Genomic DNA, 55,657 nt, shown 5'->3' on the forward strand with positions numbered 1-55,657 from the left:
GCTGCGTTATCCCCCATTACTCGGTGCGTTCCGACGCATTACTCACCCGTTCGCCACTCGTCAGCAGGCCGAAGCCCCTGTTACCGTTCGACTTGCATGTGTAAAGCATGCCGCCAGCGTTCAATCTGAGCCAGGATCAAACTCTTTAGTTCAAATCCAAGCAATTTGTGGCACGCAAGTTCAAAGAAACCGAACTCGAGAAACCTCGAATCCGTGTCACTTTCTCTTGCAGTGCAAGTGTCTGGCTTGCCAGGCACTTACACCTATCGGTTATTTGGTTTGTTAAAGAGCGGGCTGACTTCGTTTCGTTGCGTCGTCAGCAGAGGAGGCGAACTATACCCATCGCCCCTGAGCCCGTCAACAGCCAATTGCACGAAAACCCCAACGAATTCGACAAGTGCTTGATCCGTAAGGACAGCAAAAAGCAAAAAGGTTGGCCGCAGCCAACCTTTTTTCGTAAACCGCCGTCAGCGCATGCTTTCCAGCAGCGACGGCGTGAGCATCGCCTTGAGCCTAACCTGCTCGATACCATGCTTTTCACGATGATTGAGCCACCAGATGGCGCCCTTCTTCACGCTCCACAGCAGCGGCTGCTCGGACATCAGCGTAGCGGCCAGGCGGCCGATGTAAGGCTGATGGCCAACCAGTACGATGGTTTTGCCCGGCGCCGGCCAGTTGATGGCCTTGAGCACTTGTTCGACGCTGGCATCGGGGTTGAGCGCCGGCAGGATTTCATAGCTCTTGGCCAGCAGCGCCGCCGTCTGCTGCGAGCGGCGCGCTTCGGACGCCAGCAGGCGGTAGCCTTCCGGCAGCTGCGTGCGCAGCCAGTGCGCCATATTGCTGGCCTGCTGCCGGCCTTGATGAGTCAGGGCGCGCGCCAGGTCGTCGCTGCCTTCTTCCGCTTCGGCATGACGCCACAGGATCAGGTCCATCAGTGTTTCCTCGTTATCTTTATGTTGTTGTCAGTATGACGCTGCTGCATTACGGCAATAGGTAATGCACCAACAATGGTGCCAGCAGTGCGGTGAACAGGCCGGTGACGCCCATGGCCAGCCCGGCGAAGGCGCCGGCAGTTTCCGACAGCTGGAATACCCGTGCGGTGCCGATGCCATGCGCCGCCACGCCGGTGGCCACGCCCAGCACCACGTCGTCCTTGATGCCGAACAGCCTGGCCAGCGGGCGGGCACACACCGCGCCGATGATGCCGGTAACGATGACGAAGGTGGCTGCCAGCGCCGGAATGCCGCCCAGCACCTCGGCCACGCCCATGGCGATGGGGGTGGTAACCGAGCGTGGCGCCAGCGACAGCAGTACCTGATGCGGCAGGCCGAACAGTTGGCCGCACAGTACCGCCGTCACCACGCCGGCAATGCTGCCGATCAGGATGCTGCACAGAATGGCGCCGGCATTGCGCCGCAGCCGCCCCAGGTTGTTGTATAGCGGTATCGCCAGCGCCACGGTAACCGGCCCCAGCAGGAACTGGATGAAGCTGCCGCCGCGCTGGTATTGCTCGAAGTTCATGCCCAGCGCCAGCAAGGCCAGCACGACGAAGGTGGCGCCCAGCAGCACGGTATTGGCCAGTGGGTGGCCGTGATAGCGGCGGCTGAACACCAGCGCCACGCGGTAGCACAGCAGCGTGAGCAGCACGCCGGTAAGCGGCGATTGCCGCAGCCATTCCATCGCCCCGACCGTCATGGCTGCACCTCCCGCCGGCGGCTGAGCCACTGCATGGCCAGCAGGGTGATCAGGAAGGTGGACAGCGTTGCCAGCACCAGCACCGCCGCCATGGCCAGCGGATGCGCCGACAGCAGCGGCCAGAATGCCAGGATGCCGACGCCCGCCGGGATGAACAGCAGCGACATATGGGTCATCAGGGTGGGAACGTTGTGGCGCAGTGCTGCTGGCACCTCCTGGCGCAGCAGCAGGGTAATGAACAGCAGCAGCATGCCGATGACGGCGCCGGGTACCGGCAGCCCCAGGCCATGCGCCAGCACTTCGCCGACGAACTGGTAGCCCAGCAACCAGATAAAAGTTTCAATCATTGATGTAATCGCTTAATGAATCGCCCGCAGCAGTCTGGCCGCGATGACGGGGGACAGCCGGCGGCACGTTTTGGCATAATGCGCGCCATGACTACCCAACCCCATTGGTCCGACATTCTGCCGCTACCCGCAGGCAGGCTGGCGGATTGTATCGGCACACAAGGCTCGCTCACCGAATACCTGATGGCCAGTGGCCAGCCGTTTGCCGTGCAAGTACTGGCGCAAGGCGAAACAGCCGTGCTGCCGGACGAGCAAGAGATATTGCAGGTTAGCGCAAACACGATGGTATATGCCAGGCACGTCTGCCTGACGCTGGCCGGTGAGCCGGTTGTCGTCGCCCGCAGCGTAACGCGGCCGGACTGCCAGGTATGGCGGCCCATCCTGGAACGTGGCGCCCGTTCGCTGGGCTTTACCCTGTTCGGCGGCCTGCCCGAGTTGCAACGCGACGCGCTGCAGTTTGCCGAGGTGCAGGCCCCGCACGGCCTGTACCAACTGGCGGCAGGCCATGCGGCCAACCCTGCGCTGCTGGCACGGCGCTGCCGCTTCGCACTGGACGCTGCGCCGCTGCTGGTCTGCGAGGTATTCCTGCCGGCCCTGGAGAACTACCTGAAATGAGCAATGCCGTTCTGAAAGACCGCCTGCAGGTGTATGGCCAGCTGATGCGCATCGACAAGCCCATCGGCACCCTGCTGCTGCTGTGGCCCACGCTGTGGGGCCAGTGGCTGGCCACCCATGGCCACCCCAACCCGCTGATCCTGCTGATCTTCGTGGCCGGCACCTTCCTGATGCGCTCCGCCGGCTGCGTAATCAACGACTACGCCGACCGCCACATCGACCTGCACGTGGAACGTACCAGCCAGCGCCCGTTCGCCCGTGGCGCGGTAAGCGGCAAGGAAGCCCTGCTGCTGGCCGCTGCGCTGGCGCTGCTGAGCCTGCTGCTGATCCTGCCGCTGAACAGCCTGACCCTGCTGATGAGCGTGCCGGCGGTAGTGCTGGCGGCCAGCTACCCGTTTACCAAGCGTTTCTTCCCGATTCCGCAGGCTTACCTCGGCATTGCCTTCTCCTTCGGCATCCCCATGGTGTACGCGGCGGAAACCGCCAGCGTGCCGGCCACCGCCTGGTGGCTGCTTGCGGCCAACCTGCTGTGGACGGTGGCCTATGACACCGCCTATGCCATGGCCGACAAGCCGGATGACCTGAAGATCGGCATCCGCACCTCGGCCATCACCTTCGGCGATTACGACGTGGCCGCCATCATGCTGTGCCACGGCATGTTCATCGCCATGATGACGCTTCTGGGCATGCAGCAGGGCCTGGGCCTGCCCTACTACGCCGCGCTGGCCGTGTCCTGCCTGCTGATCGCCAAGCAGTATGGCGAGATCCGCACCCGCGACCGCAAGCTGTGCTTCAAGGCCTTTCTGGACAATAACCGCGTGGGCGCGGTGATTTTTGCCGGTGTCGTGCTGGATTTCCTGCTGCGCGCCTGAGATTCACCCGCCCCCGGCCAGCCGTGGCCGCCCCACACCCACTGCCGCCCGCCTTGCCACGGGCGGCATTTTCATATCCGGAAACAATATCGATAGATACCGTTGGCCGCACGCGTGGTCTAAGTTGAAACTGACAGCCGCGGGAATGCCAGCCGCGGCGCAACGACAAGGAGACGCACATGCTCAGCGGGATCTATCAAGTACGCCTCGCCACCAGTGACGGTCAGGTCAGCGAGGGTCAGTGGGTAATCGACGAGCAGCACCTGAACGGCAACGATCACAATGCCCGCTACCAGGGCCGGCTGCTGCTCTCCGGCGAACACGTGGCGCTGCGCCTGGATGTACAGCGCAACCCGGAATCCCAGCAAACCCTGTTCGGCCCCGCCAGTCACTACCTGCTGGCGCTCAACGGCCACCTGCGGCGCGACAGCAATAATTTCGACCTCTCCGGCCCCATCGAACAGGTGCCCGGCGTATTCGCCACCCTCAGCGGGCACTGGGTGGGCACACTGGATTAAGGCAGCACGCCACCCTGCAGCTTGCCGTCCAGCAGGCGGAACTGCCGCGCGCAGGTCTTGGCCAGCCGCGGATCGTGGGTGACGATCAGGAAGGTCGTGCCCTCCTCGCGGTTCAGTTCGTGCAGCAGGCCGAACACCTCGGCGGCGGTCTGGGTATCCAGATTGCCGGTGGGCTCATCCGCCAGCACCAGCCGCGGCCGGTTCATCAACGCCCGCACAATCGCCACCCGCTGCTGCTGCCCGCCGGACAACTGCACCGGGCGCTTGTGTGCGTGCTCCGCCAACCCCACCCGTTCCAGCAGCATGCGCGCCCGTTCGCGGTCGGCGCGGTGGATGCGGCCAACCCCGGCCAGCATCGGCATCAGCACGTTTTCCTCGGCATTGAAGGCCGGCAGCAGGTGATGGAACTGGAAGATGAAGCCCAGATAGCGGTTGCGCAGCGCGGTGCGGGCCACGTCGTCCAGCGCGCTGGTCGGCTTGCCCGCCAGTTGCAGCTCGCCCTCGGTGGGCGGCTCCAGCAGGCCGATGATGTTGAGCAGCGTGGATTTGCCGGAGCCGGACGGCCCCAGCAGCGCGGCAAAACTGCCCTCCGCCAGCGTGAGGTCGATGCCATGCAGCACCTCCACCCGTGGCGAGGCGCCGCCGCCGTAGGATTTGCGAATGCCCGCCAGCTGCAGCACGTCAGCCACGAATTGCCTCCACCGGGTCCAGCCGCGCCGCGCGCAGCGCCGGCAGCAGCGCCGCCAGCACCCCCACCAGGAAGGCGATGATGGCGGTGCTGATGAACAGCTCGCTATCCAGCTGCACCGGGAACAGCGGGCTGCCATCCGCGGTGCGCGCAATATGGGTGAAGCCGATGGCCAGGCCGGCGCCCAGCAGCGAGCCGAACACCGAGCCCACCATGCCGACAATGCCGCCCTGCAGCAGGAACACCCCCAGGATGCGCCAGCCGGGCGTGCCCATGGCGCGCAGAATGCCGATCTCGCGCTGACGCTGCACCACCGATACCACCAGCACGCTGGCAATGCCCAGCGCCACGGCAAAGGTGACAAAGACGCGGATCATCAGGCTGGAGGCGGTCTGGCTCTTCAGTGCCGTCACCAGCTGGCCGTTGCTGGACTGCCAGCTGTCGGCGGTCAGCCCGGTGGCCTGCGACAGGTTGGCCGCAAGGGTTTCCGCCTCGAACAGCTGGTCGGTCTTCACATAGATCTCGGTGATGTCCAGCCGGTAGCCCAGCAGCATCTGCGCGCTGCGCAGCGGCAGCAGCACCCAGCGCCGGTTCAGGTCCTTGATGCCGAAATCCAGCACCGCGGTAACCTGCACCGAATCCTGCACGCCCTCGGCCGACTGCAGGCGCAGCCGGCTGCCCGGTGTCAGCCCCAGGTCGGCGGCCAGCTCGCTGCCCACCATTACCTGGCCGGTGCCCAGCTGCAGCTGGCCGGCCAACAGCTTGTTGTCCAGCCGAACCACCTGCTGGTAGTCGGCCACGTTCACCCCCATCAGCGTCACCGCCTTGTGCACCCCGCCCTGCTGCGCCACGCCGGGGCCGGAGGCCATGGCCGCGGCGGCGCTGACATGCGGCGTGGCGCGTACGGTATCCAGCAGCCGCGCCCAGTTGGCGATGGTGTTCACCCGCTGGGTGCGCTTGCGCACGTCGGCCAGCGCCGTTACCCCGGCCGGCGGGCGCAGCACCGGCTGGTTGTTGCGGTCGGCCGGGCGCAGCACCACGTGCGCCTGGCTGGACAGCGTGCGTTCGATGATGGTGGCTTGCAGGCCGTTGACGATGGCGGTGATGTACACCACCACCGCCACGCCGATGCAGACCCCGCCCAGGATCAGCCCGGTCTGAAAACGCCCCTCGCGCAGCAGCCGCCAGGCCACTATCCAGACAAAGCTCATGGTTGCACCCGTACGCGCTGGCCGTCTTTCAACTGCGGCGCCGGCAGCACCACCTGCTCACCGGCCCGCAGGCCGGACTGCACCGGCAAATAGCCGGCAACGGCAATGCCGGTACGTACCACGCGCCAGTGCAAATGCTCGGCGCTGACCACCGCCACCTGCCCGTCACGCAAGGCGGCCAGCGGCAGCAGCAGGGTCTGGCGCGCGGCGCTGGTGCGAATCTCCGCCGATACCGTCATGCCGCTTTTCAGGAACGCCGCCGGCTGCAACAGCTGCAGCTCCACCTCCACCGTACCGCTGTCCTGATCCACCCGCGGCGACACCCGGCTCACCCGCGCGGCCACCGGCCGCTGGGCAAAGGCATCCGCCAGCACTGCCGCCTGCTGCCCCACCGCCAGCTGGCCGACATCACGCTCGTCCAGGTCCAGCAGCACCCGCTGCCGGCCGGCGGAGCCGAACAGCAAGGCCTCCTTGCCGGCGGTAATCACATCGCCCACCTCCACATCGCGCCGCAGCACGGTGCCATCCACCGGCGCGCGCAGATCGCTCTGCCCCAAGCGCACCTGGTTCTGCCGCACCAGCGCCTGCAATTGCACCACGCTATGGTTGGCCGCATCGCGCGCCAGCCGGGCGGCATCCAGCGCTGCCTGGCTGATGAAGCCCTGGTCGAACAGCTGGCGCTGGCGCTGCCATTGCCGCTGGGCATCCTGCAGCGTGGACTGTGCCGACGCCAGCTGGGCCATGGCCTGTTGCTGCAGCGCGCGCAGCTCCTCCGGCTCCAGCCGCAGCAGCAGTTGGCCGGCATGCACCGCATCGCCGGCCTCTACCGGCGTGGCCACCACGCGGCCGGTAACGGTGCTGGACAGCGCGCTTTCCTGCTGCGCCGCCACCCGCCCGGTGCTGACCACGCTGAACTGCACCGCCTTGCTGTGCAGGGTGACCACACTCACCGCCGGCGGCAGCAGCCACCACACCAGCACCGCCAGCGGCACAGCCAGCAGCGGCACTCGCAACAACCATTTCGCCCGTATGTGCATCACGCCTTCCCCTTGGCAGCGGCAACCCTCTCATCACATTGTATGCACCTCGCCATCGCCACTGTTTGCGACATGTGAAACAATCGGCGATCAATCGACACCCCACTGGATATTCACATGGCTTTTGCTGACATTCTCGCCACCCTGCCCGCCATCGACGGCATCGCCTCCGTAGAACTGCTGGATGCCGCTGGCAACAGCGTGGCGCGCCTGGAAAACCGCCCCGGCACCGCCGGCTCGGTGCGTGTCTATCATGCGCTCAACGCCCGCTTCGGCAGCATCGACCAGGCCGCCGCCGTGGAAGGCCTGGCGCTGTACGCCGAGCACACCACCGATGCGCGCGCCTTTCCCGGCAAACACCCGAATATCGACCGCCTGCTGGCTATTGCCGAACAGGGCGCTCCGGCGCTGAGCCTGCGCGTGATCGCAGCCTGATTCCGCCGCTCGCGCAAACAAAAAGCCCGCCTGATGGCGGGCTTTTTGCTGACGGCTTGCGGCCAACGTTGGCCGCAAGGTTTTCAAGCAATCGACGATCTCGCGAGCTATGGCGAGGCAAGGCGAAAGCGGCTGAGGAAGCGGAGTTGACATGAAGTCAATGCGCATCCCTTGATCGATTTCAACGCTGTATCGCCCAAACGCAGTAATTTGAAAAACTGCAGCAGATCGTCTGCAAATTCTTATACGTCCTGGCCTTCCACAATCCCATCGTGACTGGCCGCCTTGCTCGGCAGAATCAGGTTCAGCACGATGGCCAGCAGCGAGCACAGGCCGACGCCGGCCAGGCCGAAGCTGCCGAATTTCAGCTCCAGGCCGCCGATACCGGCGGTGAGCACCACCGAGATGATCACCAGGTTGCGCGGCTCCATCAGGTCCACCTTGGCTTCGATCAGCGTCTTCAGGCCGATGGAGGCAATGGTGCCGAACAGCAGCACCATGATGCCGCCCATCACCGGCATCGGGATGGACTGCAGCAGCGCGTTGAACTTGCCGAAGAAGGCCATGGCGATGGCGAACAGCGCCGCCCAGGTCATCACCACCGGGTTGAAGTTGCGGGTGATCATCACCGCGCCGGTTACCTCGGCGTAGGTGGTTACCGGCGGGCCGCCGATCAGGCCGGCCAGGCACACGCCCAGGCCGTCGCCGGCCAGGGTGCGATGCAGGCCCGGGCTCTTGGTGTAGTCGTTGCCGGTAACACCGCCGATGGCCATCACGCCACCGATGTGCTCGATGGACGGGGCGATGGCTACCGGCAGCATGAACAGCGCCGCGGCCCAGTTCACTTCCGGGCTATGGAAAGCCGGCACCGCGAACCACGGCGCATTGGCTACCTTGGCAAAATCCACCACGCCGAGGAAGGCGGCGGCAATGTAGCCCACCACCACACCGGCCAGGATCGGCACCAGCTTGAACATGCCGCGCGCGTAGATGGACACCGTAATGGTGGTGGCCAGCGAGATGGCGGCCAGCAGCAGCGAGGTTTCGTACGGCATTACCTGGTTGCCACCGGCACGGCCCATGGCCATGCCGGATGCAGCGCCGGCTACCGACAGACCGATGATCATGATCACCGGGCCGATCACCACCGGCGGCAGCAGGCGGTTCACCAGCGCCATGCCGCGCCAGCGCACGATGGCGGCGAACACGAAGTACATGAAGCCGGCGCAGAACAGGCCGAACATGGTGGCGGCCGAACCCCAGGTATGCATCGAGTAGATGATGGGGCCGATGAAGGCGAAGGAGGAGCCGAGGAAGATCGGCACCTTGCGGCCGGTGCACAGCTGGAACAGCAGCGTGCCGACACCGGCGCCCAGCAGCGCCATGGCCGGGTTCAGCCCGGTAAGCAGCGGCACCAGCACCAGGGCGCCGAAAGCGACGAACAGAATCTGCGCGCCGGATATCGCCGTCTTGAATTGTTGGAACATGTGAAATCCCTGTTGTTATCGATTGATGTGGAAGTCCTGATTACACCGTGCAATACATCACCGCCTGGGCAATGATGTTGTTCTGCTCTGCTGCCAGCCGGCTGTGCCGGCGGAAGTCCAGCACCATCGCCTGCACGCGGCAATAGGTGTCGAAATTGGGCAGCGGCCGGTAGGCGATGTCCACCTCCAGCCGCGCGGCCAGCTTCTTGATGGTGGTGGGCTTGATGCACACGTGGCGCTGCGGGTCGCTGTAGGCCAGGAAGCAGCTCACCAGCGGCCACTTGGCCGGGTTGGCGTTGCCGTCGTTGCGGCACAGCTGCAGCACTTCGACGAAGTCGGCAAAGCTGGTTTCGTCAAAGCGGTACAGCAGCGCGTACAGCGCCGCCACGAACGGCCGGTGCACATCGCTGAACGCCAGGTAGTTGCGGAACGCCATCTTCTCGAAGGTGCTCACCGTGCTGCAGCGGCCCACGATGTGGCGGCAGGTGTCGATCACCGCCGCGCTGTTGCCGCTCTCCACCGCCGCGCGCAGCAGCGGCTCGGCCAGGCCGTCGCGGCACAGCGCAATCACGCCGTCTATGCTGCGATGCTTTTTGCCCAGCGCCAGCCAGGCTTCGTCCTGCAGCCCCTGCGGAAAGCGGGCGAGAAAATCGGCTTCTATCTGCTGATATGCGTCCATGATTCCCCCTTGCGGCCAACGTTGGCCGCAGCAGCACAAGCCATCAAGCGTGCTTGGTACCGAAGATCTTGTCGCCGGCGTCGCCCAGGCCCGGGATGATGTAGCCGTGCTCGTTCAGATGGCTGTCCAGCGAAGCGGCCACGATCTGCACGTCCGGGTGCGCTGCGTTGACCGCTTTCACACCTTCCGGCGCCGCCACCATCACCACCGCCTTGATCTGCTTGCAGCCGTTGCGCTTGAGCAGGTCGATGGTGGCGATCAGCGAGCCGCCGGTTGCCAGCATCGGGTCGATGATCATGGCGATACGCTCGTCCAGATTGCCGACGAACTTCTCGAAGTAGGACACCGGCTCCAGGGTTTCCTCGTTGCGCGCCAGGCCCACCACGCTGATCTTGGCGGATGGCACCAGATCGAGCACGCCGTCCAGCATGCCGATGCCGGCGCGCAGGATGGGCACCACGGTCACTTTCTTGCCCTTGATCTGCTGCACGTCGATCGGGCCGCACCAGCCTTCGATGGTCACCGGCTCCAGCTCGAAATCGCGGGTAGCCTCGTAAGCCAGCAGGCGCGCCAGCTCCTGGGTGAGCAGGCGGAATTTCATGGTGCTGATATCGCCCTCTCGCAGCAGGCCAAGCTTGTGCTGTACCAGGGGGTGATTGACGACGGTAATGTTCATGGCGGTCCAAACCTTGCAACGGGCGCCCCCGCCGGCTTGTGGCCGGCAAGGCCGCTTCTGGATACGGAAAACCGGCAGGCGAATGCCTGCCGGTACGGATTTGGGGCGACATTTTACAGGCAAACGCTTGTTGGCGCGCTGCGGGATGGCCCTTGCCTTACGTGATAGCCGATTTTGTGGCGCCCGTTTGCGCCGGCACAAACAAAACGGCCCGCACGAGGCGGGCCGTTCCGACATGGACACCGGGTAATCAGGCTGCCAGGTCTTTCAGCATTTCCTGCAGTTCGCCGGCCTGGAACATTTCGTACATGATGTCCGAACCGCCAACGAATTCGCCCTTGATGTACAGCTGCGGAATGGTCGGCCAGTTGGAGAATTCCTTGATGCCCTGACGCACGTCGGCATCAGCCAGCACGTCAACGGTAACGAAGTCGTTCACGCCACAGGCTTTCAGGATCTGCACGGCGCGCGAGGAGAAGCCGCACTGCGGGAAGGTGGCGGAACCTTTCATGAACAACACTACCGGGTTGCTGCTAACGGTCTGCTGGATGGTGTCTTGAACGGACATGATTTTCCTTTGCTTCGGTCTGGCGCCGGGCCATTACCCGACTAATTCAATAAGTTATTTTAGGCCCGCTTGCGCTCCGGGCTCAAGCGTTGCGTTGCAGCACCGCGGCAAAAAAGCCATCGCTGTTATGCAGGTGCGGGCGCAGGCTCAGGTAGTCGCCGGTATCCAGTGCGATCTTCTGCTCCGCCAGCAGCGCATTGGCCGGCAGCAGACTGAAGCCGGGGTTGGCCGCAAGGAAAGCCTCGACGATGGCCTGGTTTTCCGCCGGCAGCAGGCTGCAGGTGGCGTACACCAGGCGGCCGCCGGTGCGCACCAGGCGTGCGGCGGAAGCCAGGATGGCAGTCTGCTTCTGGTTCAGCTCGGCCACGCTTTCCGGGCTCTGGCGGTATTTCAGGTCCGGGTTGCGGCGCAGGGTGCCCAGGCCGGAACACGGCGCATCCACCAGCACGCGGTCGGCCTTGCCGGCCAGTCGCTTCACCTTGGTGTCGTTCTCGTGCGCGATCAGCGTGCTGTGCACATTGGACAGCCCGGAGCGCGCCAGACGCGGCTTGAGGTTGGCCAGGCGCTTTTCCGAGATGTCGAAAGCGTACAGGCGGCCGGTGGAGGCCATCTGTGCGCCCAGCAGCAAGGTCTTGCCACCGGCGCCAGCGCAGAAATCCACCACCATCTCGCCACGGCGCGCGCCGGTGAGCAGGCCCAACAGCTGGCTGCCTTCGTCCTGTACCTCGATGGCGCCCTGCACGAACAGCGGGTGCTTGGACAGCGCCGGCTTGCCCTTGAGGCGGATACCCAGCGGCGAGTACGGCGTCGGCTCGCACTCGATGCCGGAATCGCGCAGGTAGACCACCGCCTCGTCGCGGCGCATCTTCAGGCTGTTCACACGCAGGTCCAGCGGCGCGGCACTGGCCAGGCCCTTGCCCAGCGCCACCACATCGCCCTCTTCCTGCTCGGCCAGCAGGCCGATCACCCAGCCCGGCAGACCGGAGCGCACATTGAGTTCGGCCGGCAGCTCGGCACCCTTGATGCTGGCGAGCCATTCACGCTCGTTTTCCTTGAACACGCCTTCCAGCTCGCGCAGATTGCTGCCGCCGATGCGCACCAGGGTAGCCAGCGCCAGGCGGCGGGTGTTGATACGCTCGCCGCACAGGTGACGCAGCAGCTCCAGGTGGCGCAGGCAGGCAAAGGCGGTTTCGGCGATCAGGTGGCGATCGCTCGCCCCCAGCTTGTTGTTCTCGCGGAAGAAGGCGGACAGCACGGCATCGGCCGGGCGGTCGAAGCGCAACATGGCGTGCAATACCTTGTCCAGTTGCTCGAATTGTTTAGTGCCTATTTTCATTGTTCAGCTTTCTTGGCGGCTGCTTCCACACGGTCTTGCCCGCCAGTTCAATCAGGTTGGCCCGCATTTCGTAGCGGGCATCCTTGCCCACTCGCAGTACGCGGATCGGAATATTGGCGAAATCCGGCGCCAGCCAGAATTCGTACAGCTCATCAGGTTGTTTTACCCGCACCACCACGGCGCGGATACTGCCGTCACCGGTATCGAAATCGGTTTCACCCTCCGGCTTCAGCAGCATGCGATACACCTTCTTGCCGGTAGTGATCTGGATCGGCGCATCGCCCATATTGTCGCCGCGCAGTGCCAGTTGCACGCCCAAGCCCAGCCAGTCCTGCGCACCTGGATCCAGCGGCTCGCTCTTGTCGGCGTTACGGTCGCCGTAACGAAGCACACCGGCCGACCAGTCGAAGTAAGCGCGGTCGCGCAGCTCACCATCGCGCGTGCCTTCGAAGCGATCCGGTTTCAAACCCTGCTTGCCCACCGTGCCGGTGGTTTCATAGTGAATTTTCGGGCCGATAATCGGCACAACATCCGTCACCAGGCTGTAATTGTTGCCGTCGCGCTGCCAGACCATGCTGCCCTGCCCTGCCGACAGGCCGGAATAAAACAGCGAGTACTGCACCCGCGCGCCGAGCGGGAAATGGCGAATCGGCTTGTCCGGCTTCACCGTATCCGCCGGTGCGGCGGCCAGTGCGGCGCTGGCCGGCTGTTCCGCCTTGCTGCTGCTGGCGGCCAGCTTGGGCGCGGGCTTGGGCTCCGGCAGCGGCGCGGAGGCTGCAGCGCTGGCTACCGCCAGCGGCGCAGACGACGCTTGCTCTGCTGACGGACGCGGCTTCTTGCGCGCCGGTTTGGGTTTGGGCCGTGCTGCCGCCGGCTGCGACGCATCGCCACCGGCCGCGCCCAGTGTGCCAGGCAGGTCCGGCATCTGCAGGGCCGGCGACGAGGCCTCGTCCATCTGCATGTTTTCCAGCCTGGCAGTGAGCTTGTGCAGCTTGGGGTCGGCCGGCATTTCCACGGTGTCGAACGACACCAGCCCGCTGCCGAGCATGGTGAGGTGCGCAAGCAGCGAGATGGCAAAGGCCAGCAGCATCAGCCGTCTGGCAGTCAGGCGGGGCGGCTTCAATTTCAACGCGGCGCCGGTACCAGCAGGCTATGGTTGGCCGCATCGCCCGCCACACCTGCCACACGGCCGGCGTGGATGGCCAGCTCGCCCGCCACGAAGCGGCGCACCGCCTCCGGGTACAGTTGATGCTCCTGGCGCAGCACGCGGGCGGCCAGGCTGTCTTCGCTGTCGTCGTCCAGCACCGGCACCACCGCCTGCGCCACGATGGGGCCGTGGTCCAGCTCGGCGGTGACGAAGTGCACGGTGCAGCCGGCCACCTTGCAGCCCATGTCGATGGCGCGCTGGTGGGTGTGCAGGCCGGGGAAGGACGGCAGCAGCGAAGGATGGATGTTCAGCATGCGGCCTTCGTAACGCGCGGTGAAGGCCGGGGTGAGGATGCGCATGAAGCCGGCCAGCACCACCAGGTCGGGGTTGAAGGCATCGATTTCGGCAGCCAGTTGCACGTCGAACGCCTCGCGGCTGGCGAACTGCTTGTGATCCAGGCCCACGGCGGCGATACCGCGTTCGGCGGCCCAGGCCAGGCCGGCGGCGTCCGGGCGGTTGGCAATTACCGCGGCGATGTTGGCGCCGGGAATATTGGCTTCGACGATGGCCTGCATATTGGAGCCGCGGCCGGAAATCAGGATGACGATGTTTTTCATGATGCTGTGAAGGCCGGCGCACGCGCCGCAAAAAACGTTGGCCGCAAACCCGGTTCGCGGCATGCCGGCGGCATCGCAGGCCGCCAAATGACAAGCGCCGCCAGCAGGGCCAGCGGCGCTGTGAACCCGAGCGGCTTACGCCACCTGGGTCTGGTGCTCGTCGCCGTTACGCGCGCGGATCACACCGATGCGCGATACGGTTTCGCCCTGCTCGGTCAGGAAGGCAGCCGCGGCGTCGGCATCGGCCGCGTCCACGATTACCACCATGCCGATACCGCAGTTGAAGGTGCGGTACATTTCCTGCGCATCGACATTGCCTTCGGCCTGCAGCCACTGGAACAGCTTGGGCAGCGCCCAGCTGCCGGCGTCGATCTGTGCCACGGTGTTTTCCGGCAGCACGCGCGGGGTGTTCTCGGTGATGCCACCGCCGGTGATGTGCGCCATGCCCTTCACGTTCAGCTTCTGCATCAGTGCCAGCAGCGGCTTAACGTAGATGCGGGTGGGGGCGATGATGGCGTCACGCAGGGTCTTGCCACCGTCGAACTCGGCATCCAGCTGCGGCTGGGCGCGCTCGATGATCTTGCGCACCAGGCTGTAGCCGTTGGAGTGCACGCCGTTGGACTTGAGGCCCAGTACCACGTCGCCCGGCTTGATGTCGCGGCCGGTGATCACCTTGCTCTTTTCCACCACGCCCACGGCAAAGCCTGCCAGGTCGTATTCGCCCACCGGGTACATGCCCGGCATTTCGGCGGTTTCGCCGCCGATCAGCGCGCAACCGGCCTGCTCACAGCCTTCGGCGATGCCCTTGATCACGTCGGTAGCCTGGGCCACGTCCAGCTTGCCGCAGGCGAAATAGTCGAGGAAGAACAGCGGCTCGGCACCCTGCACCAGGATGTCGTTCACGCTCATGGCCACCAGGTCGATGCCCACGGTGTCATGCTTGTTCCAGTCGAAGGCCAGCTTGAGCTTGGTGCCCACGCCGTCGGTGCCGGAAACCAGTACCGGTTCCTGGTATTTCTTGGAAATTTCCACCAGTGCGCCGAAACCGCCGAGGCCACCGAGAACTTCCGGGCGCATGGTGCGCTTGGCAAACGGCTTGATGTTTTCGACGAGCGCGTCACCGGCATCGATGTCGACGCCGGCGTCACGGTAACTGAGGGACGTGGTGTTCAAGATAAACTCGCTTTCTGCTAACGTATTCGCTTTGCTGCCTGAGAGTGCGCGGGCTCGTGGCCCGAAGCGCCTGTATTTTAACTGAAAACCTCCCGCTAGTCAGAACTGCTTCTGCAGCGCGTCATCGATGGCAATGACATGCCGGCAGCGGCGGTTTAATCTGGCGTTCCGCCCCCTGCCGGCAGGCAAGCGGCGCATGCCATTGCCCACGGCCTTGCGGCCAACCTCTTGCGACCTCACCACCATGCAAACGCAACGCACCTCCAACCTGCTGCCCTGGCTGCTGGGCGCCGCCGCCCTGCTGGCCGTGCTGTGGCTGCTGGACCGGCTGTCCGCCGTGCTGGCGCCGTTCATCACCGCCGCGGTGCTGGCCTATATTCTTGACCCGCTGGTAGACCGGCTGCAGGAAAAGGGCCTGTCGCGCACCGCCGCGCTGCTGCTGGTGATGCTGTCCGGCTTCTTTACCGTGCTGGGCCTGCTGCTGATCGTGGTGCCGATGCTGATCTCGCAGGCACAGGCGCTGGCGACGCGGCTGCCGGTGCTGGTGGATTTCATCCAGCACAGCGCCCTGCCCTGGCTCAACCAGACGCTGGGCACCAGCATCAGCATCGATAGCCAGGGCTGGCGCGCGGCACTGGCCGACAATGCCGCCGGCGTGCGCCAGGCGCTGACCCGGCTGGCGCCGCAACTGGGCCACGGCGGCGCGCTGCTGCTGCATACCGTGACCAACCTCGCGCTGCTGCCGGTGCTGCTGTATTACTTTCTGCACGGCTGGGACGACATGGTGGCGCGCGTCGCCACCCTGGTGCCGCGCCGCTGGCATGCACAGGTAGGCAAGCTGGCCGGCGAGGTGGACGACATGCTGGGGCAGTTCCTGCGCGGCCAGCTGTCGGTGATGCTGATCATGGCGCTGATCTACGGCGGCGGCCTGGCCAGCACCGGGCTGGATTCCGGCCTCGCCATCGGCATCGTGGCCGGCCTGCTGGTTTTCATCCCCTATCTTGGCGCCTTCACCGGCCTCTTGCTGGCCACGCTGTCGGCGCTGCTGCAGTTCGGCAGCCTGGGCGGCCTGCTGCTGGTATGGGGCGTATTCGCCTGCGGCCAACTGCTGGAAAGCTTCGTGGTGACGCCGCGGCTGGTGGGCGAGCGCATCGGCCTGTCGCCGATGACAGTGATCTTCGCGCTGATGGCATTTGGCGAACTGCTGGGCTTTGCCGGCGTGCTGCTGGCGCTGCCGCTATCGGCCATCACGGTGATTCTGGGCCGCCACCTGATCCGCCATTATTTCAACAGCAGCTTTTATCAGCGTAGAATCGACCCCTGATTCCAGATAACCCACGCCGATGTTGGACCAGCTCGTTCTCGACCTCCTGCCGGAACCCCACCCGGCGTTCGACAACTTCCTAGCCGAACGTAACCGCGAAATCATTGCCGCGCTTACCGCCGAGGAAGGCGAACGCTTCGTCTACCTGTGGGGCGAACCAGGCTGCGGCAAGACCCACCTGCTGCAGGCATGGATCGCCCATGCCGAGCGCCTGGGCCGCGCCTCCATCTACCTGGACGCCCAGCACGAACACCTGCCCGACTTCGCCCGCGAGGCCAGCTTCATCGCCGTCGACCATGTAGACAACCTGGCGCCGGACGACCAGATCATGCTGTTTTCCATCTACAACTCGCTGAAGGAAAGCGGCGAAGGCCGCCTGCTGATGGCCGGCCGCCAGCCGCCGATGCAGGCGCCGGTGCGCGACGACCTGCGCACCCGCCTGGGCTGGGGCCTGGTGTTCGAGGTGAAGGCGTTGTCCGACGACGACAAGCTGGACGCGCTGCGCCAGCACGCCGCCAGCCGCCAGCTGGCGGTGGGCGACGACGTGTTCCGCTACCTGCTTACCCACTGGCGCCGCGACCTGTCCAGCCTGATCGCCATGCTGGACATGCTGGACCGCTACTCGCTGGCGCTGCGGCGCCCCATCACCGTGCCGCTGGTGAAAAACGTACTGCAAACCACAGAAACCGAGCCATGAACCTTGCCCTGTTTGACCTCGACAACACCCTGATTGCCGGCGACTCCGATACCGAGTGGCCGAAATTCCTGATCAAGCGCGGCATTCTCGATCCGGAACACCACGCGCGCCAGAACGACTACTTCTACGAGCAGTACAAGGCCGGCACGCTGGATATCTACGAATTCCTCGACTTCCAGCTGGCGCCGCTGACGCGCTTCTCGCGCGGCGAGCTGGACACCCTGCACGCGCAGTACATGGAAGAACACATCAAGCCCATCATTCCGCAGAAGGCGCGCGAGCTGGTGGCCGCACACCAGGCGCAGGGCGACGTGGTGATGATCATCACCGCCACCAACCGCTTCATCACCGCCCCCATCGCCCGCGAACTGGGCGTGGAGCATCTGATCGCGGTGGAGCTGGAGCAGGACGCCGCCGGCAACTACACCGGCAAGCCCACCGGCACCCCCAGCTTCCAGGCCGGCAAGATCACCCGCCTGAACGAATGGTTGGCCGCACGCGGCGAAACGCTGCACAGCTACGCCGACACCTTCTTCTACAGCGACTCGCGCAACGACCTGCCGCTGATGTCCATCGTCAGCAAGCCGGTGGCAGTGGACGCCGACGACACCCTGCGCGCCCACGCCGAAGCACACGGCTGGCCGGTGATCAGCCTGCGCGACTAGGTCATGCAACCACTCCGCCTCCCCGCGCCGACTGCCGGCTGTGGGGTGGCAATACGCCCAGGCAACCGCCGCAAGGGCCTCAGTCATGGGTAAAACGCTGATGGTCAGTAAGCCAAGCTGCATCGCCCCCCAGGATGGCTACATACTTGAACAGTTGCGGGAACAATTTGCAGCCGCCTATGTGTTGCTGCATCCTTTCTTGCGTCCTCACGCCTTGCCGCTTTCCCGTTTTACTCCCGACAGCTACCCTGACCGCAGCGAAATTGTGGCCGATTGCCAACCCGTGAATTGGCAATCTGTTGCCTCCGCTACTGGCCTGCCGGATATCGCGGCCATCGATATCGCTTTGTGCACACAGTCACACTCCTTACGACAGCAGTTATGCCGCGATGACTACGCGCAGCAACTGGCACAATATTGCGAAGGGCACGGTCTGGTGCCGCCAGACAAGGGAGAGTTGCCGGAGATATGGCAGGACCAGTTACTGCTCCTGCTGGCTGGCAACAGCGATAGCGTGTGGTATGGCGATGAATTTGGCGACCATTGCCAGTTGCTCTCGCTTGCCCGGCTTGGCAGCGACCATCAAGCCCCCCACTCCCACCCGCGCTTTTTCTCGCCGGATGGCGAACTGATGCTGAGTACGCACTGGGACAGTTATTACTCGCTGGTTGCCGGCAGTCCTGAGCGCCTGCGACCTTTCACTTGCTTCGAGGGCTTTTACTGCCAGCCAGATACCCGTGTCCGCTGGAGCCTGCCCCCGAAGTCAGCCGGAGCCTGAACCACCATGGAAAAACTCGACGCCTTTCTCACCCGCGCCGAAGCGCTGATGGCACGCCTGGAGCCGCTGCTGCCGCCGGCCATTCCCGAGCCGGACTGGAGTGCACCGGCCTTCCGCTGGTGCCGCGCCGGCATTACCGGCTGGCTGGAGGCCATCCACGCTCCGCATACCGTTGCGCTGAGCGACCTCACCGACATCGAGCGCCAGAAGGCGCTGATCGTGCGCAATACCGAGCAGTTCCTGGCCGGGCGCCCGGCCAACAACGTGCTGCTCACCGGCGCGCGCGGCACCGGTAAATCCTCGCTGATCAAGGCACTGCTGGCGGCCTATGCCACGCGCGGCCTGCGCGTGATCGAGGTGGACAAGACCCACCTGCCGGACCTGGGGCAGATCGTGGCGCTGGTGGCCGGCCGCCCGGAGCACTTCATCCTGTTCTGCGACGACCTGTCATTCGAAGAAGGCGAAGACAGCTACAAGGCGCTGAAATCGGCGCTGGACGGCGGCCTGGCACAGCGTGCGGCCAACCTGCTGGTATACGCCACCTCCAACCGCCGCCACCTGATGCCGGAACGCATCAGCGAAAACCGCGAAGGCTGGGTGAAGGACGGCGAGATCCATCCCGGCGAAACCACCGAGGAAAAGGTGTCGCTGTCCGACCGCTTCGGCCTGTGGCTGTCGTTCTACCCGTTTGACCAGAACGCCTACCTGTCGGCAGTGCGCGGCTGGCTGGCGCACTTCGACCTGCCGCTGGATGGCGAGGCCGAACGCGCCGCGCTGCAGTGGAGCCAGCTGCGCGGCAGCCGCTCCGGCCGCGTGGCCTGGCAGTTCGCCTGCGACTGGGCCGGCCGCGAGCCGGACGCGCGCGTAGCCGAGCTGGGGCGCTGATCATGGACACCAGGAAGATCATTCCGGTGGTGGCCGGCGCGCTGATGCAGGCCGACGGCCATTTCATGCTGGGCAGCCGCCCGGCCGGCAAGCCCTACCCCGGCTACTGGGAGTTCCCCGGTGGCAAGGTGGAGGCCGGCGAAACGCCATACCAGGCGCTGGTGCGCGAACTGCAGGAAGAAATGGGCATCACCGTCACCCACGCCACGCCGTGGCTGCGCCGCGTGCACCACTACGAGCACGCCTCGGTGGAGCTGCTGTTCTACCGCGTATGGGCGTGGGATGGCGAACCGCAGCCGCACGAGGGGCAAAGCTTTGCCTGGCAGGAGCCGGGCCACCTGTCGGTGCAGCCGATGCTGCCAGCCAACGCGCCCATTCTGCGCGCGCTGCAGCTGCCGGATGTGCTGCACATCAGCTGCGTGCACGAACTGGGCCGCGATGCGGTGCTGGAAGCGCTGGCGCAACGCGACGATGAGCCGTGGGTGATCGTGCGCGAGCCGCAGCTGGACCGCGAACAGCTGGCGGCGCTGGTGGGCGAAATCAGCCAGATCGTGCATGCGCGCGGCGGCAAGCTGATCGTCAACGCCGACCCGGCGTGGCTGAAAGGCTGGCCGGTGGACGGCGTGCAGCTGAACGGCACCCGGCTGGCCGAACTGCAGGAGCGCCCGGCGCACTTCACCTGGGTGGGCGCCTCCTGCCACAGCCGGGCCGAGCTGGAACGCGCCGGCGAACTGGGGCTGGATTACGCGCTGCTGGGCCACGTACTGCCCACCGCCAGCCACCCGGCACAAGCGCCGCTGGGCTGGGACGGCCTGGCCGCCCTTACCGCCCCGGCCGCACCGCTGCCGGTGTTCGCCATCGGCGGGCTGTCTGCGGCCAACCTTGACGAGGCGCGCCGCTGCGGTGCGCACGGTGTGGCGCAGATGCGCGCCGCCTGGAAACAAGAACCTGCTTCGACATGAAAACCAAACTCACGCGCCAGCAACTGGCGCTGATCGCCGTATTGCTGATCGCCTTCGCCCTGCTCAAGGCCGGGCTGATCTGGTGGTATCTCAACCACAAAACCCCGCACAGCGCACCGCCGGTAACGGTGAGCTGCAGCAATCTGCAAGCCGGCTGCAGCTTGCCGGACGGCAGCCTGCTGCGGCTGGACAGCGCGCCACAGGCGGCCAGGCCGTTCGGTCTGACGCTGAGCCATGTGCCCGCCGCAGCGCCGGGCATAGCGTTCGCCATGCGCGATATGGATATGGGCTTCAACAGCTACAAGCTGCTGCCGCAGGGTGCCGACTTTGTGGCGCGCATCACGCTGCCGGTATGCGTGAGCGGCAGCCGCCAATGGCAGATGACATTGAAGTACCCGGATAAGAGCTATCTGATCGACTTCAGTACCCGCTAAGGTCAAGACTTGCCGCCCACGGTCATCGACGTGGGTGGCCGTGGAAAGATAAACGCCATCCGCAAGCATGGCGTTTGTCGTTTCTGGCATGCAGCTTGCTTACCTGTTACCTGCTCCATGGAGCGACAGGTGTTGTTCTCTGCCCTCCCGGCCGTCTGACCGACCGCCGGGCGGGGTGAACGGAGAGCTTTGCACGGTTTTGGTGCATCCAAACCGCCCGAATTGGTGCAACGCGCCAATTCGGGGCCTCTTTTTCGGATTTCATTGCCACGCCACGGCAGGCGGGGCACACAGGCTTGATAGAGGGAGAACCAGAACGGCTCAGCCGTCATCTCGACAGGCAACAAGGTTGGCCGCAGCAATGCGGCCAACCTTTTGTCTTTCTGGTACCAGTACAACCGTACGCAGAGCTTGTTTACGATCTCGCGAGCTAGAGCGAGACAAGGCGAAAACAGCTGAGGGAGCGGAATTTACAAATGGTAAATGAGCATCCCGAAGCTGTTTTCAACGCCGTATCGCCCAAGCGCAGCAAGTCATAAAAGAACAGCAGATTGTATGCAAGCTCTCAGGGCTGCTCGCCCACCAGATAGCGCTTGCTCATGGCCCGGAACTCATCGCTGCCGGATACCCGCAGCGCCTCGAACAGCACCATCTCCCGCGTCACCAGCACCGCGCCGGCATCGTGCATGCGCTGCAGGCCGTAGTCGCGGTTCATTTCGCCACGGCTGGATACCGCGTCGGCCACCACGAATACCTGCTTGCCCAGCGCCAGCAGCCCCAGCACCGTCTGCAGCACACAGACATGGGTTTCCATGCCGCACACCACCACCTGCTCACGCGCCAGCAGGCCTTCCGGCAGGCAATCGGCCGCCACACAGGAAAAGTGCAGCTTTTCCACCACCAGGGCCGCCGGCGCCACGGCCAGCAGTTCCGGCGCGGTGTGGCCGAGGCCATGCGGGTATTGCTCGGAAAACACCACCGGCAAACCCATATCATGTGCCATCGACACCAGCCAGCGGCAGCGCGCCAGTATGCCCTCCGCGTCCAGTACCGCCGGCAGCAGCTTCTGCTGCACATCCACCACCAGCAGGGTGGCATTGTCTTTGTCGATAAGCATCGTCGTCTCCTCGCCGGCTTTCCATAGTCAACACCGGCAGCTCCTACTATGACAGCAGAGCCTACCCGCTGGCTCCGCACACTGGCAATGCGAATGGCTGACCACCGTCAAGCCAGCGGGCGCTACCCGAGGGCAAACCCCAGATGGGCACGGCGGCGTGATGTGGCACCATGCCGGCAATACAGAGCACAGGCCCGCACGGCCGCCGGAGAGACTCATGCTGCAAGGCGCTTACCGCGAATTCCATCAACGCATCCTGGAGGTGATTCCGGCGCGACGGGTATTCACCGACCCGCTGTCCACCCTGGCCTACGGCACCGATGCCTCCTGTTACCGGCTGACGCCCAAGGTGGTGATCAAGAGCGCAAACGAGGACGAGGTACGCGCCATCCTGCGCGAGGCGGCCAGCCTGCAGCTGCCGGTGACCTTCCGTGCCGCCGGCACTTCGCTGTCCGGCCAGGCGGTGAGCGACTCCATCCTGGTGGTAGCCAGCCACGGCTGGAAGCGGCTGCAGGTGCTGGACGACGGCCGCGCCATCCGCCTGCAACCGGGGGTGATCGGCGCCGAGGCCAATGCCGCGCTGCTGCCCTATGGCCGCAAGATCGGCCCGGACCCGGCCACCATCAACTCGGCCATGATAGGCGGCATCGTCAACAACAACTCCAGCGGCATGTGCTGCGGCACCGCGCAGAACAGCTACCGCACGCTGCAGAGCCTGCGCCTGCTGCTGGCCGACGGCACGCTGCTGGACACCGGCGACGCGGCCAGCGTGGCGGCGTTCCGCGCCAGCCACGCCGGCCTGCTGGCACAGTTGGCCGCATTGCGCGCGCGGGTGCTGGCCGACGACGAACTGGCCGCCAGAATCGCCCGCAAGTACAAGATGAAGAACACCACCGGCTACAGCCTGAACGCGCTGCTGGATTTTGCCGACCCGGTGGACATGCTCGCCCACCTGATGGTGGGCAGCGAGGGCACGCTGGGCTTTGTTGCCGAGGTCACCTACCACACGGTGGAAGAGCAGCTGCACAAGGCGTCGGCACTGGTGTTCTACCCAGATATCAAGGCCGCCTGCGACGCCGTGCAGCTGCTGGCGCAGCACAAGGACGTGGTGTCCTCGGCCGAGCTGCTAGACCGCGCCAGCCTGCGCTCGGTGGAAAACAAGGCCGGCGTGCCGGCCTTCATCCGCGAACTGGGGCCGGACGCCGCCGCCATCCTGATGGAAACCCGCGCCGCCAGCGCCGACAGCCTTGCGGCCAACGTGGCCTTCATCGAACAGCATATCGGCGGCATCGCCACCCAGGGCGGCATCCGCTTCACCAGCGACGCCGCCGAGTACACGCAGTACTGGAACATCCGCAAGGGCATGTTCCCCAGCGTGGGCGCCATGCGCGCGGCGGAAACCACGGTGATCATCGAGGACGTGGCCTTCCCCATCGAGCACCTGGCCGAGGGCACGCTCAAGCTGCAGGCGCTGTGCCACCAGTTCGGCTACGTTGAAGCCATCATTTTCGGCCACGCGCTGGAAGGCAACCTGCACTTCGTGTTCACCCCCAACTTCAGCGGGCCGCAGGAGATCGCCCGCTACGAAGCCTTTATCGATGCGGTATGCCGGCTGGTGGCGGTGGAGTACGAAGGCGCGCTGAAGGCCGAGCACGGCACCGGCCGCAATATGGCGCCGTTCGTGGAGCTGGAATGGGGCGCCACCGCCTTCCGCCTGATGCAGGAGATCAAGGCACTATTCGACCCGGCCGGCCTGCTCAACCCGGACGTGATCATCACCCGTGACAAACAACTGCACATCCGCGACCTGAAGCCGATTCCCGCCGCCAATGCGCTGATCGACAAATGCATCGAATGCGGCTTCTGCGAGGTGATGTGCCCCAGCCGCGCCATCACCCTTACCCCGCGCCAGCGCATCGTCGCCAACCGCGCCATGGCGCAGCTGGAAAAACAGGGCGAGCACGAGCAACTGGCCGAGATGCGCAGCGCCTACCAGTACGCCGGCGATGAAACCTGCACCACCTGCGGCCTGTGCGAAACCGCCTGCCCGGTAGGCATCAACACCGGCAGCCTCACCAGCCTGCTGCGCGAGGCCAGCCTCGGCGATATCGGCTGGGCCAGCGCCAACACCCTGGCCAGCAACTTTGCCACCGCCAGCAGCGGCGCCCGGCTGGGGCTGAAGGCGCTGGACACCCTGCACGCGATAGCCGGCGACACCGCCACCGGCGCCATCATGCGCGGCCTGCGCAAGGTGGTTGGCCGCAAGATTCCCTACTGGACGCCTTACTTCCCGCGTGCCGCCGGCAAGCTGCAACTGGCCGCCGGCCAGGCGCACAGCCAGCGCCAGGTGGTGTACCTGCCATCCTGCCTCACCCGCACCTTCGCCCCGGCGGCCAATATGCCGGACACCCGGCCGCTGAACGAGGTGGTGGCCTCGGTGCTGGGCAAGGCCGGCTACCGGCTGATCTACCCGGACAATCTGGCCAATCTGTGCTGCGGCACGCCGTTCAAATCCAAAGGTGCCGCCGATGCCGCGCGGCAGAAGGTGAACGAGGTGGAAACCGCGCTGCTGGCCGCCACGGAAAACGGCCGCTGGCCGGTGATCATCGACAACGGCGTGTGCACCGCCGCGCTGCTGGACGGCATCAGCGACCCGCGGCTGCGCATCCTCGACGTGACCAGCTTCGTGCAGGAAGAAGCCGCGCAGTACCTGCAGTTCAGCCCGCAGGACGCAACCGTGGCGCTGCACGTGGTGTGCTCGATGAAGAAAAAGGGCCAGAGCGCCAGCCTCAACGCACTGGCGCGGCGCTGCGCCAGCAAGGTAATCGAGCCCGCCGGCATTACCTGCTGCGGCTTTGCCGGCGACAAGGGCTTCACCCACCCGGAGCTGAACGAGAGCGCGCTCAGCGGCCTGGCCGGGCAGGTAGCCGGCTGCTGTGGCGGCTTCTCCACCAGCGCCACCTGCGAGATCGGCCTGTCCAGCCACAGCGGCATCCCCTACCAGCACCTGATGGTGCTGGTGGACAAGGCCTGCCAGCCGCGGCGCTGAAGCACAACTGCCCGGGCATGTTGGCCGCACGGGCAGTTGCCGGCGCAGCGATGCGCATGGCATGGTTGGTGTTTCGGGTGCGGCCAACCGTTGCCGCCCCGGCCATGCCGAAAGCCCCCCATGAACTACCACATCCGCAGACTCGCCCCCGGCGATGCCGCCGCCCTGCACCGCCTGCGCACCAGCCCCGGCGTGGTGCGCAACACCCTGCAACAGCCGTTCCAGTCGCTGGCCAGCGTGCAGCAGCTGCTGGACAACTTTCCGCCGCACATCCACGCGCTGGTGGCCTGCACGCCGGATGGCGAACTGGTGGGCTGCGGCGGCCTGCACCTGGTGGAGCGCCTGCGGCGCCGGCATGTCGCCACCTTCTTCCTGATGGTGCGCGACGACTGGCAGGGCAAGGGGGTAGGCAGCGCGCTGCTGCGCGCGGTGCTGGACTACGCCGACAACTGGCTGGATCTCAAGCGCATCGAGCTGGATGCGGTGCACGACAACCACGGCGCCATCGCGCTGTACCAGCGTTACGGCTTCGAGCACGAAGGCGTGGCGCGCGGCTTCAATCTGCGCGAAGGCATATACGAGGATGCGGTGCTGATGGCGCGGCTGCGCTTTCGCCCCGGCGAGCATGCGGCCAACGTCGATGCGCCAGCCGGCAGCACACTGCGCCAGGTCGCGCCGCGCCAGCCGTTCAGCCTGCGCCATAGCGAGCCGGGCGACGCCGCCGGCGTGGCGGCGCTGATGGCGCACGACAGTACCCAGGCCAATACCCTGCAACTGCCCTATCCCGACCAGCGCTTCTGGCAGCAGCGGCTGAGCGCAGGCCGGCTCGGCCTGGTGGCGGTGGACAGCACCGGCAACATCATCGGCAATGCCGGCATCTGGCAGCCCGGCGACAACCCGCGGCTGGCGCACATCGCCGAGCTGGGCATCACCGTGCATCCGGCACAGCACGGCCAGGGCGTGGGCAGCGCGCTATTGCAGGCGCTGCTGCAACAGGTAGGCGACTACCTGCCCTACCGCCGGCTGCAGCTGACGGTGTACAGCGACAACGCGCCGGCGATTGCGCTGTATGAAAAATACGGCTTCGTGCGCGAGGCCACGTTGCGCGGCGATGGCTTGCGCCATGGCGGCTACCACGACTGCCTGCTGATGGCGCGGGCAGTAAAGCTGTAACAGTCGACGCTACAGCACCGGCCACGGCAGCGCCGCCGGCGGGTTGGCCGCAAGGTAGTCGGCCAGCTGCGCTTGCGGCCAACATTCGCCGTGCGCGGGCGGGCTGCTGAAGCAGAACGACTCGCCATCCAGCGCAAAACTCAGCGCGTAGGCGTGCAGATAGGTGCGGTCGGCAGCGCTGCCGCCGTACAGCGCATCGCCAAGAATCGGCGCGCCCAGCGACTTCATCGCCACCCGCAGCTGGTGGGTCTTGCCGCTGCGCGGGCGCAGCACGAACAGCCGCCGCCCCGGCGCCAGCGAGTGGCTGAAGAACTGGGTAACCGCCGGGTTGGCCTGGCTCTGGCACAGGCGCCAGGCGCCGCCACGGCCCTTTTCCATATCGCCCTTGATCAACCCCTGCTTGCGGTTCGGCCTGGCATCGGACAGCGCCAGGTAGTACTTCTGCACCTCGCGCCCGGCAAAAGCCGCGCCCAGCGCGGCGGCCACGGCCTGGCTGCGCGCCACCACCAGCAAACCGGAGGTGACCTTGTCCAGCCGGTGCACCGGCCACAGCGCCGCGTCCTGCAGGCCATCGCGCAGGATGTCCAGCACGCCGGGCGCATCGTCTTCACGGTGAAAGCCCACGCCCGGCGCCTTGGCGATCACGTAGAAGCGGGGGTCGGTGGCGACGAGTTGGAACATGGGGTAATAGTATTTACTTTTAAGAAATCACAACCGGTGTTCTGGCGCTAGAACAGTAACGACTTGCCCTGAACCCGTTGGCGCGAGCCGGGCAAAATGGTGCGCCCCAGGTTTTAAGACGCCGATCTGTCTGAGTCCCGAGCCGTTAGCGAGGGACGAGTTCGGCGGCGCCTGGGGGGTGCCTTTTTGCACGGGGTTTCGAGCAGCCCCGGGGAGCCGGGGATTGTTATAGGGGGCCGCGGTGGCCCCCTTAACCTGTCCGCCGGGCGGAACCGGCACCAAAATCATCATCCGCAGAGCGGATACAAAACCAAACGCGGTAAACGTTGGGCTTCGCTACGCTCAACCCAAGCTACGAGGTCGGCATTGTCACCATAGAGCGGCCTCAGGGCAAGTGCTCCGGCCAGCACTCGCGCCACTCCAGCTGCAGGTGGTGCAGCTCGGCCTCGCGCAGGCGGTAGCCCAGCTCGGCATAGAAAGCGCGCACCGCCTTGTCGTGGCGGAAGCAGCTGAGGGTGACCTGCTGCCCCGGCCGGCACAGCGCATGCACCGCCGCCATCGCCTGCCGCCCCACGCCCTGGCGGCGGCATTCGGCCAGCACCACGATCAGGTGCAGGTGCAGGCCGTGCGGCTCGCGGGTAAGGCTCAGCAAGGCCTGGTGCTGGCCGTGGCGGCGGAACCAGAACAGGGTGCCGCGGGCGAAGCATTCGGCAAACCGCTGCCGCTGCTCTGCTTCGTCCCAGTCGGCCACCTGCCCCACCACCCGCTGCATACCGTCGCGGTATACCGCGTAGGCGGCGGCTTTGTCCTGCTCCGGTACCGGAAACAGCATGGGTTTGCTCACGGTCCGCTGCGCAAAGGCGATACGGCGTTGAAAACGCCTTCGAAATGCTCATTTACCATGTGTAAATTCCGCTTTCCCAGTCATTTTCGCCTTGCCTCGCACAAGTTCGCGGGATCGTGGCCTGTTCTCAGCCCAGCGCTTCTTCCATCTTGCGCGCCGCCAGCCGCATCTGCTTGCGGATCTCGGCCTCGCGAAAGCGCTTCTTGTGGCTTTCGGTATCCAGCGACAGCGGCGGCACCGCCACTGCCTGGCCGTTGTCGTAGGCCACCATGGTGAAGTAGCAGCTGTTGGTGTGGCGCACGCTGCGCTGCTGGATATTCTCCGCCACCACCTTGATGCCGACTTCCATCGAGGTGCGGCCAACGTGGTTGACGCTGGCGTAGAAGGTAACCATTTCACCAACGTGGATCGGCTGCTTGAACAGCACCTGGTCCACCGACAGCGTTACCACGTAGCAGCCGGCGTAGCGGCTGGCACAGGCGTAGGCCACCTGGTCCAGCAGCTTCAGCAGCACGCCGCCGTGCACGTTGCCGGAGAAGTTGGCCATGTCCGGCGTCATCAGTACCGACATGCTCAGCTCGCGCTGATTCATGCTTTGTTCGCTCATATCCTGCCCTGTCCTTTCTGTTGGGTACCTCGAAATACCCCAGCTTTCGTTGCGATACTGCGTTGCTCACGAAAAATCCCTTCTTGCATATCAGCCATATGCGGCGTCGGGGTTTTTCGTTCGCGCCTTGTCTCGCTTGGAAATCCGGGTTTTTCGAGGCACCCGGTTATATCGCGGCGCCGTGGCCGCCTTACCCGCTATGTTATCGATGACAGCCGCGTACAATGGCGCACTCCACACCACTGCCCGCCGCCATCATGTCTTCTTCCCTGTCACGACTGTTCCAGTATGCCCGCCACTACCGGCGGGACGCCTATCTTGCCAGCCTGTTTTCGGTGTGCAACAAGTTTTTCGATGTGCTGCCCGAGGTGCTGATCGGCGTGGCGGTGGATGTGGTGGTGAGCAAGCAGGCTTCCTTCCTGGCCCGCCTCGGCATCAGCGACACTTTTCATCAGCTGTTGTGGCTGGGTTTGCTCACCGCGCTGATCTGGGGTGGCGAGTCGCTGTTCGAATACCTGTACCAGCTGCGCTGGCGCAATCTGGCGCAGAACCTGCAGCACGATCTGCGGCTGGATGCCTACCGCCACGTGCAGAAACTGCCACTGGCCTATTTCGAGAATAGGAGTACCGGCAATCTGATGTCCATCCTGAACGACGACATCAACCAGATGGAGCGCTTTCTCAACGGCGGCGCCAACAGCATCATCCAGGTGCTGTGCTCCAGTGTGCTGGTGAGCGGGGTGTTCTTCTACCTGGCGCCCAAGCTGGCGGTGATCGCGCTGTTCCCGGTGCCGCTGATCCTGTTCGGCACCTTCTGGTTCCAGCGCCGCATCGCGCCGCGCTATGCCGCGGTGCGCGAGGCTGCCGGCGTGGTGAACGGCCGGCTGAACAACAACCTGCTGGGCATTGCCACCATCAAGGCGTTTACCGCCGAGGAGTTCGAGGCCAGCCATATCCACGAGGCCAGTGCGCGCTACCGTGCGGCCAACGCCAGTGCCATCCGGCTGTCCTCGGCCATCATTCCGGTGATCCGCATGGCGATCCTGGCCGGCTTCGTGGTGACGCTGGTTTACGGCGGCTACCTGGCGCTCTCCGGCGCCATCGGCGTGGGCAGTTATTCGGTACTGGTGTACCTGACGCAGCGCCTGCTGTGGCCGCTTACCGGCCTGGCCGACATCGCCGACCTGTACCAGCGCTCGATGACGGCCATCGACCGCGTGCTGGGCGTGCTGGCCACGCCGCTGGCCATCGACTACCACGGCAAGGCGCTGCCGGCGGCGCAGGTAGCCGGCGAACTGGCGTTCAACAAGCTGTCCTTCGGCTACGGTGCGCAGCAGGTGCTGCATGATGTTTCGCTGCAGGTGCCGTCCGGCCGTACCGTGGCCTTCGTCGGTGCCACCGGCTCCGGCAAGAGCACGCTGATCAAGCTGCTGCTGCGCTTTTACGAGTCGCCGTACGGCAGCATCACGCTGGATGGCCAGGATATCCGCCAGCTGGCGCTGGCCGACCTGCGCCGCGCCATCGGCTATGTCAGCCAGGATGTGTTCCTGACCGACGGCACGGTGGCGGCCAATATCGCCTACGGCGTGCCGCATGCCAGCCGCGAACAGATCATCGCCGCCGCCCGTGCCGCCGAGGCCGACGAGTTCATTACCCGCCTGCCGCAGGGCTACGATACCCCGGTGGGCGAGCGCGGCCAGAAGCTGTCCGGCGGTCAGCGCCAGCGGCTGGCGCTGGCGCGCGCCATCCTGAAAAACCCGAAGATACTGGTGCTGGACGAGGCCACCAGCGCGGTGGACAACGAAACCGAGGCGGCGATCCAGCGTTCGCTGGAGGTGGTGTCGCAGGGTCGCACCACGCTGGTGATCGCCCACCGCCTGTCCACCGTGCGCCACGCCGACTGCATCTACGTGCTGGAACATGGCCGCGTGATGGAAGCCGGCACCCACACGCAACTGCTGGCAGCCGACGGCGGTTACGCCGCGTTGTGGCGGCTGCAGACCGGCGAGCGCAGCCACTAGCGCCAGGGTTGGCCGCAACACCAGGGGCGGGCCCGCCCTTGGTGTTGCCACGCAGGATGGCTATAACGGAATCAGCCCGCATAAGTGGCTGATTCATCATGAATATTTCCGGCATTTCCTCCTACGGAGCCTATGGCACTGCGCTGCGCAGCAGTGAGGGAGATCTGTCGACCATTGCCGACAGCTCGCCAGGCTACAGCGCCAGCGTCAGCCTGAACGGCAAGCTCAGCGACGCGGACAAAACCCTGGTGCGCGAGCTGCAGCAGCGCGACCGCACCGTACGCACCCACGAGCAGGCCCACCTGGCCGCCGCCAGCGGCATCAGCGTCAGCGGCCCCAGCTACGACTTCCAGACCGGCCCGGATGGCCAGCGCTACGCCATCGGCGGCAGCGTCGACATCGACGTCTCGCCGGCACGCACGCCGCAGGAAACCGTCGAAAAAGCCCGCACCATCCAGCGCGCCGCGCTGGCCCCAGCCGAGCCTTCCGGCCCCGACATGGCCGTAGCCGCCCGCGCCCGGCAGATGGAGCTGCAGGCGCTGGCAGAAGAAGCCCAGCAACAGCAGCAGCAAGGCAAGGTCGACCAGACCTACCAGCAAGCCTCCGCCACACCCGCGCCCAACACGCTGGGCAACGCCATCGATACCCGGGCCTGAGCCCCGGCCAGCCACAACACCGCGCCACAAGCACCCGCCATCGATGCTGACACTGATCAAGCATCCATCTTAAATGTTTCAAGTGCCTGGTTTATAATGCCACCATATTCCATTGCGCTAGCCCTGCTGCGCGACTGGCCAGGCCAGCCGGCGCCATGATGTCCCCAGGCCACACGCGGCCGTCACGAGAGAACCACGACATGAAGAAAGCATTCGCCACCGCGGCACTGATCGGCAGCCTGTTTGCCGCCAATGCCCAGGCCATCGGTATCACCTACGACCTGGTTAACGACGGTGTGAAGCACAACACCAATGCTTACGCCGGCATCAACATCGAGCTGGGCAACAAGATGGTGCCGACCCTGGTGCTGGGCGTGTTCGACACCCGAGTCAAACCGAACGGCAATACCGAAGGCGGCAACCTGTCGCTGCAGGTCAACGTGCTGGGCGGCGTGAGCCTGGGCAAGCTGAAGTTGAGCTACCTGAACGGCAAGAACGACCTGCAGGGTGAAATCGGCGGTGGCTACGACCTGTCCAAGCATGCACCGTTTGCCAGCCTGGGCATCAACGTCCCGTACGGCAGCGTCGGCGTAGACGGCTTCTCGCTACACGATCTGGCCCCGTCGCTGACCATCCATTCCCAGGATGAATTCAAGCGACCGGACACACGTTGCCAGCGCGTTGCCGGCATCAGCGGCCAGTATTTCGATGCGCAGTGCACACAAGGTTTGATTTAAACCTGGAACCAAACACCACGCCGGGCCTACGCCCGGCGTTTTTCATGGCGGCACAGCCCTACAGCCAGCGCCGCACCCGGCGGCAGTAGGCCAGGTAATCGTCGCCAAAGCGTGCGGCCAACGCCCGCTCCTCCGGCCGGATCTGGAAGCGGTCTATCCACAGCCCGAACAGCAGCGGCCCGGCCAGCGTCACCCAGTCGCCCAGCCACAGCGCCCAGCCCAGCAGCAGGCACAGCATGCCCAGGTACATCGGGTTGCGGCTGAGACGGTAGAAGCCTTCCAGCACCAGCGTGCTGCTGTTCTGCGGCCTGAGCGGGTTCACCGTGGTGTGGCGGCGGATGAAGCTCAGCACCGCGCTGCCATCCAGCAGCAGCGCCAGCAGCAGCAACGGCCACAGCAGCCAGTGCGCCACCCGCAATACTCCCGGCGGCAAGGCACCCAGCGGCGCATGGCGCTGCAAAGCAAGCATCAACACGGCACACAACAGCCCCACCAGCGGCGGCGGCACCCGGCATTCCAGCCAGCGCATAGATTTACTCCTTGATCGGCCGCGCCAGGCGCAGGCCGTTGAAGATCACCAGCAGGCTCGCCCCCACATCGGCGAACACCGCCATCCACAGGCTGGCCACCCCGGCCAGCGCCAGTACGAAAAACACCAGCTTGATCGCCAGCGCCAGCACGATGTTGGCACGCAGCAGCGCCATGCTGCGACGGGCGTGGGCGAACAGTTGCGGCAGCTTGTCCAGCCGGTCTTCCATCAGCGCCACCTGCGCGGTTTCCAGCGCCACGTCGCTGCCGGCGGCGCCCATGGCGATGCCCAGCTCCGCCTGCGCCATCGCCGGCGCGTCGTTGACGCCGTCGCCCACCATCGCCACCGCGCCATGCCGGCCCAGCGTGCGGATGCTGGCCAGCTTGTCTTCCGGCAGCAGCGCACCGGCGGCATCGGCAATGCCGGCAGCGGCAGCCATGCGCGCCACTTCGGCGGCATGATCGCCGGACAGCACCATCAACCGCATGCCCTGGCGCTGCAGGGCCGCCACCGTTGCCTGCGCTTCCGGGCGCAGACTATCCGCCACCTGCAGCGCGGCCAGCAACTGGCCGTCGCGGCACAGCAGCATGCCGCCACGCTGCGCGTGCTCACCGCCGGCCAGCGCGGCTTCGTTCACGCCCAGCCTTGCGGCCAACCTAGCATTGCCCAGGCCATGGCGCACGCCGCCGATGCTGGCAATCACGCCCTCACCGGCCAGCTCCTGCAACGCTTCGGCTGGCAGCAGCGCAATACCCTGCTTCTGCGCCGCCTGCAGCACCGCGCGCGCCAGCGGGTGGGTGGAGTGCGCCTCCAGGCTGGCGGCCAGCTGCAGCGCGCTGCGCTGATCCAGCGCCGCATCCAGGCAGCGGATGTCGGCCAGTGCCGGCTGGCCGCGCGTCAGCGTGCCGGTTTTATCCAGCGCCACCACCCTCACGCGGGCGGCGGTTTCCAGCGCCGCGCCGCCCTTGATCAGCATGCCGTGACGGGCAGCGGCGGACAGCGCCGACACCAGCGTTACCGGCGTGGCGATCACCAGTGCGCACGGGCAGGCAATCACCAGCAGTACCAGCGCCTGATACAGCGCCTGCTGCCACGGCAGCCAGCCGGCCAGCGGCGCGCCGATGGCGAACAGCACGGCCAGCGCCACCACCAGCGGGGTGTACACCGCGGCGAAACGGTCGATGAAACGCTGGGTGGCGGCCTTGCCGGCCTGCGCGTCGCGCACCCGCTCGATGATGCGTGCCAGCAGGCTGCCATCGGCGCTGGCGGTCACCTGCACCGTGACCAGCCCGGCGCCATTGATGGTGCCGGCAAATACCGTATCGCCCGGCCCCTTGGCCAGCGGCAGGCTTTCGCCGTTGATTGCCGCTTCGTCGAAATCGCTGTGCCCGCTGGCGATGCGCCCGTCCAGCGGCACCCGCTCGCCGGGGCGCACGCGCACCATGCGGCCAACCGTCACGCTGCCGGCCGCCACCTGCTGCCAGCCTTCGCCCTGCTGTACCCAGGCCAGCTCCGGCTTGAGCGCCATCAGCGCGCGCACCGCGGCGCCGGCACGCGCCAGCGACATCGCTTCCAGCCGCTCCGACAGCGCAAACAGGAACAGCACCATTGCTGCCTCCGGCCACTGCCCCAGCAGCATGGCGCCGGCCACTGCCAGGCTCATCAGGAAGTAGATATTGAGGCTGCGGCTTTTCAGCGCGTACCAGCCCTTGCGCGCGGTGCCGTGGCCGCCCAGCAGCATCGATACCGCCGCCAGCGCTACCACCGGCCAGCCGGTTTCCGCCTGGCCGGCAAACACCAGCGCCTCCGCCAGCAGCGCCAGGGCGCCGGAGGCCAGCAGCGGCCAGCGGGCAGGCCGCGCCGGGACGGCAACGTTGGCCGCATCGCGCTGCAGCTCGGCGGCCAGGCCGGTGGTGGCCAGCGCCTGCTGCACGGCGGCCAGGCTGGCGCCCTGCTGATGCACGATCAGCGTGCGTTCGATGTAGTTGAAGTCCAGCTGCAGCACACCAGCCATGCCGTGCAGCGCCTTTTCCACCATGCGCCCCTCGGTGGGGCAATCCATGGCCGGAATCGCCAGCCGCCACGGCAGGCTGCCCGCGGGTGGCGCCGCTGCCGGTATCACGCTGGCGGCCGCGTCGCAGCCGCAGGCATCATGCGTGTGCTCATGCGCAGCGGCAGGCTCGTGCTGGTGGTGATGGTCGTGCTCATGCGCATGGCCGTGTTCATGGCCATGGTGATGCGCATCATCAGGTGCCTGGCCGTGCCGCTGTGGCAGTGGCGATAGCGTTGCGCCGTTCTGGCATGCCCCGTCGTCGTGCTGGCAGCAGTTGCCCATGATTACTCTCCGCAATGATATTGCCCCATTGCAAACCCTGTAGTTACTATAGGGTCAAGCATATTTTCTGGAGACCACGATGCAGATCGGCGAACTGGCAAAAAAGAGCGGCTGCGACGCGGAAACCGTACGCTACTACGAACGCGAGGGCCTGCTGCCAGCCCCGGCGCGCACCGCCAGCGGCTACCGCCGCTACGAGCAGCCGCACCTGGAGCAGCTGGCCTTCATCCGCCACTGCCGCTCGCTGGACATGTCGCTGGCCGACATCCGCCGGCTGCAGGACTACCACCTGCACCCGTCCGCCGCGCCCTGCGACGACATCAACGCGCTGCTGGACGCGCAGATCGGCCGCATCCACCAGCAGATCGCCAGCCTGCAGCGGCTGGAGCAGCAGCTGCTCACCCTGCGTGCGCGCTGCGATGCGCCGCATACCGTGGCCGATTGCGGCATTCTCAAGACGCTGGAAGGCGCCGCCAGCGGCGAAGGCTGCGTCTGCCACGACGCCGACGCGCCGCACTGAACCAGGGCTTGGCCACCCCCGCCCCAGGCTGTATAGTTGCCGCCCTTTGGCCGCATGATCGCGTAAGTCATTAATACATATTAATAATTTTGCGGCATGCGGCCGAATACCGGAAACATTCAACCTGGATTCATCAATGAAGCTGTCCCGCACCTCCCTGCTTGCCATGCTGGCCGTCAGCGGCTGCCTGCTGTTCTCCCCCGCCTCCCGCGCCATCTCGCTGTACTCGCTGTCCGAAAGCGTCAGTGCCAGCGTGGGCAGCATTTCCGACAGCGTGCATGGCTCCTCCAAGGCGCTGCATGTCGCCGCCGGCGACTACAAGGTGGTTGATGTCGCCAGCGCCGACGACAAGCCGGGCCAGGCGCGCCTGACGCTGCAGGCGGCTGGCGATGCGCAGGCCGCGCCGTTCTACCTGTTCGTGCCGCAGGCCGACGCCCGCCAGGCCGCGCTGGCCCGCGGCCAGACCGTTACCGCCAGCCAGCGCGCCTACGGCCTGGACTTCGCCAAGACCGGCGACAGCGCGCCGTTCGCGCTGGTGCTGGATCAGTCCTGGCTGCAGGAGCTGCAACCCAGGGTCGTGTCCTGAGCCGCGACGTGACGCCGCAACTGTTGCGCCGCCTGCTGCTGTTGGCCGCATGGCTGCTGCTGGCGGCCGGCCCGGCGCATGCCGGCTCGCTGCTGTTCTGCGACCGCCCGGCCAGCCAGAGCACGCAGGACAAGGGCCGCCTGCTGCTGTTCGGCGACGCCGTGCGCCAGCTGCTGGCGCAATCCGGCCATGAGGCCGCCATCGTGGCGCGCGCCGGGCTGGACCTGGGGCGCTTCGGCATCCGCTACAGCCATGCCGGCATCAGCCTGAAGCAGAGCCCGAACACGCCGTGGTCGGTGCGTCAGCTGTACTACGCCTGCGACGACGAACAGCCCCACCTCTACGACCAGGGACTGTCCGGCTTCCTGCTCGACAGCCATCAGCAGGCACACGCCTATGTATCGCTGCTGTTGCTGCCGCCACCGGCCGAACAGGCACTGACGGCGGCGGCGCTGGACCGGCAGCAGGCGCTGGCGGTGCTGTCGCCGGACTACAGCGCCAATGCCTATGCCTTTTCCACGCGGTACCAGAACTGCAACCAGTGGCTGGCGGAGCTGCTGGCCAGCGCCTGGGGCCGGCTGCCGGCGGACATGCCGCCGCGCGCGGCGGCGCAGCAGTGGCTGCAGGCGCAGCACTACCAGCCCAGCAATGTGGAAGTGAAATACGGCTTCATGACCTGGGCCGCCAGCCTGCTGCCGCTGCTGCACAACCGCGACCACCCTGCGGCCAACCTGGCGGCGCGCCAGTACCAGGTGAGCCTGCCCGGCGCCATCGACAACTTCGTGCGCCAGCAATGGCCGGGCAGCCAGCGGCTGGAGCTGTGCACCCGCGGCGAGCAACTGGTGATCCACCGCGGCTGGGACAATATCGCCGACGGCTGCGTGCCGGGCGCGCAGGACGAGGTGCGCCAGCTGGGCTGAGGCCATCTCCCGGCAGCAAACAAAAACGGCAGCCCTCGGTTATATGGAGTCGGCTGCCGTTTGTCTGCTTGCGGCCAACGTTGGCCGCAAGGCTTACTTGCGCTCTACCTGCGACACATCGCGCACCGCGCCGGTGTCGGCACTGGTGGTCATGGCGGCGTAGGCGCGCAGCGCCGGGCTTACCACGCGCTCGCGGCCCAGCGGCTTCCACGCGTCGCGGCCACGCGCTTCCATGGCGGCGCGGCGGGCAGCAAGGGTGTCGTCGCTCACCGCCAGATGGATGCGACGGTTGGGGATGTCGATCTCCACGGTGTCGCCCTCTTCCGCCAGGCCGATGGTGCCACCCTCGGCGGCTTCCGGCGAAACGTGGCCGATGGACAGGCCGGAGGTGCCGCCGGAGAAACGGCCGTCGGTGAGCAGCGCGCAAGCCTTGCCCAGGCCCTTGGACTTCAGGTAGCTGGTCGGGTACAGCATTTCCTGCATGCCCGGGCCGCCTTTCGGGCCTTCGTAGCGGATGATCACGATGTCGCCGGCCACTACCTGGTCGGCCAGGATGCTGGCTACCGCGTCGTCCTGGCTTTCGAAGATGCGCGCACGCCCGGTGAACTTGAGGATGGAATCATCCACGCCGGCGGTCTTCACGATACAGCCGCGCTCGGCGATGTTGCCGTACAGCACCGCCAGGCCGCCATCCTGCGAGTAGGCATTGGCCTTGTCGCGGATGCAGCCGTCGGCACGGTCGTTATCCACCGTCGGGTAGCGCATGCTCTGGCTGAAGGCGATGGTGGTAGGCACGCCACCCGGCGCAGCGCGGTAGAAGCGCTGTGCCTCGCTGTCCTCACCGTGGCGCATCACGTCCCAGGCTTCCAGGCCGGCGCCCAGCGTCGGGCTGTGCACGGTGGTCACGTTGCGGTGAATCAGGCCGGCACGGTCCAGCTCGGCCAGGATGGCCACCACGCCGCCGGCGCGGTGCACGTCTTCCATGTGGTACTTCTGCGTGGCCGGCGCCACCTTGGACAGGCAGGGCACGCTGCGCGAGATGCGGTCGATGTCGGTCATCTTGAAATCGACGCCGGCTTCGTTGGCCGCAGCCAGCAGGTGCAGCACTGTGTTGGTGGAGCCGCCCATGGCCACGTCCAGGCTCATGGCGTTCTCGAACGCCTGCTTGGTGGCGATGCTGCGCGGCAGGATGGAGTAGTCCTCCTGCTCGTAGTGGCGCTTGGCCAGCTCCACGATCAGGCGGCCGGCGCGCAGGAACAGCTCCTTGCGGTCGGCGTGGGTGGCCACCAGGCTGCCGTTGCCCGGCAGGCTCAGGCCCAGTGCCTCGGTGAGGCAGTTCATGGAGTTGGCGGTGAACATGCCGGAGCAGGAGCCGCAGGTCGGGCAGGCGGAACGCTCGACGCGGTCCACGTCGGCATCGGACACCGCGCTGTTGGCCGCTTCCACCATGGCATCCACCAGGTCGAGCTTGCGGATGTCGTTGCCCCACTGCACCTTGCCGGCCTCCATCGGGCCGCCGGAAACGAACACCACCGGGATGTTCAGGCGCATGGCAGCCATCAGCATGCCGGGGGTGATCTTGTCGCAGTTGGAGATGCACACCAGCGCGTCGGCACAGTGGGCGTTGACCATGTATTCCACGCTGTCGGCAATCAGGTCGCGGCTGGGCAGGCTGTACAGCATGCCGCCGTGGCCCATGGCGATGCCGTCGTCCACGGCGATGGTGTTGAATTCCTTGGCCACGCCGCCGGCTTTTTCGATCTCGCGCGCCACCAGCTGGCCCATATTGTGCAGATGCACGTGGCCGGGCACGAACTGGGTGAAGCTGTTGGCAATGGCGATGATGGGCTTCTGGAAGTCCTCGTCCTTCATGCCGGTGGCGCGCCACAGCGCGCGGGCGCCCGCCATGTTGCGGCCGGCGGTAGAGGTCTTGGAACGGTACTGGGGCATGGTGAATCCTTAATGTCTCTGAATCTTTGTCCCGCGGCCAATCCGGGCCGCAGCTTGCCTAAACTGTTTGATGCATCCGTGTGCCGGCTTCTGTCGAGCCGCTGGCAGGAACTTCCGGGTGGTGGAAGTTTCTGTACTGCAACAGGCTGTCGGGGTAGCGACGCCATGCTGCCGGACGCTTTACGGGCTCCCCGATAAACACCCGCCTTCCTTGCGATACTGCCTTGCTCGCGAAAACGCTTCCTTGCATATCAAGCATATGCGTCGGCGGCATGTTTCGTTCGCGCCTTGTCTCGCTTAGAAATCGGGGTTTTCGAGGCACCCTTACGTATAATCCGCGTGTATCGTTCCCTTTTACCGCAAACGCACATAACTGACAAATGCTGATCCATCCTCAGTTCGACCCCGTTGCCATCCACTTGGGCCCGCTGGCCGTGCACTGGTACGGCCTGATGTACCTTCTCGGCTTCGTGCTGTTCCTCACCCTGGGCAATTACCGCATCCGCACCCAGCCTGGCGGGGTGTTCAGCCGCAAGGCGCTGGACGATTTCCTGACCTGGGCGGTCATCGGCGTGGTGGTCGGCGGCCGCCTCGGCGAGGTGCTGTTCTACCAGCCCGGCTACTACCTGTCGCACCCGGCCGAGATCCTGATGGTGTGGAAAGGCGGCATGAGTTTTCACGGCGGCTTCATCGGCGTGCTGGTGGCCATGGCACTGTTCGCCCGCAAGCAGGGTGTGAGCTTCTGGCAGATCAGCGATTTCGTCGCGCCGCTGGTGCCCACAGGGTTGGCCGCAGGCCGGCTGGGCAACTTCATCAACGGCGAGTTGTGGGGCCGCCCGGCGCCGGCCGACCTGCCGTGGGCGATGGTGTTCCCGCAGGTGGACCTGCTGCCTCGTCACCCGTCGCAGCTGTACGAGGCACTGCTGGAAGGGCTGACGCTGTTCATCATCCTGTGGCTGTTCTCGGCCAGACGCCGGCCGGTGGGCCAGGTGTCGGCGCTGTTCCTGATCGGTTACGGCAGCTTCCGCTTCATCTCGGAATACTTCCGTACCCCGGATGCCGGCATCTTCGGCCAGTCGGACGTGATCAGCATGGGCCAGTGGCTGAGCCTGCCGATGATCGTCACCGGCGTGGCGCTGTTCGTGTGGTTTGGCAAGCGCGACACCCGCGCCGCCTGACGCACCCTGGTTTACGATCTCGCGGGTCCAGGCCAGGCAAGGCAAAACAAGACGAGACAAGGCGAAAGCGGCGGAGAAAGCAGCGTTTACAAACCGTAAATGCGCGTTTCGACGCCGGTTTCAACGCAGTATCGCCGACGCGCGGCAGGTGCCACCGCTGCGGCCGGCGCACTGGAGGCAACATCATGACTACCCGTCTCTTCCCCCTGCTCGCCGCCCTCCTGCTGGCCGGCTGCGCCCACTACCAGTGGCGCCACCCGGACGGTGCAGAGAACTTCGACACCGACAGCTACCAGTGCAAGCAGGAAGCGGCCAAGGCGTTTCCGCCCGAAGTGCGCAACGTCACCGTCTACCCCGGCCACTTTATCGGCCCCTACTGGCACTGCCCGCCCGGCGCCTTCAATCGCGGCGCCTGCTGGTACAGCCCCGGCTTCTGGGACTGGCCGGAGGTGCAAGCCTACGACATCAACGAAAAGAGCCGCGTCGATCTGTACAACAGCTGCCTGAAGGCGCGCGGCTGGGCCTATATCCGCGTGGATTGATGCCCAGGCAGCTGAAAACACAGCATATTTAGGCTAGAATGCGCGCCGGCGGCTTATCGTCCGCCACCAAACCCACAAATGCAGTCGCAAGGCTGCATTTTTGTTTGGGCGCCGCGCCAGGGTTGGCCGCAAGCGCCCATTGACCGCATGCGGCCTTTTAGAGCCTGTTCATGATCTTTTTGCAGCAAAAAGATCATGAACAGGCTCTTACCGCCTAGCCGAAAGCCTGAACATGAAAGCCAAGATCGCCCTGGCCAGCCTGCTGCTGGCCGTCTCCGCCCTTGCCGGCGCCGCCGAAGCCGTACTGAAGGTTTCCGCCATTCCCGACGAAGCCCCCACCGAACTGCAGCGCAAGTTCGCCCCGCTGGGCAGCTACCTGGAAAAAGAACTGGGCATGAAAGTGCAGTTCGTGCCGGTTACCGACTACGCCGGCGTGGTCACCGCGCTGACTTCCGACCAGATCGACATGGCCTGGCTCGGCGGTTTCACCTTCGTGCAGGCCAGCCAGCGCGGCAAGGTAGTGCCGCTGGTGCAGCGTGCCGAGGACGCCCGCTTCACCGCCAAGTACATCGGCAGCGTGGACGCCGGCATCAAGACCCTGCAGGACCTCAAGGGCAAGCGTTTCGCCTTCGGCGCCGCCTCCTCCACCTCCGGCCACCTGATGCCGCGCTACTTCCTGGAAAAACAGGGCATCCAGCCGGAAAACTTCTTCAAGACCGTGGGCTACTCCGGCGCGCATGACGCCACCGTGGCCTGGGTTGCCTCCGGCAAGGTGGAAGGCGGCGTGCTGAACGCCTCGGTGTGGGACAAGCTGGTGGAAGCCGGCAAGATCGACCAGAGCAAAGTGCGCCTCTTGGGCACCACCCCCACCTTCTACGACTACAACTGGACCGTGCGCGGCAGCATGGACAAGAAGCTGCAGCAGAAAATCCAGGCTGCCTTCCTGAAGCTGGACGCCACCAAGCCTGAGTACAAGGCCATCATGGAGCTGCAACGCGCCAGCAAGTTCATCCCCACCAAGGCCGAGAACTACGAAGGCATCGAAGCCGCCGCCAAGGCTGCCGGCCTGCTGCAATGAGCCTGGCGCTGAGCGAAGCGACCCTGTCGCTGCGCGGCCAGCGCATTCTCGACGGCATCACCCTGCGCCTGGCGCAGGGTGAGCAGGCCGCGCTGATCGGCCCGTCCGGCGCCGGCAAATCCAGCCTGCTGCTGCTGGCCGCCACCCGCTACCGCGCCGACAGCGGCAGCCTGCGGCTGCTGGATGCCGAACCGTGGCAGCTGGACGCCGCCGCGCTGCGCCGCCTGCGCAGCCGCATCGGCAGCGTGTACCAGCACGCGCCGCTGCCGGCGCTGCAACGCGTGGTAACCGCCGTGGGTGCCGGCCGCCTGGGCCGGATCTCGACCTTGGCCGCATTGCGCCGCCTGCTGTGGCCGCAGGACGTGGCCGCCATCCAGGCCGCGCTGGCGCAGGTGCAGCTGGCCGACAAACTGTGGCAGCGCTGCGACCGCCTCTCCGGCGGCCAGCGCCAGCGCGTGGGCATCGCCCGCGCACTGTACCAGGCACCGGAGCTGCTGCTGGCCGACGAGCCGGTATCGGCGCTGGACCCGCGCCTGGCCGACGACACCGTGGCACTGCTGTGCCGCGATGCCGCCGCGCGCAACAGCACCCTGCTGGTGAGCCTGCATTCGGTGGAACTGGCCCTGGCGCACTTCCCGCGCCTGATCGGCCTGCGCGAAGGCAAGGTGATGTTCGACCTGCCGCGCGGCGAAGTCAGCCCGGCGCTACTGGATGCGCTGTACGCCGGCGATACCCCGCCGATTCCGGACGACAGCCCTGCGGCCAACCTTCCGCGGGTAGCGCCATGCTGAACGAGCGAGCCATGCCGGACAGGCCCGGCCACGCGCGCGACCCGGCGCTGGCCGCCCGCCTGGGCTGGCTCATCGCCACCCCGCTGCTGCTGCTGGCCGCCATGGCCTACACCGGCTTCGACCCGCGCCTGCTGCTGGACGCCAACACCCTGGCCACCCTCGGCGGTTTCCTGCGCCAGTTCTTTCCCCCCAGCCACCAGCCGGATTTCCTCGCCAGCCTGCTGCAGCAGACCGTCACCACGCTGGCAGTCGCCAGCCTGGGCACGCTGCTGGCAATGCTGATCGGCCTGCCGGCCGCGCTGCTCACCAGCCGCGCGCTGGACCGCGACGCACTGTGCGGCGATGTGCCATCGCGCCCCTGGCGCCTGCTGCAGGGCAGCCTGCGCGCGCTGATGGTGATACTGCGCGGCGTGCCGGACCTGGTGTGGGCGCTGCTGCTGGTGCGCGCTGCGGGCCTGGGCAGCCTGCCCGGCGTGCTGGCGCTGGGCCTGGCCTACGGCGGCATGCTGGGCAAGGTGTACGCCGAGATTCTGGAAGCGCAGCCGCGCGAGCCGGCCGCCGCGCTGGCCGCCAGCGGCGCCGGTCGGCTGAGCATCTTCACCTGGGCGCTGCTGCCGCAGGCCATGCACGAGCTGATCAGCTACAGCGTGTACCGCTGGGAATGCGCCATCCGCGCTTCGGCAGTGATGGGCTTCGTCGGCGCCGGCGGCCTCGGTCTGCTGCTGGACACCGCCATCCGCATGCTCGATGGCGGCGAAGTGGGTGCGCTGCTGCTGGTATTCGTGCTGCTGGTGGCGCTGACCGAGCTGGTAAGCCGGCTGGCACGCCTGGCGGTGGAAAGCCGCCGTGGCGGCCTGCTGCTGGCTGGCGGCTTTCTGGCGCTGCAGGGAGCCGCGTTGTACTGGCTGTGGCCGCAATGGCAGGGCAGCCCGTTCAATGTCGGCGGCCTGCTGCACTTTGCCGGCGAGCTGCTGCACCTCAACCTGGCGCCGGCCTTCCTGCTGAAAGTGGCCGGCGGCATGCTGGAAACCCTGGCGCAATCGGCACTGGGCACCGCGCTGGCCTTCATCGGCGGCGCGCTGCTGGCGCTGCCGGCCAGCAACCGCGGCCCGCGCTGGCTACGCCTGCCGGTGCGGCTGCTGCTGAACTTCCTGCGCGGCACGCCGGACCTGCTGTGGGGCGCCATCGCCGTGCTGGCGCTGAGCCTGGGCCCGGCCGCCGGCGTGCTGGCGCTGGCGATGCACACCAGCGGCGTGCTGGGCCGGCTGTTCGCCCAGACGCTGGAAAACCTGCCGCCGGAGCCGGAGGCCGCGCTGCTGCTCAGCGGCGCCCCCGCCCCCGCCCGCCTCGCCTACGGCCTGCTGCCGCAGGCGCTGCCGCAGTGGATCGCCTACACGCTGTACCGCTGGGAAAACAATATCCGTATCGCCGCCATCCTCGGCCTGGTAGGCGCCGGCGGCCTGGGCCAGCAGCTGTACCTGGCGATGTCGCTGTTCCAGCTGCGCAACGCCGCCACGCTGATCCTGGCCATGCTGCTGCTGTCCTGGGGCGTGGAATGCCTCAGCCGCTGGCTGCGGCGCGGCCTGGAGTAAGCCCCGGCGCCAACGCCACGGTCAGCTGCTAAAGGTTGGCCGCATGCAAAACAGCCCTGCCGGCTTACGCTGGCAGGGCTGGTTGTCGTTTGGCAATCGCGCTGGCTTATTAGCCGATGCGCATGCCCGGCTCGGCGCCCTCATCCGCATCCAGCAGGAACAGGCCGGTGCCGTCTTCCACGCCGGAGGCGCACACGATCATGCCCTGCGACACGCCAAAGCGCATCTTGCGCTCGGCCAGGTTGGCCACCACGATCACCTTGCGGCCAACCAGCTGTTCCGGCTGCTGGTAGGCGGCGCGGATGCCGGAGAAGATGTTGCGGGTTTCAAAGCCCAGGTCGACGCTGAACTGCAGCAGCTTGTCGGAGCCGTCCACGAAGCTGCAGGCCAGCACCTTGCCCACGCGCAGGTCCAGCTTGGCAAAGTCGTCGATCTTGATGGTGTCGGCCAGCGGCTCGTAGTTGGCCGCAGCGGCCGGTGCTTGTGCTTCCATGCTCTGTTTGTTCGCTTCGATGAGTTTTTCGATCAGCACCGGGTCGATGCGCTGCATCAGGTGCTGGTACGGTTTGATGGTGTGGTTCAGCAGCAGCTGCTGCGCATCGGCCCACTGCAGCGGCGCGATGTCGAGGAACGCTTCCACGCTCTCCGCCAGCTTGGGCAGTACCGGCTTCAGGTACAGGGTGAGCAGGCGGAAGGCGTTGATCAGCACGCTGCACACTTCGTGCAGGCGCGCGTCCTGGCCTTCCTGCTTGGCCAGTTCCCACGGCTTGTTGGCGTCCACGTAGCCGTTGACGATATCGGCAATGGCCATGATCTCGCGCAGCGCCTTGGCGTATTCGCGCGCTTCGAAAGCGGCGGCGATGTTCTCCGCCTCGCCGGCGATATTGCCCAGCAGACGGGTTTCGTCTTCAAGGTTGGCCGCAAGCAGGCCGCCGAAGCGCTTGGTGATGAAGCCGGCAGCGCGGCTGGCGATGTTGACGTATTTGCCCACCACGTCGGAGTTCACCCGCGCCACGAAGTCGGACAGGCTCAGGTCGATGTCTTCGATGCGGCCGTTGAGCTTGCCGGCGATGTAGTAGCGCATCCACTCCGGGTTCAGGCCGCAATCGAGGTAGCTCTTGGCGGTGATGAAGGTGCCGCGCGACTTGGACATCTTCTGGCCGTCCACGGTCAGGAAGCCGTGGGCGAACACACCGGTGGGCGCGCGGTAGCCAGAGTATTTCAGCATGGCCGGCCAGAACAGCGCGTGGAAGTACAGGATGTCCTTGCCGATGAAGTGGTACATCTCGGCGTCGGAATCGGCGCGGAAGTAGTCATCGAAATCGATGCCGCTGCGCTCGCACAGGTTCTTGAAGCTGGCCATGTAGCCGATGGGCGCATCCAGCCACACGTAGAAGTACTTGCCCGGCGCATCCGGAATCTCGAAGCCGAAGTACGGCGCATCACGGCTGATGTCCCAGTCCTGCAGGCCGCCTTCGATCCACTCGTTCATCTTGTTCAGCGACTCGGGCTGCAGGTGCGGCTGGCTCACGCCGTCGGCGCGCACACTGCTGCCGCCGGTCCAGCCCTTGAGGAAGTCCACGCACTCGCCCAGGCGGAAGAAGAAATGCTCGGAGGTCTTCAGCACCGGGGTGGCGCCGGATACCGCCGAGTACGGGTTCTTCAGCTCGGTGGGGTTGTAGGTGGCGCCACACACTTCACAGTTGTCGCCGTACTGGTCCTTGGCGCCGCACTTCGGGCATTCGCCCTTCACGAAGCGGTCCGGCAGGAACATCAGCTTTTCCGGGTCGAACAGCTGCTCGATGGTGCGGCTGACGATCTTGCCGTCGGCCTTCAGCGTCTTGTAGATGTGCTCGGCGAAGTGTTTGTTCTCCGGCGAGTTGGTGCTGTAGTAGTTGTCGTAGCCGATGTGGAAACCGCTGAAGTCGGCCAGGTGCTCGCTCTTCACGCGTTCGATCAGCTGCTCCGGGGTGATGCCCTGCTTTTCCGCCGCCAGCATGATGGGCGCACCGTGGGTGTCGTCGGCGCACACGTAGTGGCAGTCATGACCACGCATCTTCTGGAAGCGCACCCAGACGTCGGTCTGGATGTGTTCGAGCATGTGACCAAGGTGGATGGCGCCGTTGGCATACGGCAGCGCGCTGGTTACCAGAATCTTGCGTTTGCTGGGTTTGGTCATGGGTGCATCCCGGTTGGTATTCTGAAACGGTCGATTATAGCGGCCAAGCCTGCCCTTACCCACCCCCTTTTTGCCTGGCTGCGGGGGCAGCAAAACGGCTGCTGGTCGCGAAGGGTTGGCCGCAAGAATGCGGCCAACTCATGTACTTAGATGCCCTGTGGCAGCAGGTCCGGGTCGCTGCGCTCGGCCATGGCCAGCTTCACCTGCGGCCGCGCCAGCAGCACGAAAGCGCTGGAGAACAGCAGTGCCATGGCGGCAAAACCCGGCAGGCCGGCCGTCAGGTAGGCCCAGCGGAACAGCTCGATGCCCAGCGCGTAGCCGGCCATCGACAGCATGCTCATGCCGGCGGACACAATGCCCTTGGCCTGGATGCTGGCGGTGAGCGCAAAGCGGTACAGCACGGCAAAGGACAGCCCCTCGCCCAGCGCCATCAGCGACATGCCCAGCGCCAGGTACACGTGGCGGTTGGTCGCAAACACCACGCTGCCCAGCATCAGCAGCAGGCCGGCCAGCAGCGGCCACATGCCCACCAGCACCGAGCGGCCCAGCGGCCAGCGTTCGGCCAGCAGCGCCAGCAGCAGGTTGCCGCCGATCAGGCCGGCGAATACCGGAATCTGCCACAGGCCGTACTGCAGCGCGGACAGGCCCATGTCTTCCACCAGCAGCACCGGCGACAGCGCGATCCACGCCATCAGCGGCATGGCCAGCAGCGGAATGCACAGCGCGGCGCGCACGAAGCGGCCATGGCGCAGCAGACGCGAGTAGCCCTGCCACAGCGCGCGCGGCGTCAGCTTGACCTCGGCCGAAGGCTGGCGGGTTTCCGGCATCTTCCAGCACAAGCCCAGCAGCGCGATGAAGGAGAACAGTGCGATCAGCAGGAAGCCGGTGCGCCACGGCGCCAGCGTCACCAGCGCGGCGCCGGCCAGCGGGCCGGCCAGCGGCGCGATCAGCGCCACATTGGCCATCAGCGCGGTAACGCGCACCGCGGTGGTTTCGGCATAGGCTTCCTGGATGGCGGCGTAGCCGACGGCATTGATGAAGCACAGCCCGAAGCCCTGCAGCACGCGCAGCAGCATATAGCTGTGGATATCGTTCACCAGGTAGGTGGCCAGGCAGCTGGCGGTAAACCACATCACCCCGCCCAGCAGCACCGGGCGGCGGCCGAAGCGGTCGGACAGCGGGCCGGTAAGCCAGGGCAGCAGCGCGCCGCCCAGCAGATAGGCGGTCATCGACAGCGGCACCCAGGAGGTATCGACGCCGAATTCCTGCACCACTTGCAGCATGGCCGGCTGCGCCATGTCATTGCCGATGTAGACGGCGAACTCGAACAGCACCAGCGCCAGCGGGAACAGCAGCGTGGTGAGGTTGAGGCGGGAAATCTTGTCTTGCTGATTCAAACGGAAACCTCGAACGCGTCGCGAAACAAAACACCGTTTCGTACGAAAAAAGGGGTGGATTCTACGCGAAATCAGCCAGTTATCCAAGCAACACCGCCCGGAGCGCCGCCGCCGGCGCACAGCGGCTGCGCTTTGGGCTATCATTTCCGCCAACACGCCGGCTCGTACCGGGCGGCAAATCCGACTAAAATGCTCGGCTATCCAATCAGGTCTCCACTGCTATGTTCTCCCGACTAGGCAAACTGTTCGGCGCCGGCGCCGACGACTCCGCACGGAACCCCACCATGACCCCGACCCACAGCGACGACGACATCCTGACCGCACTCGGCAGCCTCATCGACCCCGACACCGGCAAACCCTACCGCCACGCCAAGGGCGTGAGCATTGCCGCCAACGATGCGCAGCAGCTGGTAGTGAACGTCACCCTGCCCTACCCGGCGCAGAGCCGCTTTGCCGCCATCCGCAGCGAATTCCTGGCCGCGCTGGCGCCGTTCGCCGACGGCCGCCAGCCGCAGGTGAACGTGGCCAGCCAGATCACCAGCCACGCGGTACAGCGTGGCCTGTCGCCGCTGCCCGGGGTGAAGAACATCATCGCCGTGTCGTCCGGCAAGGGCGGCGTGGGCAAATCCACCACTGCGGCCAACCTGGCGCTGGCCCTGGCGGCCGAAGGCGCCCGCGTCGGCATTCTGGATGCCGACATCTACGGCCCGTCGCAGCCCTTGATGATGGGCCAGCAGGGCCACAAGCCGGAGTCGGACAACGGCAAACTGCTGCCGCTCATCGCCCATGGCGTGCAGACCATGTCCATCGGCTACCTGGTGGACGAGGATCAGGCCATGGTGTGGCGCGGCCCGATGGTGAGCCAGGCGCTGCAGCAGCTGCTGAACGACACGCTGTGGGACAACCTTGATTACCTGGTGATCGACATGCCGCCGGGCACCGGCGACGTGCAGCTGACGCTGTCGCAGAAGGTGCCGGTAACCGGCGCCATCATCGTCACCACGCCGCAGGACATCGCGCTCCTGGACGCCAAGAAGGGCCTGAAGATGTTCGAGAAGGTGGGCGTGCCGGTGCTGGGCATCGTCGAGAACATGGCCATGCACGTGTGCAGCAACTGCGGCCACGAGGAACACATCTTCGGCCACGGCGGTGCCGAGCGCATGGCCGAGCAGTACGGCGTGCCGGTGCTGGGCTCGCTGCCGCTGGACCTGTCCATCCGCCTGGCTACCGACGAAGGCAAGCCGACGGTGGTGGCCGAGCCGGGCGGCAAGTTGGCCGCACGCTACCAGGACATCGCCCGCAAGCTGGCGGTGAAGGTGGGCGAGAAGGCACGCGACTTCTCCAGCAAGATCCCCAAGATCGTGATCCAGAACAACTGAGCGGGCTGCGCATGATCGGCATGTTCGATTCCGGCCTCGGCGGCCTGTCGGTGTGGCGGCAACTGGTGCGCACGCTGCCGCACGAGTCGGTGCTGTACCTGGCCGACCAGGGCTATTGCCCGTACGGCGAGCGCAGCCAGGCGCAGATCATCGCCCGCGCCGAGGTGATTACCGACTACCTGCTGGCGCAGGGCGCCACCCTGCTGCTAATTGCCTGCAACACCGCCACCAGCGCGGCGGTGCGCCACCTGCGCGCCCGCTACCCCCAGCTGCCGATTGTCGGCATGGAGCCGGCGATCAAGCCCGCGGTGCAGGCCACGCAAAGCGGCCGCGTCGGCGTGCTGGCCACCCGCGCCACGCTGGCCGGCAGCAAGTTCCGCGAGCTGGCCGAGCAGTTCCGCCAGCAGGCGCAGATCGTGTGCCAGCCGGGCGAAGGCTTCGTGGAGCTGGTGGAAAGCGGTGAGCTGGCCAGCCAGCAGGCACGCGACACGGTAAGCCAGTCGCTGGCGCCGCTGCTGGCCGCCGGCGTGGATCACGTGGTGCTGGGCTGTACCCACTACCCGTTCCTGGCGCCGCTGCTGCGCGACCTGCTGCCAGCGCACATCGACCTGATCGACCCCAGCGACGCAGTGGTACGCCAGACCGCGCGCCTGCTGACACAACACCAGCTGGCCGCGCCGGCGGATGCAGCGGCGGCCTATCGTTTTGTCAGCACCGGCGATACCGGCTGCATGCAGACCTTCATGCGCCAGATCCTGGGCCGCGACGACGCGGTGGAGTATTTGCCGCTGGCGGGTTAAGTCTCGTAGCCGAACAAAAAAAAACATGCGGCCAACCCGTAAAGGTTGGCCGCATGTTTTTTTGTCACTGTGCAGCCCGGATAAGCGGCGACACAGCAGGGCGAAAGCCCGGTGTTGCCGGGCGTTCCGCCATGCCGCAGCTACCTCGCCACATGATGGCGGAACGCCCGCTTTGCGGGCTTCCGCCCTACCATTAGCCCGCCGCCTGCAGCGCCTGCTCCACGTCGGCCCAGATATCGTCGATATGCTCGATGCCGATCGACAGCCGCACCATCTCCGGGCGCACGCCGGCGCGCAGTTGCTCTTCCGGCGACAGCTGGCGGTGGGTGGTGGAGGCCGGGTGGCAGGCCAGGCTCTTGGCGTCGCCAATGTTCACCAGCCGGGTAACCAGCTGCAGCGCGTCGATGAAGCGGCCACCGGCCGCCTCGCCGCCCTTGATGCCGAAGGACAGGATGCCGGAGGCGCGGCCGCCCAGGTATTTGTCCACCAGCGGGCGGCTTGGGTGGCCTTCCAGCGCGGCGTATTCCACCCACTCCACCGCCGGGTGTGCGGCCAACCTTTGTGCCACGGTCAGGGTGTTGTCGCAGATGCGGTCCATGCGCAGCGCCAGGGTTTCGATGCCCTGCAGGATCTGGTGCGAGTTGAACGGCGAGATGGCAGCGCCCATATTGCGCAGCGGCACCACGCGGGCACGGGCGATGTAGGCGGCGGCGCCCAGCACTTCCACGTAGTTGACGCCGTGGTAGCTCACGTCCGGGGTGTTCAGACGCACGAAACGCTCTTTGTGCTCGCCCCACGGGAACTTGCCGGAATCGACGATGATGCCGCCGATGCTGCCACCGTGGCCGCCCATGTACTTGGTGAGGCTGTGCACCACGATGTCGGCGCCGTGCTCGAACGGCCGGCACAGGTAGGGCGAGGGCACGGTGTTGTCGACGATCAGCGGCAGGCCGTGGCGATGCGCTTCCTCGGCGAAGGCGCCGAAGTCCACCACATTGCCCAGCGGGTTGCCGATGGATTCGCAGAATACCGCCTTGGTGCGCGCATCCACCTTGCCGGCAATCGCCTGCGGCTCGCGCGGGTCGATGAAGCGCACCTCGATGCCCAGCTGCGGGAAGGTGTGCGCGAACAGGTTGTAGGTACCGCCGTACAGCGTGCTGGTGGCGATGATGTTGTCGCCGGCCTCGGCAATGGTCTGGATGGCGTAGGTGATGGCCGCCATGCCGGAAGCCACCGCCAGCGCGCCGATGCCGCCTTCCAGCTCGGCCACGCGCTGCTCCAGCACCGCGGTGGTGGGGTTCATGATGCGGGTGTAGATATTGCCCTGCACCTTGAGGTCGAACAGGTCGGCGCCGTGCTGGGTGCTGTCGAAGGCGTAGCTGGTGGTCTGATACAGCGGCACCGCCACTGCCTTGGTGGTCGGATCCGGGCTGTAGCCGCCATGTACGGCAATGGTTTCCAGTTTAAACGACTTATTATTGCTCATCTCAAGTTGTCCCTATATGTTGTATTGCAGACGCTGCTGGCGGAAAATGCTGCCGCTGCTACCTTACCGTGCCGGCGTCTCAGGACAAACCCATAAAATTGCATAACTTGATCAAGATCCTGCCGATTAACCGGCTTCGGCCCGTTCGCGGGCGAATCGCCACACCGTCGGCTATGCTGCAGTAGCCCGCCTACCAGCCCATCACAATGCCCCTGCCCCGTTTTCTTGCTTCCCGCTCACCCAGCAGCAAGCTGTTCTGGCTGCTGCTGTTGCTGCTGGCCATGCTGGCCGGCATCGTGCTGTTCTATCACCAGGCCAACCAGCGGCTGGTCAATGATCTGCGTAATACCAACCGCATTCATGCGGCCAACCTGCACGTCAGCAGCGATATCCTCGGCCTGCTGGGCACGCTGCAGAACCAGCTCAGCCAGCTGGTGGAAGACGACCGCGACGGCAAGCTCGACTACCAGGAACTGAATCGCCGCATGGCCGGCATCGAGGCACGGCTGGCGCAGCTGCAGCAACTGCCCAAGGAGCTGCTGCCGCCACCGGCGCAGCAGCCCAATGCGCAGCAGATCGTGATGCTGCAACGCGAAATCGCGCGCAATCTCGACAGCTTCGAACTGCAGGCCAGCGGCCTGCTGCTGCTGGTGCGCTCCGATACCCAGCATGCGCGGCAGCAGGCGATCCTGATCACCCGCCAGGTGCGCGACGACCTTGAGCAGCTGTCGGACCTGGTGCAGCTGCAGGAACAGGCCACGCAGCAGGCGTTCGACAGCTACCTGGCCGCCTCCAGCAGCCGCTTCCGGCTGGTGGAAATCCCGCTGTTGTCGCTGGTGCTGTGCATCGTGCTGCTGATGATGCGCACCTTCCACCGCATCGGCAGCCAGATGCGGCACACCGAGCGCGCGCTGCGCCAGCTGAGCGCCGGCAACACCGCCATCGAGCTGCCAAGCAGGAACGACAGCAGCTTCCAGCCCATCGTCACCGCGCTGCAACGCTTCCGGCAGTCGCTGGAAGACAACCAGCAGACCCAGCAGCAACTGGAACAGCAGGTGCAGGACCGCACCGCCCACCTGCAGACGGCCAACCAGCAGCTGGCCGACGAGATTGCCCAGCGCCGCGAGGCGGAAAAACACCGCCGCCTGTTCGAGATCGTGTTCCGCAACACCGACAACGCGGTGCTGATCACCACCCCGGACAGCCTGATCATCACCGCCAACCAGGCTTATCTGCAGATGACCGGCCGCTCGCTGGAGGAACTGGTGGGCAAGCGCCCGCCGATCTCCAGCTCCGGCCACCACGCCGGCGAGTTCTACCAGCGGCTGTGGCACGAGCTGTCGCACCGCGGCCGCTGGCAGGGCGAGATCGTCAACCGCCACGTGGATGGCGCCCTGGTACACGCGCTGCTCACCATCAACGCCGTCTACGACGCCGACGGCACGCTCACCCACTACGTGGGCATCCTCTCCGACATCACCCAGATGAAGGCGGCGGAAAACCAGCTGCGGCGCATGGCCTATTTCGACCCACTCACCGCGCTGCCCAACCGCGTGATGCTGAAAAACCGGCTGGAACACGAAATCGAGATCGCCCGCGAAGCCAAGAAGGGCTTTGCCGTGGTGATGCTGGACCTGGACCGCTTCAAATTCGTCAACGACACCATGGGCCACAAGGCCGGTGACGAGCTGTTGATGGACGTGGCCGAGCGCCTGCGCGGCACGGTGAAGATAGAAGACACGGTGGCACGGCTGTCCGGCGACGAGTTCTGCCTGATCCTGCGCGACGGCAACCCCAGCCAGCTGGCACTGAGCTGCGAAGCCATCCTGCAGGTGCTGAACCTGCCGTTCCGCCTGTCCGAGCGCGATGCCGAAATCGGCGCCAGCCTGGGCATCGCCATGTTCCCCACCGACGGCGAAGACGTCATCACCCTGCTCAAGCATGCCGATGCCGCCATGTACCAGTCCAAATCGCTGGGGCGCAACCGCTACAGCTTCTTCGAGCCGGCGCTGGGGGCAAAACTGCACGACGAAATGGAGCTGTTCACCCAGCTGCGCGCCGCGGTGAAGCAGCGCGCCTTCACCCTGTTCTACCAGCCCATCATCCCGCTGCAGCCCGAGCTGCCGGGCTATGCCGAGGCGCTGCTACGTTGGCCGCAAGGCGGCAGCCATGCGTCGCCCGGGGTGTTCATTCCGTTTGCCGAAAACCACGGCCTGATCGACGCCATCGGCGACTTCGTGCTGGACAGCGCCTGCGATTTCATCGCCCGCAGCCAGGGGGCCGGCAGCGAGCGCATCGTCAGCATCAACCTGTCCGCCAAGCAGCTGGCGCAGGGCGATCTCACCGGCAAGCTGGCCCGCCAGGTGGCCGCCTACGGCATCGCCCCGGCCAGCATCGAACTGGAGCTGACCGAGTCGTCGCTGATCCAGGATCTGGCAGCCATCGGCGATATCCTGCAGCAGCTGCGCGAAGCCGGTTTCCGCATCGCCATCGACGACTTTGGCGCCGGCTATTCCTCGCTCAACTACCTGGTGGAATTGCCGGTGGACAAGGTGAAGATCGACCAGCGCTTCATCGGCGGCCTGGCCGACAGCCCGCGCAACCAGGCAGTGGTGGCGGCCATTCTGGAGCTGGCGCGCGCCATCGGCGTGCAGACTGTGGCCGAAGGGGTGGAAACCGCCGAGCAGCTTGCCTTCCTGCGCGCGCACGGCTGCCACTACGCGCAGGGTTACTACTTTGCCCGCCCGATGGCGGAGGCGGACTACCGGGCATTCGTGCCGCCGGCAGGCTGAAACGACAACGCCCCGCACAGGGCGGGGCGTTTCAAGCTGGCCTGGCTGCCGCTCAGGCTTCCTGCTTGACCGCTGGCGGAGACGGCGGCGCGATCACCAGCACCTTGTCCACGCGGGTGCGGTCCATGTCCACCACCTCGAAGCTGAAACCGCTCCATTCCACCTTGTCGGCCGGCGCCGGCACCTTGCCTAGCATGAACATCACGAAGCCGCCCAGGGTCTGGAAGTCGCCGGACTCCTCGCCTTCGATGCTGTCCAGGTCGAAGTGCTCCTTGAAGTCGTCCAGCGCCATCATGCCGTCCACCAGCCAGCTGCCGTCCTCGCGCTGCACGATTTCCTGATCGGTATCGGACACATCGGTGGGCAGGTCGCCGACAATGGCCTCCAGCACGTCGTTGATCGACACCAGGCCTTCGATCTCGCCGTACTCGTCCACCACCAGCGCGGTGTGGTTGCGGGTACGCTTGAACTGCTCCAGCAGCTGCATCGGGGTAATCGCCTCCGGCACGTACAAGGGCGGCTTCACCAGCCCTTCCAGCGTCACCGACTTGTCTTCCAGCAGGCGGTGCAGCAGGTCCTTGGCCTGCACGAAGCCCAGCACGTTCTCGAAGCCGCCCTTCACCACCGGGTAGCGGGTGAACACGCTGCCGCGCACGATGCGCAGGTTTTCCTCGATCGGGTCTTCCACGTCCAGCACCACGATGTCCTTGCGCGGCGACATGATGGCGACCACCTTCTTTTCATCCAGGCTGAAGATGTTCTCCACCAGTTCCTGCTCGGCGCGCTCGAAGATGCCCTCCTCGGCGCCCTGCTCCATCAGCACCTTGATTTCCTCTTCGGTGATGGACGGATCGGTGTTCTTCTTCACCCCCAGCACGCGCATCACCGCCTCGGTGGACAGGCTCAGCAGGCGTACCAGCGGCGCGGTGGCGCGGGCCAGCATCAGCATCGGGCGGGCAAGGATGGAAGCGAGGATTTCCGGGTTCTGCATGCCCACGCGCTTGGGCACCAGCTCGCCGATGATCAGCGAGAAATAGGTGATACCGATCACGGTAACCACCAGCGAAATCGGTTTGGCCAGGCTGGCCAGCAGCGGCACGTTTTCCAGGTAGCCGCGCACGTGCTCGGAAATGGCGGCCTCGCCGAAGGCACCGGTCAGGATGCCGATCAGGGTGATGCCGATCTGGATGGTGGAAAGAAAGCGGGTGGGCTCTTCGGCGAGCTTGAGCGCGGCAGCGGCGCCGCGGTTGCCCTCGTCTGCCCATTGCTGCAGGCGAACCTTGCGCGAAGAGACGATGGCGATTTCGGTCATGGCAAAAATGCCGTTCAACAGGAACAGGACAATGACTATGAGTACGTCCATTGGAGCGGGAAACCCCCTCGATATGCAGAAGCCGACATTCTACATGCCCGCTGCAAATACACCAGTCATGCACTTTGCCGCGGCATGCAGTTCAGATTCTGTCTATAGCCGAGCATGGCCCCGCCTGTGGCAGTTTCCACACCCCCGGCAGCAAAAAAACAGCCCCGTGCCAGGGCAGCGGGGCGGGTAAGGTGCAAACAGGAGAATCGGGGCGGCTACGCGCTTGCAGCATCAGTGTGGCGTACCGCCACCTGCATATCGATTTCCACGGCGGCATTCTTGGGCAGTTGATACACCCCCAGCGAGGTACGGGTATGCACACCGGCCTCCCCCAGCACGCGGTACAACACTTCGGAAGCCGCATTGGCCACCTCGCTCTGGCGGCTGAAGCCGGCGGCGCTCTGCACATACACATTCATGCGCAGCACCCGTGCCACAGGCTGCAGGGACCCCAGTGTCTGCTGCAGCAGAATCAGGCAGCGCAAGGCGCTGATGCGCGCCGCATGGCA

53 protein-coding genes and 1 other annotated feature (1 of these 54 cut by a window edge) are annotated in these 55,657 nt (G+C 65.8%); of the genes, 27 read left to right on the top strand and 26 right to left on the bottom strand.

Annotated elements, in window-relative coordinates:
- Window positions 1-152: a sequence feature (16S ribosomal RNA rRNA prediction is too short), on the bottom strand.
- Window positions 153-467: 315 nt separating this feature from the next.
- From PSELUDRAFT_RS00005 to PSELUDRAFT_RS00015, 3 genes are read right to left on the bottom strand one after another with little or no spacing between them, the layout of a single operon-like run.
- On the bottom strand, window positions 468-932 hold the full coding sequence (locus PSELUDRAFT_RS00005; RefSeq protein ID WP_088964909.1) for a histidine phosphatase family protein: 465 nt from the start codon (window positions 930-932) through the stop codon (window positions 468-470).
- Window positions 933-981: 49 nt separating this feature from the next.
- Window positions 982-1,695 carry an LrgB family protein gene (locus PSELUDRAFT_RS00010; protein ID WP_088964910.1) on the bottom strand — a complete coding sequence of 238 codons (714 nt, stop codon included), beginning with the start codon at window positions 1,693-1,695 and terminating at the stop codon, window positions 982-984.
- Complete coding sequence (locus PSELUDRAFT_RS00015; RefSeq protein WP_088964911.1) at window positions 1,692-2,042, bottom strand: CidA/LrgA family protein; 351 nt, start codon at window positions 2,040-2,042, stop codon at window positions 1,692-1,694. Before PSELUDRAFT_RS00015 ends, PSELUDRAFT_RS00010 begins: the two co-directional genes overlap by 4 nt.
- An 87-nt stretch (window positions 2,043-2,129) precedes the next feature.
- Between PSELUDRAFT_RS00015 and PSELUDRAFT_RS00020 the strand changes: the two genes are divergently transcribed.
- The 3 genes from PSELUDRAFT_RS00020 to PSELUDRAFT_RS00030 all read left to right on the top strand — a co-directional run bounded on the left by PSELUDRAFT_RS00020 (window position 2,130) and on the right by PSELUDRAFT_RS00030 (window position 4,047).
- On the top strand, window positions 2,130-2,657 hold the full coding sequence (locus PSELUDRAFT_RS00020; RefSeq protein ID WP_231895268.1) for a chorismate lyase: 528 nt from the start codon (window positions 2,130-2,132) through the stop codon (window positions 2,655-2,657).
- Window positions 2,654-3,529 (top strand): 4-hydroxybenzoate octaprenyltransferase, encoded by an 876-nt coding sequence (gene ubiA, locus PSELUDRAFT_RS00025; protein ID WP_088964913.1) that lies wholly within the window; start codon window positions 2,654-2,656, stop codon window positions 3,527-3,529. Before PSELUDRAFT_RS00020 ends, ubiA begins: the two co-directional genes overlap by 4 nt.
- 179 nt (window positions 3,530-3,708) lie before the next feature.
- Window positions 3,709-4,047: a GrlR family regulatory protein gene (locus tag PSELUDRAFT_RS00030; RefSeq protein WP_088964914.1), complete on the top strand. Its 339-nt coding sequence runs from the start codon at window positions 3,709-3,711 to the stop codon at window positions 4,045-4,047.
- Here the strand turns inward: PSELUDRAFT_RS00030 and PSELUDRAFT_RS00035 are convergent.
- The 3 genes from PSELUDRAFT_RS00035 to PSELUDRAFT_RS00045 are packed head-to-tail and all read right to left on the bottom strand — an operon-like array spanning window position 4,044 to window position 6,953.
- Window positions 4,044-4,736 carry an ABC transporter ATP-binding protein gene (locus PSELUDRAFT_RS00035; RefSeq protein ID WP_088964915.1) on the bottom strand — a complete coding sequence of 231 codons (693 nt, stop codon included), beginning with the start codon at window positions 4,734-4,736 and terminating at the stop codon, window positions 4,044-4,046. The two genes, PSELUDRAFT_RS00030 and PSELUDRAFT_RS00035, sit on opposite strands and share 4 nt — an antisense overlap.
- Window positions 4,729-5,946, bottom strand: coding sequence for an ABC transporter permease (locus PSELUDRAFT_RS00040; protein WP_088964916.1), 1,218 nt, complete (start codon window positions 5,944-5,946; stop codon window positions 4,729-4,731). Before PSELUDRAFT_RS00040 ends, PSELUDRAFT_RS00035 begins: the two co-directional genes overlap by 8 nt.
- A complete protein-coding gene (locus PSELUDRAFT_RS00045; RefSeq protein ID WP_231895353.1) occupies window positions 5,943-6,953 on the bottom strand; it encodes an efflux RND transporter periplasmic adaptor subunit in 1,011 nt (336 codons plus the stop codon). Before PSELUDRAFT_RS00045 ends, PSELUDRAFT_RS00040 begins: the two co-directional genes overlap by 4 nt.
- Before the next feature lie 147 nt (window positions 6,954-7,100).
- Here PSELUDRAFT_RS00045 and PSELUDRAFT_RS00050 point away from each other — a divergent pair, with 147 nt between their 5' ends.
- The gene (locus tag PSELUDRAFT_RS00050; RefSeq protein ID WP_088964918.1) at window positions 7,101-7,418 is read left to right on the top strand and encodes a DUF2322 family protein; all 318 of its coding nucleotides are present in this window, start codon (window positions 7,101-7,103) and stop codon (window positions 7,416-7,418) included.
- A 242-nt stretch (window positions 7,419-7,660) separates the two neighbouring features.
- Here the strand turns inward: PSELUDRAFT_RS00050 and PSELUDRAFT_RS00055 are convergent, their stop codons facing one another.
- The 8 genes from PSELUDRAFT_RS00055 to purM form a co-directional block, all read right to left on the bottom strand.
- Window positions 7,661-8,905 carry a uracil-xanthine permease family protein gene (locus PSELUDRAFT_RS00055; protein ID WP_088964919.1) on the bottom strand — a complete coding sequence of 415 codons (1,245 nt, stop codon included), beginning with the start codon at window positions 8,903-8,905 and terminating at the stop codon, window positions 7,661-7,663.
- A gap of 40 nt (window positions 8,906-8,945) precedes the next feature.
- Window positions 8,946-9,584 (bottom strand): hypothetical protein, encoded by a 639-nt coding sequence (locus PSELUDRAFT_RS00060; protein ID WP_088964920.1) that lies wholly within the window; start codon window positions 9,582-9,584, stop codon window positions 8,946-8,948.
- Window positions 9,585-9,627: 43 nt separating this feature from the next.
- On the bottom strand, window positions 9,628-10,260 hold the full coding sequence (gene upp / locus PSELUDRAFT_RS00065) for a uracil phosphoribosyltransferase (protein ID WP_088964921.1): 633 nt from the start codon (window positions 10,258-10,260) through the stop codon (window positions 9,628-9,630).
- A 250-nt stretch (window positions 10,261-10,510) separates the two neighbouring features.
- Window positions 10,511-10,828: a Grx4 family monothiol glutaredoxin gene (gene grxD / locus PSELUDRAFT_RS00070; RefSeq protein WP_088964922.1), complete on the bottom strand. Its 318-nt coding sequence runs from the start codon at window positions 10,826-10,828 to the stop codon at window positions 10,511-10,513.
- 82 nt (window positions 10,829-10,910) lie between these two features.
- Window positions 10,911-12,158: an RsmB/NOP family class I SAM-dependent RNA methyltransferase gene (locus PSELUDRAFT_RS00075; protein WP_369800104.1), complete on the bottom strand. Its 1,248-nt coding sequence runs from the start codon at window positions 12,156-12,158 to the stop codon at window positions 10,911-10,913.
- On the bottom strand, window positions 12,148-13,287 hold the full coding sequence (locus tag PSELUDRAFT_RS00080) for a DUF3108 domain-containing protein (protein WP_157724971.1): 1,140 nt from the start codon (window positions 13,285-13,287) through the stop codon (window positions 12,148-12,150). The genes PSELUDRAFT_RS00075 and PSELUDRAFT_RS00080 overlap by 11 nt, the downstream gene beginning before the upstream one ends.
- A gap of 2 nt (window positions 13,288-13,289) precedes the next feature.
- The gene (gene purN, locus PSELUDRAFT_RS00085; RefSeq protein ID WP_088968327.1) at window positions 13,290-13,928 is read right to left on the bottom strand and encodes a phosphoribosylglycinamide formyltransferase; all 639 of its coding nucleotides are present in this window, start codon (window positions 13,926-13,928) and stop codon (window positions 13,290-13,292) included.
- A gap of 135 nt (window positions 13,929-14,063) precedes the next feature.
- On the bottom strand, window positions 14,064-15,101 hold the full coding sequence (gene purM / locus PSELUDRAFT_RS00090) for a phosphoribosylformylglycinamidine cyclo-ligase (RefSeq protein WP_088964925.1): 1,038 nt from the start codon (window positions 15,099-15,101) through the stop codon (window positions 14,064-14,066).
- A gap of 244 nt (window positions 15,102-15,345) precedes the next feature.
- Here purM and PSELUDRAFT_RS00095 point away from each other — a divergent pair, with 244 nt between their 5' ends.
- The 7 genes from PSELUDRAFT_RS00095 to PSELUDRAFT_RS00125 all read left to right on the top strand — a co-directional run bounded on the left by PSELUDRAFT_RS00095 (window position 15,346) and on the right by PSELUDRAFT_RS00125 (window position 20,846).
- Entirely contained in the window at window positions 15,346-16,425 is a 1,080-nt protein-coding gene (locus PSELUDRAFT_RS00095; RefSeq protein ID WP_162291277.1) for an AI-2E family transporter, read from the top strand.
- Between the two features lie 19 nt (window positions 16,426-16,444).
- On the top strand, window positions 16,445-17,122 hold the full coding sequence (gene hda / locus PSELUDRAFT_RS00100; RefSeq protein ID WP_088964926.1) for a DnaA regulatory inactivator Hda: 678 nt from the start codon (window positions 16,445-16,447) through the stop codon (window positions 17,120-17,122).
- Window positions 17,119-17,787, top strand: a complete 669-nt coding sequence (locus PSELUDRAFT_RS00105) for an HAD family phosphatase (protein ID WP_088964927.1) — start codon at window positions 17,119-17,121, stop codon at window positions 17,785-17,787. The genes hda and PSELUDRAFT_RS00105 overlap by 4 nt, the downstream gene beginning before the upstream one ends.
- An 85-nt stretch (window positions 17,788-17,872) precedes the next feature.
- Entirely contained in the window at window positions 17,873-18,565 is a 693-nt protein-coding gene (locus PSELUDRAFT_RS00110) for a DUF2711 family protein (protein WP_088964928.1), read from the top strand.
- A 6-nt stretch (window positions 18,566-18,571) separates the two neighbouring features.
- Window positions 18,572-19,450: an ATP-binding protein gene (locus PSELUDRAFT_RS00115; protein ID WP_088964929.1), complete on the top strand. Its 879-nt coding sequence runs from the start codon at window positions 18,572-18,574 to the stop codon at window positions 19,448-19,450.
- Between the two features lie 2 nt (window positions 19,451-19,452).
- Window positions 19,453-20,412, top strand: coding sequence for a Nudix family hydrolase (locus PSELUDRAFT_RS00120; RefSeq protein ID WP_088964930.1), 960 nt, complete (start codon window positions 19,453-19,455; stop codon window positions 20,410-20,412).
- Window positions 20,409-20,846: a hypothetical protein gene (locus tag PSELUDRAFT_RS00125; protein ID WP_088964931.1), complete on the top strand. Its 438-nt coding sequence runs from the start codon at window positions 20,409-20,411 to the stop codon at window positions 20,844-20,846. The genes PSELUDRAFT_RS00120 and PSELUDRAFT_RS00125 overlap by 4 nt, the downstream gene beginning before the upstream one ends.
- Before the next feature lie 565 nt (window positions 20,847-21,411).
- Here the strand turns inward: PSELUDRAFT_RS00125 and PSELUDRAFT_RS00130 are convergent.
- On the bottom strand, window positions 21,412-21,963 hold the full coding sequence (locus tag PSELUDRAFT_RS00130) for a hydrolase (protein ID WP_088964932.1): 552 nt from the start codon (window positions 21,961-21,963) through the stop codon (window positions 21,412-21,414).
- Between the two features lie 217 nt (window positions 21,964-22,180).
- On the opposite strand from PSELUDRAFT_RS00130, the gene PSELUDRAFT_RS00135 reads away from it, so the two are divergent.
- Window positions 22,181-25,012, top strand: a complete 2,832-nt coding sequence (locus PSELUDRAFT_RS00135) for an FAD-binding and (Fe-S)-binding domain-containing protein (protein ID WP_088964933.1) — start codon at window positions 22,181-22,183, stop codon at window positions 25,010-25,012.
- Window positions 25,013-25,132: 120 nt separating this feature from the next.
- Entirely contained in the window at window positions 25,133-26,185 is a 1,053-nt protein-coding gene (locus tag PSELUDRAFT_RS19105) for a GNAT family N-acetyltransferase (protein WP_157724972.1), read from the top strand.
- Window positions 26,186-26,194: 9 nt separating this feature from the next.
- Here the strand turns inward: PSELUDRAFT_RS19105 and PSELUDRAFT_RS00145 are convergent, their stop codons facing one another.
- The 3 genes from PSELUDRAFT_RS00145 to PSELUDRAFT_RS00155 form a co-directional block, all read right to left on the bottom strand.
- On the bottom strand, window positions 26,195-26,866 hold the full coding sequence (locus PSELUDRAFT_RS00145) for a TIGR01621 family pseudouridine synthase (RefSeq protein WP_088964934.1): 672 nt from the start codon (window positions 26,864-26,866) through the stop codon (window positions 26,195-26,197).
- A gap of 385 nt (window positions 26,867-27,251) precedes the next feature.
- Complete coding sequence (locus PSELUDRAFT_RS00150; RefSeq protein ID WP_157724973.1) at window positions 27,252-27,710, bottom strand: N-acetyltransferase; 459 nt, start codon at window positions 27,708-27,710, stop codon at window positions 27,252-27,254.
- A gap of 127 nt (window positions 27,711-27,837) precedes the next feature.
- Complete coding sequence (locus tag PSELUDRAFT_RS00155) at window positions 27,838-28,317, bottom strand: acyl-CoA thioesterase (RefSeq protein WP_088964936.1); 480 nt, start codon at window positions 28,315-28,317, stop codon at window positions 27,838-27,840.
- Window positions 28,318-28,574: 257 nt separating this feature from the next.
- Between PSELUDRAFT_RS00155 and PSELUDRAFT_RS00160 the strand changes: the two genes are divergently transcribed.
- From PSELUDRAFT_RS00160 to PSELUDRAFT_RS00170, 3 genes are all read left to right on the top strand, one after another.
- Window positions 28,575-30,338, top strand: a complete 1,764-nt coding sequence (locus tag PSELUDRAFT_RS00160) for an ABC transporter ATP-binding protein (RefSeq protein WP_088968329.1) — start codon at window positions 28,575-28,577, stop codon at window positions 30,336-30,338.
- A gap of 98 nt (window positions 30,339-30,436) precedes the next feature.
- The gene (locus tag PSELUDRAFT_RS00165) at window positions 30,437-30,994 is read left to right on the top strand and encodes a putative metalloprotease CJM1_0395 family protein (RefSeq protein WP_088964937.1); all 558 of its coding nucleotides are present in this window, start codon (window positions 30,437-30,439) and stop codon (window positions 30,992-30,994) included.
- A 200-nt stretch (window positions 30,995-31,194) separates the two neighbouring features.
- Entirely contained in the window at window positions 31,195-31,731 is a 537-nt protein-coding gene (locus PSELUDRAFT_RS00170) for a hypothetical protein (RefSeq protein ID WP_088964938.1), read from the top strand.
- 58 nt (window positions 31,732-31,789) lie between these two features.
- Here PSELUDRAFT_RS00170 and PSELUDRAFT_RS00175 read toward each other — a convergent pair whose 3' ends face one another.
- Together PSELUDRAFT_RS00175 and PSELUDRAFT_RS00180 are read right to left on the bottom strand one after the other, a co-directional pair.
- Window positions 31,790-32,260, bottom strand: coding sequence for an isoprenylcysteine carboxylmethyltransferase family protein (locus PSELUDRAFT_RS00175; RefSeq protein ID WP_088964939.1), 471 nt, complete (start codon window positions 32,258-32,260; stop codon window positions 31,790-31,792).
- Between the two features lie 4 nt (window positions 32,261-32,264).
- Window positions 32,265-34,595 carry a heavy metal translocating P-type ATPase gene (locus tag PSELUDRAFT_RS00180; RefSeq protein WP_088964940.1) on the bottom strand — a complete coding sequence of 777 codons (2,331 nt, stop codon included), beginning with the start codon at window positions 34,593-34,595 and terminating at the stop codon, window positions 32,265-32,267.
- 79 nt (window positions 34,596-34,674) lie between these two features.
- Between PSELUDRAFT_RS00180 and cadR the strand changes: the two genes are divergently transcribed.
- The 3 genes from cadR to PSELUDRAFT_RS00195 all read left to right on the top strand — a co-directional run bounded on the left by cadR (window position 34,675) and on the right by PSELUDRAFT_RS00195 (window position 36,621).
- Entirely contained in the window at window positions 34,675-35,115 is a 441-nt protein-coding gene (gene cadR, locus PSELUDRAFT_RS00185; protein WP_088964941.1) for a Cd(II)/Pb(II)-responsive transcriptional regulator, read from the top strand.
- Window positions 35,116-35,251: 136 nt separating this feature from the next.
- On the top strand, window positions 35,252-35,701 hold the full coding sequence (locus PSELUDRAFT_RS00190; RefSeq protein WP_088964942.1) for a hypothetical protein: 450 nt from the start codon (window positions 35,252-35,254) through the stop codon (window positions 35,699-35,701).
- 8 nt (window positions 35,702-35,709) lie between these two features.
- Window positions 35,710-36,621 carry a DUF2145 domain-containing protein gene (locus PSELUDRAFT_RS00195; protein ID WP_157724974.1) on the top strand — a complete coding sequence of 304 codons (912 nt, stop codon included), beginning with the start codon at window positions 35,710-35,712 and terminating at the stop codon, window positions 36,619-36,621.
- A 93-nt stretch (window positions 36,622-36,714) separates the two neighbouring features.
- Here the strand turns inward: PSELUDRAFT_RS00195 and ilvD are convergent, their stop codons facing one another.
- Window positions 36,715-38,571: a dihydroxy-acid dehydratase gene (gene ilvD / locus PSELUDRAFT_RS00200; RefSeq protein ID WP_088964944.1), complete on the bottom strand. Its 1,857-nt coding sequence runs from the start codon at window positions 38,569-38,571 to the stop codon at window positions 36,715-36,717.
- 380 nt (window positions 38,572-38,951) lie between these two features.
- Between ilvD and lgt the strand changes: the two genes are divergently transcribed.
- The 5 genes from lgt to PSELUDRAFT_RS00225 all read left to right on the top strand — a co-directional run bounded on the left by lgt (window position 38,952) and on the right by PSELUDRAFT_RS00225 (window position 43,752).
- Window positions 38,952-39,749, top strand: coding sequence for a prolipoprotein diacylglyceryl transferase (gene lgt / locus PSELUDRAFT_RS00205; protein WP_088964945.1), 798 nt, complete (start codon window positions 38,952-38,954; stop codon window positions 39,747-39,749).
- Window positions 39,750-39,934: 185 nt separating this feature from the next.
- Window positions 39,935-40,291 carry a hypothetical protein gene (locus PSELUDRAFT_RS00210; protein ID WP_088964946.1) on the top strand — a complete coding sequence of 119 codons (357 nt, stop codon included), beginning with the start codon at window positions 39,935-39,937 and terminating at the stop codon, window positions 40,289-40,291.
- 232 nt (window positions 40,292-40,523) lie between these two features.
- Window positions 40,524-41,369, top strand: coding sequence for a putative selenate ABC transporter substrate-binding protein (locus PSELUDRAFT_RS00215; protein ID WP_088964947.1), 846 nt, complete (start codon window positions 40,524-40,526; stop codon window positions 41,367-41,369).
- Window positions 41,366-42,160 carry a phosphonate ABC transporter ATP-binding protein gene (locus PSELUDRAFT_RS00220; RefSeq protein ID WP_088964948.1) on the top strand — a complete coding sequence of 265 codons (795 nt, stop codon included), beginning with the start codon at window positions 41,366-41,368 and terminating at the stop codon, window positions 42,158-42,160. Before PSELUDRAFT_RS00215 ends, PSELUDRAFT_RS00220 begins: the two co-directional genes overlap by 4 nt.
- Window positions 42,154-43,752: an ABC transporter permease gene (locus tag PSELUDRAFT_RS00225; RefSeq protein ID WP_088964949.1), complete on the top strand. Its 1,599-nt coding sequence runs from the start codon at window positions 42,154-42,156 to the stop codon at window positions 43,750-43,752. Before PSELUDRAFT_RS00220 ends, PSELUDRAFT_RS00225 begins: the two co-directional genes overlap by 7 nt.
- Before the next feature lie 109 nt (window positions 43,753-43,861).
- On the opposite strand, the gene metG is transcribed toward PSELUDRAFT_RS00225, so the two are convergent.
- Window positions 43,862-45,931 (bottom strand): methionine--tRNA ligase, encoded by a 2,070-nt coding sequence (gene metG, locus PSELUDRAFT_RS00230; protein WP_088964950.1) that lies wholly within the window; start codon window positions 45,929-45,931, stop codon window positions 43,862-43,864.
- 146 nt (window positions 45,932-46,077) lie between these two features.
- Complete coding sequence (locus PSELUDRAFT_RS00235; protein WP_231895269.1) at window positions 46,078-47,328, bottom strand: MFS transporter; 1,251 nt, start codon at window positions 47,326-47,328, stop codon at window positions 46,078-46,080.
- Window positions 47,329-47,612: 284 nt separating this feature from the next.
- Here PSELUDRAFT_RS00235 and apbC point away from each other — a divergent pair, with 284 nt between their 5' ends.
- Both apbC and murI read left to right on the top strand, forming a co-directional pair.
- Complete coding sequence (gene apbC / locus PSELUDRAFT_RS00240) at window positions 47,613-48,707, top strand: iron-sulfur cluster carrier protein ApbC (protein ID WP_231895270.1); 1,095 nt, start codon at window positions 47,613-47,615, stop codon at window positions 48,705-48,707.
- A gap of 11 nt (window positions 48,708-48,718) precedes the next feature.
- Entirely contained in the window at window positions 48,719-49,507 is a 789-nt protein-coding gene (gene murI / locus PSELUDRAFT_RS00245; protein ID WP_088964953.1) for a glutamate racemase, read from the top strand.
- A 193-nt stretch (window positions 49,508-49,700) separates the two neighbouring features.
- Here the strand turns inward: murI and PSELUDRAFT_RS00250 are convergent, their stop codons facing one another.
- Entirely contained in the window at window positions 49,701-50,993 is a 1,293-nt protein-coding gene (locus tag PSELUDRAFT_RS00250) for an O-acetylhomoserine aminocarboxypropyltransferase/cysteine synthase family protein (RefSeq protein WP_088964954.1), read from the bottom strand.
- Between the two features lie 206 nt (window positions 50,994-51,199).
- Here PSELUDRAFT_RS00250 and PSELUDRAFT_RS00255 point away from each other — a divergent pair, with 206 nt between their 5' ends.
- On the top strand, window positions 51,200-53,785 hold the full coding sequence (locus PSELUDRAFT_RS00255) for an EAL domain-containing protein (protein WP_088964955.1): 2,586 nt from the start codon (window positions 51,200-51,202) through the stop codon (window positions 53,783-53,785).
- A gap of 52 nt (window positions 53,786-53,837) precedes the next feature.
- Here the strand turns inward: PSELUDRAFT_RS00255 and PSELUDRAFT_RS00260 are convergent, their stop codons facing one another.
- Window positions 53,838-55,148, bottom strand: coding sequence for a hemolysin family protein (locus PSELUDRAFT_RS00260; RefSeq protein ID WP_088964956.1), 1,311 nt, complete (start codon window positions 55,146-55,148; stop codon window positions 53,838-53,840).
- A gap of 215 nt (window positions 55,149-55,363) precedes the next feature.
- Window positions 55,364-55,657, bottom strand: the 3' portion of a protein-coding gene (locus tag PSELUDRAFT_RS00265) for a RidA family protein (RefSeq protein WP_088964957.1). The gene runs 198 nt beyond the window's last position; the window shows 294 of its 492 coding nt (coding positions 199-492); the start codon falls outside the window, past its right edge; its stop codon occupies window positions 55,364-55,366.

The organism is Vogesella sp. LIG4, assembly GCF_900090205.1.
In the GTDB taxonomy this organism is placed as follows: Bacteria; Pseudomonadota; Gammaproteobacteria; order Burkholderiales; family Chromobacteriaceae; genus Vogesella.

Coding starts and splice junctions, on each gene's coding strand:
- PSELUDRAFT_RS00225 (WP_088964949.1), top strand. CDS start 42,154: ATGCTGAACGAGCGAGCCATGCCGGACAGGCCCGGCCACGCGCGCGAC.
- ilvD (WP_088964944.1), bottom strand. CDS start 38,571: ATGCCCCAGTACCGTTCCAAGACCTCTACCGCCGGCCGCAACATGGCG.
- grxD (WP_088964922.1), bottom strand. CDS start 10,828: ATGTCCGTTCAAGACACCATCCAGCAGACCGTTAGCAGCAACCCGGTA.
- PSELUDRAFT_RS00165 (WP_088964937.1), top strand. CDS start 30,437: ATGAATATTTCCGGCATTTCCTCCTACGGAGCCTATGGCACTGCGCTG.
- PSELUDRAFT_RS00255 (WP_088964955.1), top strand. CDS start 51,200: ATGCCCCTGCCCCGTTTTCTTGCTTCCCGCTCACCCAGCAGCAAGCTG.
- PSELUDRAFT_RS00160 (WP_088968329.1), top strand. CDS start 28,575: ATGTCTTCTTCCCTGTCACGACTGTTCCAGTATGCCCGCCACTACCGG.
- PSELUDRAFT_RS00115 (WP_088964929.1), top strand. CDS start 18,572: ATGGAAAAACTCGACGCCTTTCTCACCCGCGCCGAAGCGCTGATGGCA.
- PSELUDRAFT_RS00130 (WP_088964932.1), bottom strand. CDS start 21,963: ATGCTTATCGACAAAGACAATGCCACCCTGCTGGTGGTGGATGTGCAG.
- PSELUDRAFT_RS00250 (WP_088964954.1), bottom strand. CDS start 50,993: ATGAGCAATAATAAGTCGTTTAAACTGGAAACCATTGCCGTACATGGC.
- PSELUDRAFT_RS19105 (WP_157724972.1), top strand. CDS start 25,133: ATGAACTACCACATCCGCAGACTCGCCCCCGGCGATGCCGCCGCCCTG.
- metG (WP_088964950.1), bottom strand. CDS start 45,931: ATGACCAAACCCAGCAAACGCAAGATTCTGGTAACCAGCGCGCTGCCG.
- PSELUDRAFT_RS00005 (WP_088964909.1), bottom strand. CDS start 932: ATGGACCTGATCCTGTGGCGTCATGCCGAAGCGGAAGAAGGCAGCGAC.
- lgt (WP_088964945.1), top strand. CDS start 38,952: ATGCTGATCCATCCTCAGTTCGACCCCGTTGCCATCCACTTGGGCCCG.
- PSELUDRAFT_RS00145 (WP_088964934.1), bottom strand. CDS start 26,866: ATGTTCCAACTCGTCGCCACCGACCCCCGCTTCTACGTGATCGCCAAG.
- PSELUDRAFT_RS00110 (WP_088964928.1), top strand. CDS start 17,873: ATGGGTAAAACGCTGATGGTCAGTAAGCCAAGCTGCATCGCCCCCCAG.
- PSELUDRAFT_RS00260 (WP_088964956.1), bottom strand. CDS start 55,148: ATGGACGTACTCATAGTCATTGTCCTGTTCCTGTTGAACGGCATTTTT.
- PSELUDRAFT_RS00030 (WP_088964914.1), top strand. CDS start 3,709: ATGCTCAGCGGGATCTATCAAGTACGCCTCGCCACCAGTGACGGTCAG.
- PSELUDRAFT_RS00170 (WP_088964938.1), top strand. CDS start 31,195: ATGAAGAAAGCATTCGCCACCGCGGCACTGATCGGCAGCCTGTTTGCC.
- PSELUDRAFT_RS00095 (WP_162291277.1), top strand. CDS start 15,346: ATGCAAACGCAACGCACCTCCAACCTGCTGCCCTGGCTGCTGGGCGCC.
- PSELUDRAFT_RS00120 (WP_088964930.1), top strand. CDS start 19,453: ATGGACACCAGGAAGATCATTCCGGTGGTGGCCGGCGCGCTGATGCAG.
- PSELUDRAFT_RS00220 (WP_088964948.1), top strand. CDS start 41,366: ATGAGCCTGGCGCTGAGCGAAGCGACCCTGTCGCTGCGCGGCCAGCGC.
- murI (WP_088964953.1), top strand. CDS start 48,719: ATGATCGGCATGTTCGATTCCGGCCTCGGCGGCCTGTCGGTGTGGCGG.
- PSELUDRAFT_RS00175 (WP_088964939.1), bottom strand. CDS start 32,260: ATGCGCTGGCTGGAATGCCGGGTGCCGCCGCCGCTGGTGGGGCTGTTG.
- PSELUDRAFT_RS00055 (WP_088964919.1), bottom strand. CDS start 8,905: ATGTTCCAACAATTCAAGACGGCGATATCCGGCGCGCAGATTCTGTTC.
- PSELUDRAFT_RS00210 (WP_088964946.1), top strand. CDS start 39,935: ATGACTACCCGTCTCTTCCCCCTGCTCGCCGCCCTCCTGCTGGCCGGC.
- PSELUDRAFT_RS00135 (WP_088964933.1), top strand. CDS start 22,181: ATGCTGCAAGGCGCTTACCGCGAATTCCATCAACGCATCCTGGAGGTG.
- purN (WP_088968327.1), bottom strand. CDS start 13,928: ATGAAAAACATCGTCATCCTGATTTCCGGCCGCGGCTCCAATATGCAG.
- PSELUDRAFT_RS00215 (WP_088964947.1), top strand. CDS start 40,524: ATGAAAGCCAAGATCGCCCTGGCCAGCCTGCTGCTGGCCGTCTCCGCC.
- PSELUDRAFT_RS00015 (WP_088964911.1), bottom strand. CDS start 2,042: ATGATTGAAACTTTTATCTGGTTGCTGGGCTACCAGTTCGTCGGCGAA.
- PSELUDRAFT_RS00180 (WP_088964940.1), bottom strand. CDS start 34,595: ATGGGCAACTGCTGCCAGCACGACGACGGGGCATGCCAGAACGGCGCA.
- PSELUDRAFT_RS00105 (WP_088964927.1), top strand. CDS start 17,119: ATGAACCTTGCCCTGTTTGACCTCGACAACACCCTGATTGCCGGCGAC.
- PSELUDRAFT_RS00125 (WP_088964931.1), top strand. CDS start 20,409: ATGAAAACCAAACTCACGCGCCAGCAACTGGCGCTGATCGCCGTATTG.
- PSELUDRAFT_RS00190 (WP_088964942.1), top strand. CDS start 35,252: ATGAAGCTGTCCCGCACCTCCCTGCTTGCCATGCTGGCCGTCAGCGGC.
- PSELUDRAFT_RS00020 (WP_231895268.1), top strand. CDS start 2,130: ATGACTACCCAACCCCATTGGTCCGACATTCTGCCGCTACCCGCAGGC.
- PSELUDRAFT_RS00040 (WP_088964916.1), bottom strand. CDS start 5,946: ATGAGCTTTGTCTGGATAGTGGCCTGGCGGCTGCTGCGCGAGGGGCGT.
- hda (WP_088964926.1), top strand. CDS start 16,445: ATGTTGGACCAGCTCGTTCTCGACCTCCTGCCGGAACCCCACCCGGCG.
- apbC (WP_231895270.1), top strand. CDS start 47,613: ATGACCCCGACCCACAGCGACGACGACATCCTGACCGCACTCGGCAGC.
- PSELUDRAFT_RS00060 (WP_088964920.1), bottom strand. CDS start 9,584: ATGGACGCATATCAGCAGATAGAAGCCGATTTTCTCGCCCGCTTTCCG.
- upp (WP_088964921.1), bottom strand. CDS start 10,260: ATGAACATTACCGTCGTCAATCACCCCCTGGTACAGCACAAGCTTGGC.
- cadR (WP_088964941.1), top strand. CDS start 34,675: ATGCAGATCGGCGAACTGGCAAAAAAGAGCGGCTGCGACGCGGAAACC.
- ubiA (WP_088964913.1), top strand. CDS start 2,654: ATGAGCAATGCCGTTCTGAAAGACCGCCTGCAGGTGTATGGCCAGCTG.
- PSELUDRAFT_RS00050 (WP_088964918.1), top strand. CDS start 7,101: ATGGCTTTTGCTGACATTCTCGCCACCCTGCCCGCCATCGACGGCATC.
- PSELUDRAFT_RS00155 (WP_088964936.1), bottom strand. CDS start 28,317: ATGAGCGAACAAAGCATGAATCAGCGCGAGCTGAGCATGTCGGTACTG.
- PSELUDRAFT_RS00010 (WP_088964910.1), bottom strand. CDS start 1,695: ATGACGGTCGGGGCGATGGAATGGCTGCGGCAATCGCCGCTTACCGGC.